Genomic DNA, 49,890 nt, shown 5'->3' with positions numbered 1-49,890 from the left:
TGCTCCGTCGCAGCGACCCCGCAAAAGACACACGTCGTCAGACGGGATTCGCCACGGCGCTCTTCTAAGCGACGTGGAACGTCGCGCTAGCCGATGCCACTTCGTACGATGGAAGGCATGGCTAGAGAACTGAGTGTGGAAGAAGCAGTCCAGCGCGCGCAGCAGCTCCAGGAAGACCGAATCGGCGCGATTCGCGGTCTCGCTGAGGCGCGGCAGAACCTCACGGACACCCGCGACGAAGCGGCGCGCAGGCTCGCAGAAGTGCAGCGCGAAAACGCGGAGCTGATCGCCACAGCCGAGCGCGAGGACGTCAAGCGATACGCGGCCGCGCAATCGGCCGGATGGTCCGCGGAAGAACTGCGAAAAGTGGGCTACCCTGAGCCCGAGAAAAAGACGCGCGTCCGCAAGCGCCAGGCGCGAAAGTCGCCCGCTGCAAGCGCGCCGTCGTACAGCGAGAGCGACGCCTCTAGCCTCGCTGAGCACAACTCGGCTGACTGACGTAACCCTCTGTCCACCTGTGGACGGCCTGAGCCCTGACGCTTCGCGGCTCCACCCGCCCACAGGTGGACAGCGGGACCCATTTGTCCGCCCGCGCACCGGCCACACCGTCACCTTGACGGGGCACGTCACGTCGCCTCTATGTGACCCGTGCACGGCCTCGTTGGATGGATGGTCCCCCTCCTCAGATTCTGTCACCCGAGAGACCCCGTCAAGGGCGCTCCGCGTCGCATGCGATGCGGCAAGCCACACCCCCTGACCGGGGCCTCGCTCAGTGAGGAGAGGCAGGTATTGGGAAGACGGGGAAGCTGGGGGCAGGCCGCTTATGCGGAGAGCTGCGTGCCGTCGAGCTTGGCGTCTTCGGCGGCGCGATCAAGCGCACGCGAGACCGACGAGCTACCGACGCCGAGCACGGTCGCGATGCGCTGGATGCTGTGCCCCTCCGCGCGCATGTTCAGCGCTTGCTCTGTGCGCTCGGGCGTCATCACTGACGGGCGGCCACCGACGCGGCCCTGGGCTCGCGCGTGCGCGAGACCGCGCTGCGTGTTCTCCCGAATCGTGTCCACGCGGAGCTGCGCGAACACGGCGACGATGCCGAACAATACGCGCCCCATCGGCGTGGTCGCGTCGATATCCGGCTCGGTCAGACTCTTGATGTTGATGCCGCGATCGTGCAGCTCACTGATGGCCTGAATGGCCATCGTCTCGCTACCCGCGATGCGGTCGAGACGGCGCACCATGAGGGTGTCACCCTCGCGCCAATAGTCGAGGCAAGCGAGCCACTGCGGACGCTCCGCGACACGGCTCGACTCTCCGTGATCGACGAACACACGCACAGCCCCCGCGGCCCGCAGCTCGGCCTCCTGCGCAGCCGGGTTCTGCTCACGCTTCGACACTCGCGCATAGCCAACGATGTTGCTCATGCGTAACCCCGTCTCTCAGTCTCGACCGACGCCGTAGGACTGCCCGGGCCGCTGCGGCGGCCGCTTGGCGGCGTCCTCGCTGGTGCCAGGTCGGGTGGCCCCGGTGGCCGGTTTCGGGAACGATGCCCGGTAGGGCGAGCGATCTCGCATCGGGTCGCGGCTCGGGTCCGGCGCGCTCACCTTCGGCGGCTGCGGCGGACGCTCCACGGCCATCGCCCGGGACACCGTCACCAGCGACGCAGGCTGCGGCGCATACTGCCCCCGGTCGGGACCAGAAAGCATCGACGCCTGGTTCCACAGCTCCGGGCTCACACCAGACACGGCGGGGCTGTAGTCGATGCGAAACGGGCTCAGCTCGGACACGTGCTGCATAAACAACTTCCCCGACCGGCCGTTGCCCTCGCGGAACGGATGCGCCTGGTTGACGTACGCGTAGACCTCGGCGGCAGCCGACGCGAACTGGTCGCGATCCATCGTCGACGAATCGGTCCCACGAATGATCCGGTTAGCGTCACTGAGGTACTGCGGGACGACGGCCGGGTGCGCGAACTCGCCGAGGTTCTTGCGGATGCCTACCGTGCGGTACTCCCCCGCCCACTCGTAGACGTTCCCAAAGAGCTCCTTGTGCATCGCACGCAGATGCTCAGCGTCGTAGGTCTTCGGAATCGAGACCGCACCACGCTCGATGTCGAACTGCTGCGCGCTGGTCTCGCCGCACTCCCACTGCGCCAAAACGGCCGCATCGCGCTCTCCGTAGAGGTTGCGCAGCACGGGGCCGCCCGGCTCCCAGAAATACGAATCCCAGGAGGAGAACCGCGACGCCATCAGCTCGCGATAGCGTGCGCACGATGGCGCTCGGCAGCGCCGGCCACGCGCCGGGCGTACTCGCTCTTATCGATCGCGCCGCGCGCGTAATCGTTCAGGTTCTCGACGTCTTCGCGATTCGGCACCCAACCCTCAGGCAAACTCGACGCGAACGTACTGACGATGTGCGTTCACGTGGCGTCGTCGAGCGGCGCGAACAGCTCCGGCCAGCGGGCCTCGATGTTGAAGTCAGCGGCCATGATGCCCCCTCTCGTCGGTCTCGTTCCAGTCGACCAGCTCACCCGAAAACGGTCTAGAGAGGGTTTCGGGCACAGCGCATCACGTAAGGCAGAGTCGTGAGATACAAAGCTCCCATGAGCCCAAATCAACGTGACCGCCGCAGAGACCTCAGCAAGAACTGGTGCCCCGAAGGAGAATCCTTCTCGTCGGCCGCGCGGCGTGTAAGCCAGTCGCGCATCGACGCGCTGCATCACGAGTTTGCAGACGCGAAGCCCGGCGAGCCCCGCGCCGCAATCCTCTTGCACGTATTTACCGACCTTGACCCGACCAATGCCGACCGCCAGATAGCCGGATCGCCCAGCGGGGACGGCGTGGTCGACGTCCTTCTCACGTCCCCGTCAGCTCCACTCGCCGCGCCTGAAATAGCCGAGATCACTTCTTCGTACGACACAACTTACGAGGCCTCGAGTGCCAACCTGAGCAAGTTCGAGAAGAAAATCCTCCAGACGTACCAGGGACACAGCTCTTGGAAGCTCGATCTCAACGGCGACTGGCATCGAGAGAAGCTGATGACCCTAGCGCCGAAGGTAGCGAAGGAATTGACCCACCTAGATCAAGCTGGGACGCCCAGTGAGACGACGCCCCTGAGCATAAGCCCACACGTGGACGCAACGAGGTGCGCAACGATCGGCGCGCCAACAGTGCAGACCTGGAGCAGGAGCGCGGGCGTTGCCGACTCCGAAGAGCCGTACCTGGAGGCCCTGAGCTGTTACCTATCAACCGACACAACCATCCAGAAAAAGCTCAAAAAGCTCAACAGCGAGAAGGTCAGACACGACGCTTCACGCGTCCACCTGTTCATCTCGATGGCTTCCACCGGGCCGCACGGGGCGCTACTACCCACAAGCCCGTCCTACTTCACAGAGGGCACGTTCACCGCACCCGCACCCCTGACTGACCTTTGGCTCGAAGGCAACACAGGCGCTCTCTACCACTGGTCGGACGCGGCCGGTTGGATTTTCCACTCCCTAACTCCGGACGACACCCCTACGGACTGAACACGCTGTCACCGAAAACGCCCGAGATGAAGTTTCGGGCCGAATCAGTTTCGGTGCACCTGCGGGCGGCGTGTCGACGTCGACGTCGACCGACTCGACGTCTCCCCCACAAACGATCGATTTCGGCGCAGGCGCTCTCGGTATCTGCCACCACTCAGGCACCAAAAACGCGACCCCGGCGCGTGTGAATCGTGGACCTGAACTCACAGGGCAGCAACCCGCCAAACGTGTACCTGCCAGTTCGGCGTACTCACGTGAGACGGCGCATACAGTGTCGTCTGGACAGCACGGGGAAGGGTTGGGAGGTACTCAACGAGCTCCTTCCGCTGGGCCATGGTCAGCGAGGATCCGTTGTTGCCGTCAACACGAAGCGGAAACATGCTCCGGCCTCCGTCGTATGGATAGTGAAGGAGCCCATGCTTCCGATTTGCTGGTGAAGCGAGTGGGGCCTTCTGGAACAGATCCCCCACCGCACTCTTTCCTCCAGCAAGGACAAACAAACAAAGCGACGCCGGGTGAGCCGCGCTGATCACAGCTAGACGCGCGATGTCACGGAGGATTGTCTTCGGGGTGCAGTGACCAGAGCCCGCCCATTTCGCCTCGATGCAGTGAGTCATGGCGCCGGTCGCACTCTCGATCAACGCGAAGTCGACTTCACGTTTGCGCCCCTTCCCACGCCCAAGCTTCTGCAGTGCGTCGACCGCGAAGCCTTTTCGCAGATCAGTGGTCCTGGTGTCGCGGTTCGAACCGACGATTTCAGCGATCAGCCCATGCAACCAGGCCTCATCGAAAGAATGGCCGCGGCCACACGCGAAGCCAAGCTCGAGACCGCCATAGCAGCCAGCGCAAAGCTTGCGGGGAAGGGTTCCAGCTTTATACGCCATAGACGAGTACTACCACCTGTCGTGACCTCCTTGCTCCACTCGTAGTGGCCGGCGCGCATAAGCTTCTGGGCCCGGGCCGCGCAGCATGCCCCCGCTCCCACGCCATACCCGCAACGGGATAGCCTCACGGGCATCAAACCGACAGGCCAATCGCCGCGAGTTTCCTAGATGCCCGTAGCTAACAGTCGAAACCAACTGACCTCAGAGTAGCTGTCGAGTCGGTGAACCCTTATGGACCGCTCTGATCCAACAGCGCCGCCTTCAGACCGGAAACGGTAGATTTCGACGCAGGTACTCTCAGCGTGTGCCTCCACTCACGCGTCCGCGCCTCAACATCTTTCCGAATGACAGATGTGTCCGGCTTCAGGTTGCGTCAACCTAGGGAACGTGCACGGACATGCCTGAGAGAGCTCCCGAACGACGCGCACTGCCTACGGCTCAACGCGACCGCCTCAGCAAGGCTCTCCTTGTGTACGTCACCGATGTAGGAGCGCCACTCCAGGACCTGATGATGGCTGACCCTGCCCCCGGGTCGCGATTTGCGACCTTCATGAACACGCCCGTTGAAGCACACTCACTTGGCGAGAGCCCAGTCGGCAATGCGATCGACAGTGTTGTCAGCGCCACGATTGCAGGCCTCGATCACACTCGCCTTCTGGCTACGGCCTTGGCTGATTCCGATGTTGCTTTTGCGACGGCTACGGTGACGCGTGGCGCGGTCGAAGCATTTGCGCGAGCATGGTGGCTCCTGTCGAGCGAAGACAGCTCGCAACTCGTTGTCCGGTGGCTCTCAGGGATGGCGAAGGAACTGTCGGTGGCCACTCATATCGATCCCAACGTGCCACTCTTCGACCTTGCAGGTGAAGAGACACCGGGCTCGCGACAGCATGAAGCAGTCCTCGACGACATCGAGCGACTGACAGGGAGCCGTAAACCCACGAGAGTTTCCTATACCGAGCTGGCCGTAGCACTGCAGGATGAGCTGAAGAATACGAACGGCCGCGCGTACTACTCTCATCTGTCTGCTGTGGCGCACGCCGAGCTGCTTGGCCTGCACGGCTTCATCAGCCCAACCAGCCAAGAAGTCACTTTCGTGACGCCCGAGATCTGGGGCGTGAACTACGCACTACAAGCCTTCGGAGCCGGGAGCCTGGTGGTTCGCCATCTCATTACGTCCTGCGGACCGAACCTTCCCCCTACGGACCCGATCGCCGTTGCGCATGACTGGGTGGCGGGCGAGCTGACTGAGGCACATCGACTTGCCTTCACGCGAACTTGATTCGGGACCGCGCAATCCTCCGCTTGACGCAGGAATGGGCAGGCGCTCGAACTGACGCCTGCCCACTCCCGATGACTACTTGATGATGAACTCAGTTCCGCAGTGGCCGCAACGCGCCTTGCCCGACGTCACCCTACTGAAGGGCCCAAGCTTGCGTCGGCAGTTCGGGCACGGGACATACAGAAGACCTGACACACGTCGCGTGCTCATCGCTTGGGACCCCCGTGCTTCGTGGGGTCCACGAGCGTGTACCCCTGGCCCGGCTTGGGTGTCGGGGGCAGCGGGTTGCCGCGAGTTGACGTGCGTTCATCCCCGGTGCGTCCACCGCGGGGTCCGACGATCTCATACTGCCCGGAACGAGGGGTACGGTCGCCGGGATTGAGAGTGGGCTTCGTCATGCTTATTCCTCCTAAAGGAACTAGCTGAAGTCGACGAGCCACCCGGTGAGCCCTTTGCTCACTTTGCGGGTCTGCCACTAGGGTGTTGATCACCGTCCCCGCCAGGAAAAGGTGCCCTCAACCCTGCAGCTCGGCTCCCCCGCCGTGTGGCAGGGTTGTCGTGCTTCAGTGCATCCAGGTTACTTACGACCCCCGACATTGCGGGCAACCGAATCCTGGAAAATTCGGCGTGTCGCACCACGTGCTCACGGGGTGTGCAATATGCACACTCAGTGATACATGCAGGTCTTCCAGGAACTTCTAGACCACCCGCCGCGGGAGGGTCACCAGAAGGAACTGGTGCGCAGCGGAGTTGGGGCACGACGCCTGGTCCAACCACTCTCGCCACCTTCGGAATTCCGGGAGCCCCCGAAGGATTGGCCGCTGCATGCCAAGAATACGCGTCCACCACGCCTCGCGCAAGAGAAAGTCCTGGTTAGCGTGACATTCACGCTTCAGATTTTGCCAAAATGTGGTTTGCATGCCAAGCAACACCTGGTTTAATCATTAGGTCGGCCATGGCTTGCGTGCGGTACTATGAAAGCACTTAATGTGATTTCCGGGACGGCATTCAGTGACGAAAATCGAAGTTTCGCGGCAGCGGGCGAAGCAGCTCGCCGCACGCGTCCCCAGGACGCAGGTCGCTCTGCGTTCATCGTTCGTGGTGTCGACCACCCCCGGGGTGGTGCCGCCGATGACGCAGTTGCTGCGTGGAGGACGAGGTGGCGAAGTCAAGCTGAAGCTACTTCTGTCCATGCTCTGGATCGGCGTCAAAGAACCCCACGACGTAACTCAGTCGGGGCGCGTTTGGGCCGAACTGATCGGCCTGGACGATGCGGAGACGAAGGGAGCTGCGCGAGTCAACGCAGCGGTTCGCCGACTAGTCCAGGCCGGGTTTCTGGCCGTCGAGAGCCGCCCAGGGCAGGCGTCTCGCGTCACGCTCCGCGAAGAGACAGGGACAGGTGCCACCTACAGCCACCCTGGAAGTCACTGGAATAAGAACAGTGTCGTCCCCACCAAGAACCCTCCTCGGTACACGCAGCTACCCGTAGGGATCTGGAGCTGCGGGTGGCTTGCGATTCTTACTGGTCCCGCTGTAGCTATGTTGCTGGTGCTGCTCGAGCAGACTCGCGGCAGGAAGTTTGATGGTCTCTGGTTCTCGCCTTCCGTGGCCGCCGCTCGCTACGGATTGAGCGAAGCGACCCGGCGCAAGGGCATCGCCCAGCTCGCCAAGCTCGGAGTGATCACCGTAGATCACGCCCCCGTGGGGAGAGGAACACTCTCGGAGACCAGGCGCAGAAACACCTACTCCATCCACATGCACCGACTCAGTGAACACCCCGAGGAACCGTCGACGATTACGAAGATGGTCACGGGTTCGCAGCACCTGACGAAGGAGGATCTGGTCAGTTTCCTCGAGTCGGTGGGCCAGCCGGACCTGGCTCAGATGGCCCGGGAACGCATGAAATCAGAAATCATCGACTCCGACCCGGAGCCTCCTGCACATTGAGGGCATACATCGCACGTGGCCGAAGCTCGTTGAGCAGGGGCTCAGTGAACCTCGAACTACGCGACTCAAGGATTTCGTGTTGCTTGCTCACTGAGACCGGCGCGGCACCTTCCGCGTAAACGATCGTTTGCCAGCCAGGGTCAGCGTTCCAAACAGACCGCCGCTCCCGGGCGCTGCAAGCGAGAGGACACCAGGGATCAGGAGCTCAACGGCGACCTCGGGGCGCCCTTACGCTAGCCCCAGTCACTCGGGGAAGCGGGACGCGCCCGATCGGTGTCGGCGGTCCGTGGAACGCTCCCCGCATGATCGAACCAGTTGAGAAGGTCACTGAGCAGGCGCGCTAGCTTCCCGAGCTCTTCGGTGCGAAACGGTCTCGGAGCGGGTCGCTTCACGCTGGACGAAGCGCATCGTCTGCTGGCGTCCCGTCGCGACCAGACCCGTCGACGGCTTGTCCTGGCTGCTCCGGGCGAACCTCCCCCGCTGCGTGAAGTCGATGGCACGGCTCGTGCAGGCGCCCGTCACCGTCGAAGGCAAGACGTACGAGCCGGCGATGCTCGACCCGCTCGACATGTTCGATGGGTGGCTCGCGATGCTGCAATGGGTGACCGATGGAGACGTGCGCGCTGAGGTTCGCCACGCGCTCGAAGCTAGGACGATACGCGAGAAGGAATGGGCCATCTCGCACGGACGCGCGCAAATCCGAGGCACCGTCACTCTCAAGGGCGATGCCCTCTCCGCCGAGCGCCTTGCATCCGAGGTGTCGATCGCGTTGCTCTACATGGCCCAGCGGGCGACAAGGAAGAAGGCGTGGTGAGAGATCCCGCCCTGCGCTTGTCGGGGTGCGCGAGGGGTGCCCCTCGCCCGAGCTGCCCGCAGCGAGGCCGACGACTCGAAGCGGGGCTAGTCAGCCTTTTCTTCCCACGCGCTGCTGGCCTCGGCGGCGAGGTCCGGTCCCTGGCGTGGCTTGCCCTTGGGGCGGTCGACGGTGACATTCTGCCCGCGCAGGCTCACGGTCACGTTGTCGGCGTAGACCTTCTGTCGGATGGTGCCCGCCTCGTCGACTTCCTCGATGAGGCGGCCGGTGAACTCCAGCGCGACGTTCCCGCACCTGGTCGCGAGGTCCACGACGGCCGCGGCGAGGTTCCCGGTGACGTGCACGTCGTAGACGATGCGCGGACCGGACTGCCACTCCCCCGATTCTTTGTCTCTGTAGCGGCGCGAGCACGCGATGCTCGCGTACGTGTACTTGCCGCCGTCTTGGTCGCGGAACAGGGTCGGGGTTTTGGTGAGGTTCCCGGTGCGGGTGATCTGCGTGAACATGCGCCCTCCTTGGCGTCGCCGTGGATGTCTTGGGGGTCAATGGAGTTCGTAGGTGATGCCGTCGATGCGCGCGAACCCGTCGCCCTCGTAGATGCCGCAGCGGTGGCCGTGTGTGCCGTACTCGTACCAGTGCGCGTCACCTTGTTCGACGCTACCGGCATCGACGGGGCGCAGCTGCTGCACGCCGAGCTCCTGAAGCGCGTCGGGGCTCGAGCCCGTGTACGTGACCAGTGCGGCGCCCTCCTGGTGGATCTCATAGACCCCTGAGCTGTCCTCGTTGCGGCCGATGAGGGTCATGCGGCACCTGCCTCGGTTTCGGTCAGCTGGTGGTCGTCGACGTGGCCGTCTCGCACGAGCTCCAGCGCCTCGACGTACTCCCAGACGGTCGTGTGCTCGACGAGTGGGATGACGTCGGCTTCCCAGTCGTCGCCGTGCTCCAGCGCGGCCCACCGGCTCGCGAGCTCGACATCGGTGTCTGCGATGAGGGTGGCGGTTAGGGTGATGAGTTCAAGCATGGTTCTAGTCCTTTCGTGTGTGGCAATCTGTGGGTGCTGCGAGGGCCGGTTTTCCAGAGCACCCGGCCCTCGCCGTCTCGTCGTTTAGGCGGGGCGGTGGTCACGGTCGTAGCGGCCGAACCAGCGGAAGAAGTTCATGTCGAGGCGATCTCCGAAGCGGCGGATGCCGTCCGCGAGGTCCATCGTTTCCTCGGTCGCGGCGGCATTGATGTCGGCCAGGCTGAGCGGCACCGTCTCCCACATGCCGTAGCGGGCGAACCAGACGTCAATACGGTCGAAGTCCTGCTCGACCTCCCCCACGCCTTCACCGTTGATCACGGCGGCCACGCCGCGATCCACCGCGATGAGCATTTGCGGGCCTGGCCCGTGGGTGAGCGTTGCCGGGTCGAAGACTTCGTCTTCGAGTCGTGCGGCTTCGGCCGCGCGAGCGCGGGTAAGAAGGATGTCTGCGTCGAGCTTGATCGCGACGGCTCCTGTGGGACGTTCCATGGTGTGGGTCTCCATCTCTCATCGTTTTTTGCCTGGGAGGCACGCAGTGTCGATCAGGACGAGGAGTGGAGCAGCAACCCGAAGGGCAGCGGATGGAGAGAGTTTCGGGCCGGAATTAGCGAGCCTGCGAGCGCGGGTCGAAAGTCTCGGAGGAGCTGGCCCGCGCAGCGGGCTTGTGCGCAATGGAGCGTCCGTACAATCGCCGCAGGCTTCCAGGCAAAAGAACGAGCGCCGCAGGCGCGAGAGAAACACTGGCCGCGCAGCGGCATCCCTCGCGACCGCAGGGAGCCTCTTGTCGGCTGGGGGTGCGCGAGGGGGATGCTTCCCCATCGCGGCGGCCGCCAGGTCGCCTGGGTGCGGCTGGGGCCTCCCCCGCGCCGCACCCAGGGCGCCTAGGCCACCTCGGCGGCTGCCTTCTTCGCTCGGGCTTCTTCGAGCTGCGCCGAGGTGCGGTGGTCCTGCACCTCGTGCCAGGGCGTCTTGTCCGTCCAGCTGTACTGCGTTTCGACGGCGACGGTCTTTGCGTTGCAGCGGGCGACGACGTACCAGGTGCCGCGGACCCGCACGGCGTCGCCCTTGGCTACGTTGTGGCGGCCGTAATCGGTCGCCTGCCCGCTTGCGATCTGCTCGGCCCTGACGCTTTCCCAGAACTCGATCTGGTCGCGCAGCTCCGCGAGGTGCGGGGCCAGCGCTTCCGCGCGTGCGGCTTGCTTCTCGGGCGTCGCGTCCTGGTAGCCGTGCTCGTAGGAGTATGTCTGCTCCGTGATGCGGCGTTGCATGCGCCGCTCGTCCGCTTGCAACTTCTCAATGCGGTTCGCAACCGTGACCGGATTGTGGCGGGCTCCGTTGGCGCTGGCCGCGATCTTCGCGCGACGCTCGGCCTCTTCGGCGGCCTCGTTGGCTTCGACGCTCTTCCCCATGCTCGACCATGCCCGGTCCAGGGCCTTCCGGTGGCGTCCCTCGGAGTGGTGGCCCACTTTGATGGGCTCGCCACCCTCGGGCAGTCGGTCGACGTCGTGCAGATGCTTGGACCAAGCGGCGTCGGCGTCGGCCGCCTTGCGGTCGGCTTTCGCGTCGAGCGCTGCGGCGCGGTCATTCGCTCGTTCCGTGCGGGCGGCGTCTACCTCTGCAGCGCTGCGGGTCCTCTCGTCGAGCTCAATGGTGACTGTGAAGCCTGCGGCCTCCAGGGCTGCGACCGTGGGGCGGATCACGTGGTGCTTGGGGCGGCGGTCGCGGCTCTGCGGCACGTACCAGGCCCCGAGATTGCGGCTCCAGCGCCAGCGCTGCTCTTTGAGGACAGCGGCGCTGCCATCACCGCGGGCTGTGCCCTCGATCAACGTTCCTGCCTCGTGAGTGTGAATGATCGTGAGGACGCTGCGCGTCCGCTCGCCCATCTCGCCGGCCCTGTCGGTGGCTGTGTGACTGTTCACCATGTACTCCCAATCTCTCCATCGTTTTTTTGCCTGGAAGGCACGCAGTGCCGATCAGGACGAAAAGTGGAGCAGCAACCCGGAGGGCAGCGGGTGGAGAGAATTTGGGACCGGAACAAGCGAGCCTGCGAGCGCGGGTCGAAAATCTCGGAGTAGCTGGCTCGCGCAGCGGGCTTGTGCGCCACGCAGCGTCCGTACAATCGCCGCAGGCTTCCAGGCAAAAAAACGAGCGCCGCAGGTGTGCAGCAAGCACTGGCCGCGCAGCGGCACCCCTCGCGACCTGAACGGGCGCCTCAGTTGGGCGGGGGTGCGCGAGGGGGATGCTTCCCCCTCGCGGCGGCTGCTACGTCGTTCTTCCCGAGTGTTGCCGGGGCGGCGAGCCCATACGCGGTCGTGGCGTCAGGCTTCGAGGGGGAATTCTTGGTGGCGGGTTCGAGGTTGGCGGCGATGTGCACGACAGTGCTAAGGGGCAAACCTAGATAGCGAGCGTGGTGCGGCCACGGTCGTAGTGCTCGCTCGGGGCACTAATTGTTGCGGCCGCGATCCTAAGAAGCTCCCAAGATTCTGCTACTCACTGAGTGCAAGAACCGCGTGCGCCTGGGCTCTCCTCTTCGCGACCATGTGGCATAAAAATCTCTTCTCGAGCTCGGGCCGCATACGCTGGACCGCGCCGGGGCGGCTCGTCCGATGCGGTCCGGTCACTCTGGAAGTTCAGCACTTCGAAGAACTGAGTGCAGAACCTAGTGTGATCGTAAAAGAAGAATTGCGTTGCGTTCACGTTCTAAGTGCTCGCGAAGCGCCCGGGCCAAGTTCTTTCCTTCCAGAGATACGAGAGATGCGTGAGATCCCGCATCTCCACACCCGACCGGCCCGCAGGCCAGGAGGGGAATCTTGGCGACTAGGAGTTCGTTGCTCAGCAACGCGTGGGCTCGTATTAGACGGGGGCTTCGAGAACTGCGCACCATTGCGCAATGGATTTGCCCGCAAACAGTTGCATGGGCAACTGCGTTGCCCCCCAGAGCCTCCAAGGCGCGCAGTTCCGCGATCGGCACCTCGCACGCACCGGTCAAAGCAGTCGACGTGAGACCCCAAGTCGCTTCAATTTCAAGGGCGATCCGGGCCCTCTGTAGATCAAAGATCGCAGCAGCGTTTCCCACAGGAACGCGCACACCTTTGTTCGCGTCTCTTACGAGAAACCCTTCTGCTACGAGTCTGTCGAGAGCAGTCCTGAGTGTGTGTCGACTGACCCCAAGTTGTTTGACGAGTGGCTCCTCCCGCAGAAAATCACCGTGAGCGTACTGACCGTCAATGATGCGTCGGCGTACCTCGCTCGTTGCCCGTTCGACCACGGGCTTTTTTCCGGTCATCTCCACACTCCAATCTTTGGCAAGGCTGCGCCGGCCACTCGCGCCTCTTGAAGAACCTGCAGGTCAGATATTTCAGTGCTTTGGAGAGCTGGCGAGCTGCGTGCACCGAAGAGCATCACCTGAAACCGGCGTGGCAGATGAGCCTGCCTACTGCCCTTGCGGGTCACGTGCGCTCGTCACGAGAACTGACTGATGTGAGGCGTCTGAAGAGTAAAATTATGCAAGCTTGTCGCATGAATGATTACGACCGTTTCCCCGCGTGGAGCGGCTGGCCCGCCCGGTCTAGATACGAGCAGACCAGCTGCACTCTATTTCACGCTGTGCACCACTCGACACCCCTCCCGCACCTCGGCGGTCAGTGGGATCGGGCGCGTACTTATTTCTACTTCTTCGCGGATGTGCCCAACTTCGACGCGCATACCTTCCGACTCATCTAGGAGTGTATGCAGGTGCCGTGTTACGACGACGCGTTCTGATGACTGTAGCCAGCTTTCGTAGGATGCTTCGCTGTCCCAAAGCGAAGTTATGAGAAGCCGCCGGGAATCTGTGTCCCAAATGATCAGCTCACCTCTTAGTAAACCATAGGAACCTGCTGCTTCAATAATCCGCGTGGTCCTGTACTCATCTACGACCGCGGAGAGCTTACCCGGTCGGGCCAGCAGCCAAAGGAACGACTGCAAATATTCAGTGTTCTGATTGCTAATCATCAGGTACTTATTGGGCGAGTTGCGGCTCGACCACCGGGTTTGACGAAGTGATGTCAAGCGATCGCCCCTTAGGCTCTGGCATGAAAATCACCACAATTCCACCGAAGAGGGCCAGCCCGATGACGATAAAGGCGACGTTGATGCCGTTACCGGCGGCGAGCAGCGCGGTGGCGACCAGTGGCATTGTTCCGCCGATGAGTGCAGCAGAGATGCTGTAGGGCAGGCCGATGACGGTATTGCGAATGTCGGCATGAGAGATCTCGGAGTAGACCGTCGCTTGCGTTGCGGAGGTCAGTGCCACGAACAGGCAGCCGACAATGTCAACGACAAGGAAGAGGCCGAAGCTTGGGGTCTCCAGGAGCCAGAGCAGCGGATAGGCGAGGATCGCGATGCCGAAGAAGTGCGTGAGCAGCAGTGGCTTTCGTCCGATCTTGTCGGAAAGTCCGCCAAAGATCGGAATAGCGATGGCCATGATCACGAGTGAGATGGTGCCGCCGAGGAGTGTCTGCTCGAGGGGGAGTCCTGCTGCGAGATGTGCGTACGTGGGCAGGAAGACGGTCCAGAGGTAGTAGGCACCCGTGTAGCTCGAGATCGCGAAGATGCGCAGCATTGTGAGCTTGTGACTCTTGAAGACTTCCTTGATTGGTGACCGCACGATCTCGTTGCGCTCGGAGACGGCTTGGAAGGTCGGGGTTTCTTCGGCGCTGGTGCGAAGGTAGAGCCCGACCAATCCGAAGACAGCTCCAAGCAGGAAGGGAACGCGCCAACCCCATGCTGCGAGCGTTTCCGGGTCGAACACTTGAGTGACGATGACGCCCGTGGCTGTAGCTCCGAGCGTCCCGAGCACGCAGGTGAAGAGCGTGATCGATCCGAAGAGTCCTCGGCGATTAGCCGGCGCATGCTCCACCACGAAGCTTGAGCCACTCTGAAACTCGGCGCCCGCGGAGATTCCCTGCGCGATGCGTGCAAGTACGAAAATGATGGGCGAGAACACGCCGATCGCCTCGTAGGTGGGCGTGATGGCGAGGACGAGGCTGCCTGCGGACATCATGAGGATAGCGATGGAGAGGAGGCGTTTTCGCCCAACTCTGTCCCCGAGTGGCGACAGCAAGACGGCGCCGATCGGGCGCGCAGCAAAGCCGACCGCGAACGTCGTGAATGTTTGCAGAAGCGATGCGAAGTCAGACTCTCCGTGGAAGATCTGGGTGGAGAAGACCGTTGCGAGCACCGCGAAGATGCCCCAGTCGTACCATTCGACGAAGTTGCCGAACGAACCGGCGATGAGCGGCTTAATGCTGCCTCGTCGAGTGCTGTGCGTGGTTGACATGGTTTCCCTTTTCGTTCTGAGCTGCACCCGTCTCGGTTGGCGGGAGTCTTGCTCGCTTAGTTGCGGAGATCGCGAACGGTGTCGCGGACTTGACGCAGAAGGTCGCGGCTGTCGATGACCTGGCCGTTGCGAATGGTCACGTCGATGCCTCCGGTGCGGCGTTGATTTCCAGCAGAGTCGGAGATCAGGTGTCCGTTGCCGTAGAGCACCTTGAAGTTGCGGAGGGGGTTCTCCTCGAGAACGATGAGGTCCGCGATCTTGTTCGCCTCTACGGTCCCAACCTCCCCTTCGATGCCCAGGAGTTCGGCTCCGCGCAGCGTCGCAGCTGAGATGACCTCGAGCGGCTGCATCCCTGCCTCACGCATCAGCTCCAGCTCATCGACGAAGGAGAAGCCGTAGTGCGAGTGAATGAACCCCGGATCGCTTCCGATGCAGACACGACCACCACGGAGGGAGAAGTCACGAACGAACTGCATCCAGACTTTGTAGTTGCCCTTCCACGCCACTTCTTCCTCAGTTCCCCAGTTACCGAAGAACGAGCCGTGCCGGTGATCGCAAGGGGTGAAGAAGCGTGCCAGCTGAGGAGACACATAGTCGGCGACCCAGTCGCGATTCCGTGCGCGTTCTGCGTCGCGAGCTGCACTGTAGACAGTGAATGTCGGCACGAGGGTCGTATCCAAGGCAATAAGTTCGTCCAGGAAGTCTGACCATGCGGGGTCGCTTGGACCCGCCCCCTGAGTCCAGAGCTTTCCGGCTTCGGCGAATCGGGTCCGCTCATCCGAGTAGTTGTAATCAGCTGGGGTCGCGGGGAGCAGACGGTCGCGATACATGACTTCCGCCTGACCGTAGGAGTGCTCGATGCTGCCGAGCCCCCAGCGCGCCGTCATGAGTGCGTTAGCGCGTGGTGTGGATTGCTGAGAATGGTGGCAGGCCGACCCCATTCCCAGGGCGCGCGTCTCTTCCAGGGCGCCCTTGAAGAGGGCGGGGGCGGCGCCGAAGAACTTGACTCCTTCGGCGCCGCGCTCACGTGCTCGAGCTACCCATTGCCTCGCAGTTTTCTCTGAGGTGACTGGCTCATCGCTCTCTGCGCCAAACGCGAGGTAGGGATGAATGCTCGGCGCGAGAAGTTCCCCGGAGCGGGAGCGGATTGCCGCCTCGCGCATCTGGTCGAAGGGGATCCCGAGCGACCCAACTTCGCGCACGCGGGTGATGCCGTGGGCGAGCCAGAGCTTGTAGACGTAGTCGACGGTCTCGACCTGGTCCGGTGCGCCAACGTGTGCGTGCGCATCGATGAATCCGGGGAGTACGTACGCCCCGTCAAGATCGAAACAGTGCTCCTCGCGGACCCCGCTGGGTTGTACGGCGCTGTAGTCGCCACTAGCGAGACCGCCAAACGAATCGTGCTTGTTTGTAACGCTGAGGATCCGGCTGTCACGGATGACGACATGTGTCGGCCCGAAGGCTGGCCCGCCAGTGCCATCGATGACCGTGACATTCAGCAGCGCCCATGGAGCCCCCGACTGCGGGGTGAACTTCCGCAGCCGTGAGAGCTCGGCCGAGCCGTTGGTGAGCGTCGCCATTCTGTACCCCATTCGCCTCATTGCGGTGGTGAGAGTGCTCGGAGCGGCAGGTGCCTTCAGTTATCCCGAGACCATCCCGCGTCGTTGGTTACAAGCTAGACCTGATGAAACAAAACTTGCAAGAGGCAGGCAGAAATTGATCTGTATTTTGTCGTAATACTGTCATACAGCAAGCTCGCAACGCACGTGCTGCACGATCGAAGGCAGAGCCGGGGCACAAACTCAAGACGCTTGCGGAACCAAGCGTCGTCGTCGGTGGCCGCGGAGGCGCTGCGCATGCCCCCTCAGGACGGGTGGTTTCAAGCAGCCTTGACAGACTTGGACACCCTCACGTCGCCCCGAAGGTGGCTACCCTGGCGCCTGAACGGAAGATGCAGCGCGTAGGAGCGCGAGTACACCGCCACCGTGCTTACAACGGCAGCGTCACGGCATCGAATGATCCCTAAGTGTCATTTCAACGGGAGTTGAATCGCATCAATCGAGCTAGGGAATTAGAAGCGCCTGAACAGGTCAAAGCGATCCCATTCGAGCTCGGCTTGTTCAATGGCCGTCGTCGCGCGCGATGGGTCGACTGCGACGAGTTCGGCAATGAGTCCGTGCACTACCGCTGTTGCGCTCGTGAGCGATGGCGAGAAACCGATGCCCTCCGTCGGAACCTTGATGCATTCGGAGCACTGTTCTTCGATCTCGCGGGTCACTGTCTCCGTGAGAAGGACGATCGGGATACCGCGTGCATCACACGCTTGAATGGCTCGATAAGCGCTTTCGTAGAGGCGCCAGAAGCTGATGACGACGACCAGATCTTCTGAGGTGAGAGTGGCCAACGTGTTCGGTACCTGGGCTTCGTCCATAATGAGCCGGGCATCGTATCCGTTCAAGGAGCAGCCATGCGCGAAGATCATTCCGACGCCGGCATAGCTTCCACGAGCTAAGACGATGATGCGACGGCTCGCTGCCAGTCGGCGGGCGGTCCGGGTGATCTGCTCCATGCCAATTGAGTGCAGCACTGAAGCGAGGTTCACCTGGTCACGTGTAATCGAAGCAAGCATGGGCTGCTCTTGCCCACTCTGACGTTGCGCCGCGAGGCCAGTCGCACTGAGTGATGAGAGGTAGCGCGCGCGAAGTTCCTGCTGGAGAGCTGGCCATCCGAGGTAGCCGAGCGACTGAGCGGTTCGGGAGACCGTGCCAATACTCACGCCGGCCTTCTCGGCCACTGCCCGAACCGAACCGTACGATGCAAGGCGAGGATTTACTTCAAGAGCGCGTAGTACTTCCTGAGCCTTGGGCGTGAGCGCGGTCGAGCTGACAAGACTCTGCACCCAGGCACCGATGTCTTCACGCTGATCTTCCGTCACGTCGTCTCCACCTGCTACAAGTTTGACGCTCCATGTGTCATTTCTACTCAGAGCAATTCTTGAAGCGCCATGCTCATCGTTCGACGGAACCGACCGAACCGTTCGCCCCGGAACGAGACTATCTCGTGACAGCGCCCGCTCTGGAATGCCCCGCGCCGCCGCAGAGACACGCTCACCCCTAGCGTACGAGCGAGCGGAGGCGGCGCAGCGCGACCGACAGCGTGGCGAGGCCCGTGTCGTCGCCCGCGTGCACCGCATCCGATGCCTCGCCGAGCGCGCGGGTCGCGGTGGGGCCGAGCTCGGCGATCCACGCGTCGACCCGGGTGTCCGGCTCGGCTGGCTCGGTCTGCGAGATGACGGATGCGGCGAGCTCGACCATGACGGCGTACAGGTCGTCGCGCATCGCGGCCCGCGCCATGGAGCCCCAGCGGTCGTCCTGCGGCAGCGCCGTGACGCGCGTGAGCATGTCGTCGAAGCTGACCCTGGCCGAGAGCGAGTAGTAGACGCCCGCGAACTCCTCGAGGTCCCAGCCTTCGCTGCCCGCCCGCTCGATGATGTCGAGCAGGGGCATGAGCTCGAGCAGCCCGGCCCCGCGCAGCGCGAGGGAACGGGGCACGCCCGCTTCCTCGAACTCGGCCACGCGAGCGTCGAAGCGCTCGCGCTCCACGCCCTGCTGCAGCTCGCCCATCCGCGACGCGAACTGCGCGACCGGAGCTCTGAAGCGCGTGATCTCCTCGCCCACGTCGATGCGGTCGGGGCGGTGCTGCACGAACCAGCGGGTGGCGCGGTCGAGCAGGCGGCGGAAGCCGAGGTACAGCTCGGTCTGCGTGGCCGTCGAGACGGCGTTGTCGGTCGCCTCGATCTCGACGACGAACCCGCGCAGGTCGAAGATCTCGCGTGCGGCGACGTAGGCCCGCGCGATCTCCTCGCTCGTGGCTCCCGTCTCGTCGGCGGCCCGGTAGGCGAACGTGATGCCGCCCCGGTTGACCATCGAGTTCACGACGTCGTTGACGACGATCTCCTGGCGCAGCGGATGCGCGTGCAGGTCGTCGGCGTACTGCTCGCGCACCTCGGCCGGGAAGTACTCGGCGAGGGTGTTCGCGAACCAGGGGTCGTCTGCCAGGTCGGTGGAGGCCAGGTCGCTCTTGAGGGCGAGCTTCGCGTAGGCGACGAGCACCGAGAACTCGGGCCGCGTGAGCCCGCGCCCCTCCTCGATGCGCCGCTTGATCTCGGCGTTCGACGGCAGGAACTCCAGGTCGCGGTCGAGCTCGTCCCGCTCCTCGAGCCACGCGATGAGGCGCTTGTGCGACGGCAGCATCTCGGCCGCGTTCGCACGCGAGTTGCCGAGCAGCACGTTCTGCTCGTAGTTGTCGCGCAGCACCTTCGCCGCGACCTCATCCGTCATGGCGCGCAGCACCTCGTTGCGCGCCTCACGGTCGAGGCGCCCGTCGCGCTCGACCGCACCGAGAAGGATCTTGATGTTCACCTCGCGGTCGGAAGTGCCGACCCCGGCGGAGTTGTCGATGGCGTCGGTGTTCAGGCTCACGCCCGATAGTGCGGCTTCGATGCGGCCGCGTTGGCTGACGCCGAGGTTGCCGCCCTCGCCGACGACCTTCAGCCGCAGCTCACGGCCGTCGACGCGGATCGCGTCGTTGCCGCGGTCGCCAATCTCGGCGTTCGTTTCGTCGCTCGCCTTGATGTACGTGCCGATCGCGCCGTTCCACAGCAGGTCGACGGGGGCGAGCAGCATCGCCTTCTTCAGCTCGAGCGGGGTGACGCGCTGCACGTCGCCCTCCAGGCCGAGCGCCTCCCGCATCTGGGGTGTCACCGGGATGGACTTCTGCGTGAGCGGGAACACCCCACCGCCCTCGGAGATGACGCTGCGGTCGAAGTCGTCCCACGACGAGCCGGGCAGGTCGAAGAGCCGCTGGCGCTCGACAAACGTCGCGGCCGCATGCGGGTTCGGGTCGATGAAGATGTGCCGGTGGTCGAAGGCCGCGACGAGGCGGATGTGCTCGGACCGCAGCATGCCGTTGCCGAACACGTCGCCCGACATGTCGCCGACCCCGACGACGGTGAAGTCCTGCGTCTGCGTGTCGTGCCCCAGCTCGCGGAAGTGGCGCTTCACCGACTCCCACGCGCCGCGCGCCGTGATGCCCATGCCCTTGTGGTCGTACCCGGCCGAGCCGCCTGACGCGAACGCATCCGCGAGCCAGAAGTCATAGCTCTCGGAGATGCCGTTGGCGATGTCCGAGAACGACGCCGTGCCCTTGTCGGCGGCCACCACGAGGTACGGGTCGTCGCCGTCATGGCGCACCACGTTCGCCGGGGGCACGATCTCGCCTCCCTCGCGGTTGTCGGTGATGTCGAGCAGCCCGCGGATGAAGGTGCGGTACGCCGACTTGCCCGCTTCGAGCCACGCACCCCGATCGCTCGGGGCGGGCAGCTGCTTGGCGAAGAACCCACCCTTGGAGCCCGTCGGCACGATGACGGCGTTCTTCACCATCTGCGCCTTCACGAGGCCGAGCACTTCCGTGCGGAAGTCCTCGCGGCGGTCGCTCCAGCGCAGCCCGCCGCGGGCGACCCTGCCGAAGCGCAGGTGCACGCCCTCGACCTCGGGCGAGTACACCCAGATCTCGGCCATTGGATGCGGCTTCGGCAGGCCGGGCACGCGTGTGCAGTCGAGCTTCATCGAGACCCAGTGCTTCGGCTTGCCCGCCTCATCCACCTGGTAGAAGTTCGTGCGCCACGTGGCGTCGACGATGCCGATCATCGAGCGAAGGATGCGGTCGTGGTCGAGGCTCGCGACGTCGTCGAGCGCGGCGAGCAGCCGCTCGGTGAGCGTCACGAGCTCAGCGTCGCGGTCGCCGACCAGCTCCGGGTCGAACTTCGCCTCGAAGAGCCGCACGATGTCGGCGGCGATCGCCGGGTTCTCGATGAGGGCCTGCTCGATGTACTCGACCGAGAAGGTCGCGCCGATCTGGCGCAGGTACATGCTGATCGCGCGCAGGATCACGATCTGGCGCCAGCGGAGCCCGCCCAGCAGCACCAGCGAGTTCAGTCGGTCGGTCTCGGACTCGCCCGACCAAACAGCGCTGAACGCTGCCTCGAATTCGGCGCCCCACGCCGCATCACCCCATGCGGCGTGACGAGATGCGGTGAGTCCGAAATCGGACACATGCAGCACGGAGCCGTCATGCAGGATGACAGCGTAGGGCCGTTCATCGACCACTCCCACGCCCAGATCTGTGAGCACGGGGAGCACTTGAGTCAGCGGGTATTCCGTGCGCGAAACCAGAGTGAAATAGCGTTTACCACCCTCATGCTTGTGCGGCTCATAGAGGTGGACGGCGAAGTCTGACGTGTCGTCGAGGTTCTCAAGGAGTTCGATGTCGCTCACTGCATCTTGCGGGGGTACAGCTTCCTTGTATCCGGCGGGGAACGCGGATGCGTAGCGGCTGAGCAATACTGCTGCTCGCTCTTCGTCGTAGGACTGGTGGAGTGCGTCAACCAACCCCTCATCCCAGCTCTTGATCGCACGTTCAAGCTGTGACTGCAGTCGTGGCTCAGTGATACTGGCCAGAGTGCTTCCGTCTTGTGCTCTCACGATGAAGTGCAGCTGCGCGAGCGGCGAATCGCCGACCTTGGTGGCGTGATCGACCTGGCTGGCGCCGAAGGTCGTGCGCAGCAGCTCCTCGATGCGCAGTCGAACCGAGGTGTTGTAGCGGTCGCGCGGCAGGTAGATGATTGCGGAGACGAAGCGGCCGAACTCGTCGGGCCGTACGAAGATCTTTGGGCGCCCCCTCTTGGGGAGCTTCGTTACCTGACGGGCAACTTCGAGAAGCAGCTCCGCGGGGCTTTGGAAGAGCTCGTCGCGCGGGTACTGCTCAAGGACTTGCAGCAGATCCTTTCCGGAGTGAGAGTCCGCGGGAAAGCCCGAGGCGTCGAGTATTGCGCGCACCTTGGCCGCGATGATCGGAAGCGTCGTGACGGAGGCTGCGTAGGTTATCGACGTGAACAAGCCGAGGAAACGACGCTCGCCGGTCACGTTCCCCTGGTCGTCAAAGGTGCGAATGCCGATGTAATCGAGGTACACGTCGCGGTGAACGGTCGCGCGCGAGTTGGCCTTCGTGATGGTGAGGAGCCGCGGCTCGCGCGCGGTGCGTTGCGCTTCCGGAGTGAGGAGTGTGACAGAAGCTGGCGAATCTCGAAGGATGCCGAGGCCTGTGGCGGGCAGAGCGCGCAGCACCTCCCCTTCTCCCGCACTTGAATCGAGGGCGTACTCGCGGTAGCCGAGGAACGTGAAGTTGCCCTGGGCAAGCCAGGTCAAGAACTCGAGCGTGGCCGCAACCTCTCCGCCGTCGACATTCGCGAGACGCCCAGCGCGCAGTTCGCCGACGAGATCCAGGCAGGTGCGATGCATGGGAGTCCAGTCAGTCACGGCTGCGTGGACGTCCGCCAACACCTTGCGCAGGTGTTCTTCGAGCGCGGCGCGCCCCTCAGGCGTCGGGATGCGATCGATCTCGAGATGCATCCATGACTCGGGGACGCCGTCGGGCGCATTCATCTCGAGGACCACGCCTTCCGCATCGCGGCGGACCGAAAGGACCGGATGCACGAGGCTCTGCACGGTGAATCCTTGCCTGCCAATGGCGGCAGTGATCGAGTCAACGAGGAATGGGGCGTCCGGTGTGCAGATGTTGATCACGGTGCGACGGGAGGTCCAGCCGTCATCCTGCAGTGTCGGCGTGAAGATCGACAACAGTGTTTCGCCTGTGGAGCGTTGATTGGCTTGGCGCCTCGCGGAGGCTGCCGCTCCGACGATGTCGCGCGGCTGACGCGCACCGAGCCCTTCAGCTGCGATCGGACCGATCAGGTGCTCAAGACCTTCGCGAAGGGCCGGGTCTACGTCTGCAAGCGTCTCGTGCAGTGGGTGGTGTGCGGCCTCTTTGGTCATGACCTTTTCTTCCGTTCACTGTGTTGGGATGGGAGGCGTGAAGGTGGTGCCCCCGGCCTTCCCCGCGATTTGGGAAAAGGCCGGGGCCCTTGGATCTGCTCCATGGAAGTGCCGGAGGCCTACTCCCCGGACTTCGTCGTGATCACGCGCAGCGGCATCGTCTGCGTGTCGAGGCGAGGGTTGCTCGCCTGGTTGCGGACGAGTTCTTCGGCCTGTGCCCGAGAAGTGACGACTGGCATAGATCCGATCAGAGGCTTCCCGGCGGATTCGGGGATGAGGATGATCGCGACGGTGGCGATCGCTGCGAAGAACATGATGTAGAACGCGGGCATGTACGTGTTGCCCGTGGCCTGAACAAGCGCCTGGCTGAAGAGAGGCGTCGTCCCCCCGAAGAGCGCGGCCGACATGTTGTACATCAAAGCCATGCCAGCAAAACGAGACGCCGTCGGGAAGAGGGCGGGCAGAGCGGATGCCGTGAGACCAACGAAGCAGGCCGTCGGGAACGCAACAAGAAGGAGCGCACCGAAGATGGCCCAGATGTTGCCCGTTTGCAGGATCATGAACGCCGGCACCATGAGCACGAGAGATGAGATCGAACCGACAAGGTAGACGGGGCGGCGTCCGAACTTGTCGGAGAGGTGCCCGAATAGGGGCAGGGACAACGACATGATGATCAGGATCGGAACGGTCGCGAGTGACGCGTTGAGGTTCGACACCCCAACCTCTGTCTCGAGGTAGGTCGGCATGTAGCTCGTGAGGGCGTACTGGATGGTCAGCTCAGCGGAGACGATCGCCATGCCGAGCAGCACGATCTTCCAGTGGTGCTTGATGACGCCGAGGACACCGAGCCTAGTGAAGATGCTGTCTTCGGCACCCTTGTGGTCGGCCTGGAACTCATCAGCGATTTCGAAGCTGGGCGTTTCCGGGAGGCGCAACCGGATCCACACGGCGATGACGCCCAGCGGGATGGCGATCAGGAAGGGGATGCGCCACCCGAAGTCGGTCATGGCGCTCTCGCCCCAGACATTCGTCGTCACGTACGTCGTGACCGCAACGGTCAGCGCTCCCGTCGCGAAACCGAGATAGGTCGCCACGTTGAGCAGCGAGGCCCAAAACCCGCGCGAGCGATCCGGAGCGAATTCTGCAACGTAGGTCGAGGCGCCGGAGAACTCGCCGCCAGCGGAAAAGCCTTGCAACAGTTTCAGGAAGTAGAGAGGAACGATTGCCCACAGACCGATCTGTTCGGCGGTCGGGAGCACGCCGATGAGGGCGGTGGACACCGCCATGAGCGCCATCGTGAAGTACAACACCTTCTGACGGCCAATTCTGTCGCCCAGCGGTCCGAGGATGATGCCCCCAAGTGGGCGAATCAGGAAGGAAACGGCGAAGCCGAGAAGCGTCACCAGGAGCCCCCAGGTGGAGTCCATGCCGGCAGTGAAGACCGCAGTCATGGTGACCGCGAGGTACCCGTACACCCCGAGGTCGAACCATTCCATGAAGTTCCCGACGGACGTCCCGATGATTGCGCGCCGCAGGTCCTTGGGCTGGATGACGACGACATCGTCGACCTCCAGCGTGCGCGGGGCATTCAGTGATCTATGACCGCTAGATCCGGGGAAGTGCTGTTGCTGTGTCATCTTTGACGCTGTTCCTCTCGGTGACCGACGTAACGGGCGATGCATTGCCCCTCGTGGCTAACTGTTATACAGTTAGCCACGACGTTACAGCATTGTCCGTGCGTCGGGCAATACACCAGAGAGGAACGGAAACATGGTGCAAATCAGCCCCATCGTGAGGCAGGCAACCCCCGTCATCGTTGAGCAGGCAGAGGGGAACTGGATTCTCGGGACCGACGGCGTGCGGTACCTGGACTTCACCTCCGGTATCGGCGTGACCTCAACCGGCCACTGCCACCCGCGCGTCGTGGAGGCCGCCCGCAAGCAGATCGGCAGCGTCATCCACGCGCAGGCGACAACCGTCATGCACAAGCCCCTGCTCGAGCTGACCGAGAAGCTCGGCGACTACCTGCCCGAGAACCTGGACTCAGTCTTCTACGCGAACTCCGGCGCCGAGGCCGTCGAGGGCGCCCTTCGCCTTGCTCGCCAGGCCACCAATCGGCCGAACATCATCGCGTTCCAAGGCGGCTTCCACGGCCGCACTTCAGGTGCGTCGAGCATCACGACCGCAGGAACCAAGTTCCGCAACAGCACTGTTCCGCTCATGGGTGGCGTGGTCATCGCCCCCTTCCCCTACGCGTACCGCCTCGGGATGACCGAAGACGAAGCCGTGCGCTTCGCCCTGCGTGAGCTCGACTACATCTTCGCCACTGTCACCAGCCCGCATGAAGCAGCTGCGTTCATCATCGAGCCGGTACTCGGCGACGGCGGCTACCTCCCGGTGCCGGTCGAGTTCCTCCGCGGCATCGAAGAGCGCGCGCGCAAGCACGACGTTCTCGTGATCGTCGACGAGATCCAATCGGGCGTTGGACGCACCGGGGAGTTCTGGGCACACACGCGTGCCGGGATCACTCCGGATATCTTGATCACCGCCAAGGGAATCGCATCGGGCTTCCCGATCTCGGCGATCGCCGCCAGCACGGAGCTCATGGCCAAGGGGCTGCCGGGCTCGCAGGGCGGCACGTACGGTGGCAACGCTGTTGCCGCAGCTGCAGCCATCGAAACGCTCAACGTGATCAAGGATGAAGGTCTCGTTCAGAACGCGGCTGAGCGCGGTGCGCAGCTGCAAGCGGGGCTCAAGCGACTGCAGGAACGCTTTCCAGTGATCGGTGACGTGCGCGGGCTGGGCCTGATGCAGGCCATCGAGTTCACTGGTGACGACGGGGAAGCGGATGCCGCAACGGCGGCCGCCGTTCAGCAGGGTGCCGTGTCCGAGGAACTCCTCCTTCTCCCTTGTGGACCTCTTGGCAACGTCATCCGCATCGTCCCGGCGCTGACGGTGAACGCTGAAGAAGTTGAACTCGCCATCGAACGCCTCGAGCGCACTCTCGAAAAGGTCACTTCCGCTGCAGCTGTGAAGTAAGGAGGAGGCACAGACATGCCCGTCATTGAGGAAAGAACAGCCCGCGTCTCCGAGCTTCGGGATCGTCTTGGAAAGGCCGGAATCTCGGTAGATGCCTCAGAGCATCGTCGTCAGGAGTATTCCTACGACGCATCGAACTACCGTGTCCGACCCGAGTTTGTGGTCTTCCCCAGCACTACTGAGGACCTGAAAACGATTCTGGTTGGCGCATCCGAAGCTGACGTCCCCGTCACCCTTCGGGGTGGGGGAACCTCAATGGCGGGCAACGCTGTGGGAGACGGCGTCGTCATCGACGTCTCACGCCAGATGACCACCGTGGACGAAATTGACCACGCGACGAACACCGTCTGGGTCGACGCTGGCGTCGTCCTGGGAGAACTTCGCGCGCACGTAGAACGCAACTCCGGGGGTCAACTGACCTTCGCGCCGGATCCCTCGTCACTGAGTCGCGCAACAGTGGGCGGCTCAATCGGAAACGATGCGTGCGGGAACCACTCCGTCGAATACGGGCGCATGTCGAATCATGTTGTCGAGATCGAACTTCTCACAATTGATGGAGCTCACCTCGTTGCGTCGAAGGGCGGCGTCCGCACCGCCGATGAGACGCACCGTCACTCTGTCGCCCGCGCTGCGGAGATCAACGATGCACTGAGAGCACTCGCGAACTCCAACCTCGCTGCACTCCGCCTGGAGCTGCAGACCATTCCTCGCCAGGTCTCGGGGTATCACCTCGCCAACCTCTTGCCAGAGAACGGCTTCAACCTCGCACGCGCCCTCGCTGGCACCGAGGGGACATGCGCAATTATTCTGCGCGCACGCGTCAACCTCGTGACGAAGCCAGGACCTACGGCACTCCTCTGCGTCGGCTACAACAACACTGTTGATTCTGCGCGCGACGTCATGACGATGCTCGAAATGCGACCGAGCGCTATCGAGGGCCTCAACAGTGCCATCGTGGACATCATGCGGCACCGCCGAGGTGAAGCAAGCGTGAGCTCACTGCCCAACGGCGACGCCTACGTGATGGTCGAGTTTTCAGCCGACACCATCGATCACGCCACAGAAAAATGCGACGAGCTTCTCACACGCTTGCGGGACCGAGGTCTCGTTCAAGACTCCGTCATCGCGACAGAACCCGCTGAGCGAGCCAAATTGTGGCGCGTTCGCGAAGATGGGGCCGGACTCTCGTCGAAACGTCTCGACGGCACGCAGACCTGGCCCGGGTGGGAGGACTCCGCAGTCGCGCCCGAGAACTTGGCTGACTACCTCGCCGAGCTACTCCCCGTCATCGAGGAACACGGCTATACCGCCTCCATGTACGGCCACTTCGGTGCCGGCTGCGTGCACATGCGCCTCGACTTCGAGTTGCGAACCGAAGCAGGTCGAGAGAACTTCAGCTCCTTCATGCGACGCGCAGCTGAGATCGTCGTGCGACACGGCGGATCACTCTCCGGGGAGCACGGCGACGGCCGCGCCCGCAGCGCCCTGCTCGACCTCATGTACTCCCAGGAGGTCCTAGAGCTGTTCCAGGGGTTTAAGGACATCTGGGACCCCAGCAACCTCCTGAACCCCGGGATCATTGTCGATCCAGTGCCGTTCACTGATTCGCTCTCCCTGCAGGGGTTCCCAAGCCAGAACGTCGCACTGCCCATGCCCACGATCCGCCCCGTCACTCCGATCGGACAGGGCGCGTTCGTTCTCGGCATCACCGAAGCAGACCACCACGAGATCGGAACGTTTGTTGGCAACGCCCACGCCTGCATCGGCGTCGGACGCTGTCGCGCGACGAGTGGTGGGTTCATGTGCCCGAGCTATCGCGCCACGAAGGATGAAAAGGACTCAACCCGAGGACGCGCTCGAGTCCTGCAAGAGCTCGCCCGAGGACAGGGAACCAGCGCCGGTGGCTGGGCACGACCAGAAGTCCGTGAAGCACTCGATCTGTGCCTTTCGTGCAAAGCCTGCTCTACCGACTGCCCCACGGGAGTCGACATGGCGGAAGCCAAGTCAGAACTCATCCAAGACCACTACCGCGGCAAACTGCGACCTTTCACGCACTACTCCATCGGGTGGCTACCACGGTGGCTACCGTTAGTCACGCGCATGAGCACCATCGCCAACATCGGCGCAAAGATCCCCCTGCTCAGATGGGTCGGCGAGAAGCTCGGCATCAGTGCTCGGCGTCGAATGCCAGAATTTTCCACCCATGCCGAGTTGAGGAAACGAGTCGCAGAAGCGGACTTCTCCTCAGACGGTGAGATTCTGGTCTTCGCTGACAGCTTTACGAAAGCTTTCCGACCGGAGGTCATCCCCGCCGCCGCACGCGTGCTTCGATCCTCGGGAGCAGAAGTCGGGTGCGCTGCGGACGCTTGCTGCGGACTCACATGGATCTCTACGGGCCAACGCGATGGTGCAACTAAGCGCCTCGCCAATCTTGTGGAGAAACTCGACGACGGCACGGACCGCGACATCGTTGTCCTCGAACCAAGCTGCGCCGCCGCAATCCGCGATGACGCACCGAAACTCGTCGGAAGCGAGGCCGCAGCGCGCGTCGCCCGTCGCGTTCGCTCATTCTCAGTCGCGGTCGACGAGGCAATGAACCGCGGCTGGGCCCCGGACGCCCTTCCCCCTGCACGAGCAGTCGTTCAGACACACTGCCACGAGCATGCGGCCTTCGGTTCACAATCCCAGCGCCGAGTCCTCAGCAAGTGGGGCGTTGCAGATGTGACCGAGTCCTCGTCCTGTTGTGGCGTGGCTGGGAACTTTGGCTTCGAAGCGGAGCACTTCGACCTCTCGATGCAGGTTGCCGAGCACTCGATTATTCCTGCCCTTAAGAAGGGAGGCGACGAAGCACTCGTCCTGACCGACGGCTTCAGCTGCACCATGCAGGTGTCTCAGATTAATCCGTTCCGAGAAACACAGCACCTCGCCATCGCACTTGATCCGAACAACGACCGAGACGCATCACCACGTGCAGACAAGACAGGATCCTGACCTCGTGAACTCCAAGGTCATTGTTGCCATCGAACCGGAGAGCCAAGCCCTCGACGAGTTCGCCCTGATCTCAGAAGTCGCGGAACCGATCATCGTTCGCACGCCCGCGCAGTTCCTCGCCGCTCGCCAGGAGGCGCGTGCCATGTTCGTCTGCGATCTCGCCACTTCACTCATCCGCGATCACGGCCCGGGGAAGTTGGAGTGGATTCAGACGAACAGCATCGGAGTCGACGCCGTGGCAACCCCGGAAGTCGCAGCGGCTGGCGTCCTCGTCACGAACGCACGCGGAATCTTCGAGCAGCCCATTGCCGAGTTTGTGCTCGCCAGCATCCTCTGCCAGGTCAAGGACCTGCGTCGAACGCTTGAAGATCAGAGGCGTGGAGTTTGGAACCAGCGCACGACCGCGAACCTCAAAGGCAGACGTGCAGTTGTCGTCGGAGCCGGTGGGGTTGGTGCGCGCATCGCAGTGCTGCTTCGCGCGGTGGGCATGGACGTAGAAATCGTGGCGCGAACACGTCGCGAGAGTGGTGGAAGTGTCGACGGCGTGCGCCTCGGGCCGGTCTTCGGCGCTGATGAGCTCCGCGAGCGTTTGGCGTTTGCGGACGACGTCGTAATCGCTGCGCCATTGACGCTCGAGACGGTTGGCATGATGGATGCAGAGGCTTTCGACTCCGTCAGACCCGGCGCGCACTTCGTCAACGTGGGAAGGGGCGCCATCGTGAACGATGACGCACTCCTTGCCGCGCTCCGCTCTGGACGAGTCGCAGCCGCCACTCTGGATGTCTTCAGCGTGGAGCCCCTCCCCCGAGTTCATCCCTTCTGGGAGATGGAGAACGTGCTGATCTCGCCGCATCAATCCGGCGACGTTCACGATTGGAAGAGGTCGACCGTGGAGCTCTTCGTTAGGAATCTGCGGAGGTGGCGAGCTGGCGAAGAGCTCGAGAATCGCGTGAACACTGCTGCGTTCCTTGCCGGCGAACCCGAGGCGGACGCAGATTGAAGATTTCTTGAGTACGGTCAGACGACGAGCCGTTTAGGAGACAGCCATGCCCTCGCCCCAAATTCTCGAGACAGTATCGGTCGCCGACGCTGCCACGACTCGACTTCGTGACAGCCTGTTCGCCGGCCACTACAAAGCTGGCGAGGAGATCAAGGACACGCACGTCGCGACCCAGTTCGGGATCGCACGTCCAACGGCGCGAGTTGCGGTACAGCAGCTCATCAACGAGGGCATGCTCGTGCGGATACCCGGATACAGTGCCCGAGTCAGGACGTTTGACCCGTCACAGGTCGAAGACATCTACCGAGTACGCAAGCTCATCGAACTCGATGCTGTCCGCGAGATCAAGAACCGCAAACCCCCGCTGCACCTCGTCGCGGAGGCACTCGAAGGCTTCGCTGATCTCCAGAAGAGCGAAGACGACTGGTCCCGAATCGCTGAGGCAGACGTTGCGTTCCACGCGTCAGTGGTCAACAGCGCCGGCTCCGCCAGACTCCAGTCGTACTTCTCCGGGATCACGAGCGAGATCCGACTGCTCGTTGCGCAACTTCGAGACCAGTACACGGGCGGCGCGGCGCTCTACGCCGAGCACGAACAGCTCTACCTCAGCCTCCGCGACGACTCATCGCTGCAAAGCGTGCAGAGCGAGTGGCTGTCGCATCTCGACTCAGCAGAGCGCTTCCTCACGCATCACGTCGCCGGCACCAACGAAGTAGGCGTCGACGAGACTATCTAACTCTGGCTAACTGTTATACAGTTAGCCGAGGGGTGGATGGACCGCCTCTGAATCGTTAGGAGTGATCATGGTTGATCTGACGTCCTTTTCCGCGCTGAGCTTCGACGTGTACGGCACGTTGATTGACTGGGAAGCCGGCATCGCGAACGTGCTCAAGGGCTGGGCCGAGCGCCACCAGTCCGATCTCGATGACGAACAGCTCCTCCTCGCCTACGCCGACAACGAAGCGGCCGTGGAACGGGAGTACCCAGGCCTTGCATATGCCGAGGTCTTGCAGGCAGCGTTCCGACGGACAGCGAAGGACTTGAACCTCCCAGTCACAGACGAGGAGGTACAGGAACTTGGTCGTTCGGTACCGAACTGGCCTGCCTTCGAGGACACACACGAAGCGCTGAGCCGCCTCAAGAAGCACTACAAGCTGATCATCCTGTCAAACGTGCACCAGCAGGGCGTGGATGGAAGCATCAAGCGCATGGCCGTGGACTTCGACCAGGTCAACACGGCTGAGCAGATTGGTTCGTACAAGCCCAACCCCCGCAACTTCGAGGTTCTCCTCGAGCGACTCGGCGACCTCGACCTCGAAAAGCAGCAGCTGCTGCACGTGGCCCAGTCCCTGTTCCACGACCACGTGCCCGGCAAGAATGCTGGCCTCGACACGATCTGGATCAACCGCCGCTACAACCGTCCCGGCTGGGGCGCCACACCCGACCCGCAGGTCGGAGTCACGCCCGACGCCGAGTACAAGTCCCTGGCCGACTTCGCGGACGCAGTTGACGACGCATTTGCAGACAAGGCCTAGCGACATGCCGACCCTGAACCTCGAAAACGTCCCCACGAAGCTCTTCATCGGTGGCGAGTGGATCGCCGGATCCAACCCGGATCTCATCAAAGTCACCAACCCGGCCACAGGGGAAGTGATTGCCGAGATCGCTAACGCGAGCCCTGAGGATGGACGCCTGGCCGCCGAAGCTGCGAACACCGCCCAGGATGCGTTCGCAGCTATGCCTGCACAAGAACGCTCGAAGATCCTCCTGAAGGCCCACGCACTGTTGCTTGAGAGCAAGGATGAGCTTGCCGCCATCATGACCGCTGAAATGGGGAAGCCATTTGCGGAAGCGCGCGGTGAGATCGACTACTCTGCGGGCTATCTGCAGTGGTACGCGCAGGAAGGGCTTCGCGTCCAAGGCTCCCACGGCCAATCGCCGTCCGGCCGCGGTCAGATCCTCCTCACCCGGGAACCGGTTGGCGTTTCCTTCCTGATCACACCCTGGAACTTCCCACTCGCGATGGGAGCACGCAAAATCGCCCCCGCAGTGGCGACAGGTTGTGCCGTCGTCGTGAAGCCTGCCGAGAAGACGCCGCTGACGATGCTGTTCCTCGCTCGGATTTTCCAGAAGGCGGGCATCCCCGCTGGCACACTCAATGTCGTGACGACGACCAACTCGAGCAAGCTGACAGGTCCGATCCTGGAAGACGGACTCGTGCGTCATCTCTCCTTCACAGGTTCGACCAAGGTCGGAAGCATCCTGCACGGGCAGTGCTCGAAGCACATGATTCGAACGTCGCTCGAGCTCGGCGGCAACGCACCATTCATCATCTTCGAAGATGCCGACCTCGATAAGGCAGTTACGGAAGTCACCGCGGCAAAAATGCGGAACATGGGAGAAGCGTGCACTGCGGCGAACCGCATCTTGGTCCACGAGAGCCTTGCTGACGAATTCGGCACGCGTCTGGCAGCCCGCTTCGAGCAGTTCACCGTCGGCAACGGACTCGACGAGGGGGTCGACATCGGTCCGATGATCGATCAGACCAGCTGCGAGCGTCTCCAGGGGCTCGTCGATAACGCAGTCGCTGGCGGCGCCCGAATCCTCATTGGCGGCGAACTGCCCGAGGGCGCCGGCTCGTTCTACCCTCCAACCGTCCTCGCGGATGTACCTCGCGACGCCGACCTGACCAGCCAAGAACTCTTCGGGCCAGTCGCACCGATCATCCCGTTCAAGGACGAGGCTGATGCCATCGAAATCGCCAACGACACCGAGTACGGCCTGGCCAGTTACCTCCTGACGAACGATCTCGCCAGAGCCATGCGTGTTTCGGGGCGACTTGAGGCCGGAATGGTCGGCATCAACACCGGCATCATCTCCGATGTCGCTGCCCCACTGGGCGGCGTGAAGGCGTCGGGACTCGGACGTGAGGGCGGGGTGCTCGGAATCGACGAGTTCCTCGAGTACAAGTACACCTTCATCCCCAACGACTAGCCAGCATCCAAGGTTCGCTCGAGAACGGCTCGGGCTCCGCCGAGAGGCGGAGCCCGAGCCGTTCTCGATTGACTGCAAGAACACATCTCAGGGAATCTCATGACCCGACGATCTGCCATCCCGGTCCTCGTGCTCAGCGCACTGATCATGGGCACTGCGAGCACTGCAGCAGCGCTCATGCCAGCAAGTATCCCCGGCACGACAATTGGCGCTGCCACACTCGGGGCGGGCGGTCTACTCATGTTCGTTGCCTTCAGGGGCAGTGCTCTCCAGGTGCTTCGAGATCGGCACACGAGGCACTGGGTGCTTTCCGGAGGCTTGCTCGTTGCCTGCTACGCACTCGCCTACTACAGCAGCGTGCAATATGCCGGCGCCGCGGTCAGCACGGTAGTCAACCTCGGGAGCGCACCGCTCTTCGCGGCGGCGATGGAATGGATCACCGGTACCAGGAGACTCTCCCTCCAGTGGGCGCTTGGCACTGCAGTCTCGGTCGTAGGCCTTGTGCTTCTTAGCTTCTTTGCCGACCCCGGTGCAGCTTCCGACACACCTACGGATGCTGCGGACATGACCGCGGGGATTGCTCTCGCTGTTTTGTCTGGACTTCTCTACGCGGGATACACGCTGACATCCAAGAAGGCGCTCGACCAGCGCCCCGATGCGCCAGGAGTTATGGGAGCAACGTTCGGAGTGGGTGGTTTCCTGCTGCTCCCGCTGCTCGCCTTGAACTTCGAAACATTGCTCCGGACCCCTGCGACGATTGGCTTAGGGCTCTACCTAGCGATCGGGCCGGTTCTCATCGGGTTCTGGCTGTTCGGGCTCGGCCTGCGTTACGTCGACGCTCGGACTGCGACCACCATCACGCTCATCGAACCTGTACTCGCGAGTTTGCTCGCTGTCATTGTCATCCACGAAGCGATTGCGGCACCTGGGTGGATCGGGATTGCGGCAACCGTGGTCGGACTGTACGTCGCCACCAAGAAGTCCTGACCCACCTCAAGGACGCGACCCGTCAATGAGAACTAGAACTCAATTCGATGCGCGAGTCTTTGCAAGACGCCGTCTCACAAGAGGCCAGCATGCGATGAGCACCCCCGTTGCAAGCAGACTCGTCCAGACCTGAGTACGCCCGCTTTCGGAGCTAAGCATGATCGCGATGATTCCAAGGACGGCAGCAATGAGCAGGATGTTGATCCAGGGGAAGAACCACATCTTCAGTTTCAGGTTCGCTTGCTCCTCCGGCGTCATCTTCATGCGAAGGCGCATCTGTGTCGCCGCGATGAACACATACACGAACAACGCGACGAGGCCCGCAGAGTTCATGATGAAGTCGAAGATGCCTGAACCAGGTGCCACGAAGTTGACGATCGTTGCTGCGAAGCCACCGGCAGTCGACGCGATGAGGGCAGCGACCGGCACACCGTTCCGGGCGCGTTTGGCGACGATTCTCGGAGCGAAACCTTGGTCAGCGAGCGCAGCGAACATCCGCGATGCCGAGTACAGGCCGGAGTTCAGGACCGAAACGACAGCTGTGAAGATCACGATGGTCATGATCGTGTCTGCGCCTGGAACTCCGAAGAGTGCGAAGACGTGTGTGAACGGTGGAATCACCGCGGGATCTGGGAGCTGATTCCAGGGCACGATGGTGACGATCAGCAAGACAGCACCGACATAGAAGAGCAGAATGCGCCAGATGATGGTCGTGGTTGCTTGCTTGATTCCACCGGCCGGATCTTCCGACTCAGCAGCCGCCATGACCGCAATCTCAGTTCCGAAGTACGAGAAGATCACGATTGCGACTCCTGTGAGCACAACACCCACGCCGTTCGGCGCGAAACCGTCATGCGCCCAGAGGTTGGACACCGAGAAAGACGCGTCGGGCCAGAGCCCGAGAACGAAGAGCACGCCCACGACAAGGAAGACGACGATCGCACTCACCTTGACACTCGCGAGCCAGAACTCAACCTCGCCGAAGGTGCGAACGGATATGAGGTTCGTGATGATGAAGAGCACGAGCAGTGCTATCGACCATCCCCAAGAAGGGATGACTGGGAACCATCCGTTGAGCAGGTTTCCCCCGAGAACCGCCTCGTAGGCAAGGACCCCGACCCAGAAGTACCAGTAGAGCCAGCCCACGAGGTACGCGGCCCAGTCCCCAAGTCCCACCCGGGCGTACTCCATGAAAGAGCCGATGGCTGGACGGGCGGAAGCCATCTCGCCGAGCATGCGCATCGCGAAGAAGACCAGCAGTCCCCCGATGAGATACGAGATCACCGCCGCCGGCCCGGCGGCATGGATGATATTGGCCGATCCGACGAACAGGCTTGCACCGATGATGCCGCCCAACGTGATCATCGTGACGTGACGGGAACGGAGCTTCTTCGGCGGTCGAACCGCCACACCTGCCGAGGTCTCGGGTGAGACCCGGGCGTCGTAGGGAGATGGGCGGTGTTCTGGCATGAGGCACTCGCTTCCTGTACACCCACGATCCCTGCGGGATCGGGCTGTCTTCGTTGACAACTGCTCCACGCCGTCCTCGACTGAACAGTTGCGTGTGGGGTGGAACTTATCTATATAACTGTTATACAGTACATCAGGTCGCGCAAATCAACGGGACACCACCTCATCGGCACATCCCCGCAAGGACGAACATGAACTCAACTCGCCTCGCCGCACCAGCTCCTGCATCCGACCGGGTCAAGCGCGGTCTCGCAGAAATGCTCAAGGGCGGCGTAATCATGGACGTCGTCACCGCCGAACAAGCTCGCATCGCGGAAGATGCCGGCGCTGTCGCCGTCATGGCCCTCGAGCGCGTCCCCGCCGACATCCGCGCGCAGGGCGGAGTCGCTCGCATGAGCGACCCTGACCTCATCGAGAGCATCATCGCCGAGGTGTCCATCCCCGTCATGGCGAAGGCTCGCATCGGGCACTTCGTCGAGGCACAGGTGCTGCAGGCGCTCGACGTCGACTACATCGACGAGTCCGAGGTGCTGAGCCCGGCCGACTACGTGAACCACATCGACAAGTGGCAGTTCACGACGCCGTTCGTCTGCGGCGCCACGAACCTCGGTGAGGCGCTGCGCCGCATCAACGAGGGCGCGGCCATGATCCGCTCGAAGGGCGAAGCGGGCACGGGCGACGTCTCGGAGGCGACCAAGCACATCCGCAAGATTCGGGCAGAGGTCGCGGCGCTCACCGCGATGACCCGCGACGAGCTGTACGTCGCCGCCAAGGAGCTGCAGGCCCCTTACGAGCTCGTGCGCGAGATCGCCGAGACGGGCAAGCTCCCGGTCGTGCTGTTCACGGCAGGCGGCGTAGCAACCCCGGCCGACGCCGCGATGATGATGCAGCTCGGCGCAGACGGTGTCTTCGTCGGCTCCGGCATCTTCAAGTCGGGCAACCCTGCCCAGCGTGCAGCGGCGATCGTGAAGGCGACCACGGCGTTCGACGACCCTGCCGTGATCGCTGACGCCTCGCGCGGACTCGGCGAAGCCATGGTCGGCATCAATGTCTCCGACCTCGCCGCTCCGCACCGCCTCGCCGAGCGCGGCTGGTGAGAAAGCCGTCTAGAAAAGACAACGGATTACCCCCGCGGTGAGCGCTCGACGGGGCTGGTGATCCGATTGTTTCGACCCGAGAAGGGAGCTGATCGATCGGGTCGGTACGCGCATTCGGCGGCGATTATCACTCTGACGCTCGCGCTGATAACCCTCACTACTCGAGCACCGACCGCCTCGATAGCCCCGGTCATCAACCAGATCAGCAGCGAGACCTCGCTGACGCCCACGATCCTTAGCCTCCTCACATCAGTCCCGCTTGCGTGTTTCCTCATCGCAGCACCGATTGCCCCCTGGCTCCAGGCGAGATTCGGGCTGTCAGTAGTGCTCATGGTCTCGCTCGCCGGCGCATCAGCCGGGACCGTCATACGCTCATTGCCCGGAACGTGGAGCCTGGGACTGGGAACATTGCTCTTGGGTTTCGCCGTCGCGGTAGTAAGTGTGCTGACCCCGTCCCTCATCACGGGTTTCGTAGGGCGTCACAACCGCTGGTACACATCTGTGTACACTGCGAGCTTGAGCCTCGGCCCGGCCCTCGCCACAGGCCTGGCTGTACCACTTGCGAACGCATTTGGCGATAGCTGGCGACTAGCCTGCGGTAGCCTGGCGGTCCTCCCCCTACTGGGACTCAGCGGTTGGATCTTGGTTCACCCAGAAGAATCTGGTGCACGCCGGTCACACAAGATGCGGACATCGAGGGACGACGCGCTGACGTCTCAACGCCGACGCGAAGGTCTCAGCGAAGTCCTGCTTGACCCGTCGGCGTGGATCGTCACAGGTTACTTGGCCTTCACTTCGATGCTGTTCTATGCGATGTTGGCTTGGTTGCCAACGATCCTGATCGATTCCGGGGAGCCACCTGCGACTGCCGGTGCCTACGCCTCGCTCGTGAATCTGACGGCAATCCCCGCCGCGTTCGCGGCACCAGGTCTTCTTCGAAAAGTTTCCCCTCGTTGGCTGGCCCCACTTAGCGCCCCTCTCCCGTTCGCGCTTGGTGCTGCGGTGCTCGCATCTGTGCCTTCGCAGCCGATTCCAGCTTTGCTCCTCCTCGGCCTGGGCCAGGGTGCTTCAGTCGGCATTTCCTACGGTCTCGTGTTGGCAATGAGTCGCTCACCCCAGCACTCGACATCGCTCTCGTCGATGAGTCAGACCTTTGGAGTCGCTCTCGCGGCTGTCGGTCCACTCGCTGCCGCGAGCATCCACGAAGCGAGTGGCGGTTGGTCTCTCGTGCTGTGGTCATTATGCGCTGTCGCGGTGCTGCAATCAGTCGTCGGAGTGTGCTCAACCTCGACAAAATCCTGAACCGACGCAGCAGGCACTGCGACTGACCACGACACCGTTCCCGCCCCCTCGGTCCCACGGACGAATCGCAAACTCAGTGAAATGTCCCGCACCGAGCGAGTTTTCGCTTATCTAACCTCAGCGATATGCGCTATCAAGTCCGGAAACTCAACCGTGGTGAACCTGCATAGGTCCCACCTGCCCTCAGCGTCGCGAGCCACCCAGGCGCCATCTGCTCGGACACCCAAACCTGGTCGCCCTGGGGCCAAGATCCGCCTGGCGGCAAGCACTCCGCTCATAACATCGCCGGCCGATCAGGCCTCATCTGCAACTCGCCGACGCTCGTGCCACCACCTCCGGCAACAGGAGTCACGACGGCGCGCGCTTCGATTCAACTGCAGACGGGCCGTTTTTGGCGCCGCCAAACCCGCACAGCAAAGCGAACAAGGTAGATTGCCTGCAGAACGAGGAAAAGGACATGACGATCAGGCAACCTCTCGAGACCGTCTCCCTCGTTGACGCCGCCGTGAACAGGCTGCGCAACGACCTTCTGACTGGCGGATACGCGGCCGGTCAGGAGCTGAGTGACACACAGGTGGCTGAAGAGTTCGGGATCGCAAGACCAACCGCTCGCATGGTAGTTCAGCAACTTATCAACGAAGGCATGCTCGTCAGACCACCCGGGTACAGTGCGCGGGTTCGGTGTTTCGAGCCCGCCGAAGTATCAGACCTCTACCGAGTTCGCCGTCTGGTCGAACTCGACGCTGTTAGAGCCATTAAAGCGAGTACCTTGCCACTCGTTGGCGTGGAGGCCACACTCGCAAACTTCGAATCTCTCAGCCCCAACGCGAATTGGCATGAGGTCGCCGAAGCTGACGTAGCCTTCCACTGTTCCGTAGTCGAGGCCGCAGGTTCTCCTCGACTGAGCGAATTTTTCGCGAGTCTCACAGGGGAACTGCGCCTCATGATCGCGATCCTTAGAAAGCATTACAGCAGCGCGAACGCGCTTTACGTCGAGCATCTGGAGCTGTATACGCTGCTCCGCGATGCCCCACTGCGCGATGTAGAGGCCAAGTGGACCAGACATCTCGAGGATGCTCGAAAGTTCCTCGAAGCAAGTCTCGCTACATAACAACGGTCACACGCCGCGGCACCCCACATCGCTCGTGCGATCCACTAACCGACCTTCATCCCCCTTCGTTTATGCCCCGAGTAGTCATGACGGAGTTGTGTGTCGTGAGCCCCTCAAACGAATCCAGAATCTCGAAGGCTTTGGGATACGCGTCCAGGAAGCCAATATCGAGCTCGCTCTTCCCAGACATGATGAGCTGCGCACCGATCTCGCCGACCGCCGGCGCAACCCTGAAACCATGTCCTGAGAAGCCGGCCATGACCAGAACATCCTCGTTCTCGGGGTGAGGCTTGATGTGCTCGAACATCGTTGTCGTATAGCTCTCAACGTAGGTCGCAACCCGATACGGTCGCTTGGCCAGACCAGGAAGCATCTGCTCCCGAATCCAGTCAAACTTCTTGATCTCATTTTCGAGCGCTTCACCTTCGAGCCGCCGAGGCAGCTTAGAGGCATCCCCTGTGACGAAGTGGTCATTGAAACCGAGGCCCAACTTAACCGCTCGCCCGTCTTTCGTCGGGATTCCGTACGTGTAGTGCGGCGCTGCACGCAGGAACGGAGGCATACCAGCGAGATGGTCATCTTCGACTGAAGTGAACCAGAGGGAAGTTAAACGCCGCGCGACCACTTCTTCCTTGATCGCGGGAACCACCGTCGGCGTCCACCCGCCGCACGCGACGATAGCGCGATCGAAGTGCTCTGTCCCGTGCCGCGTCGTGATACTCACCCCTGGACCTTCAAGGCCAATGTCACTCACGGGCGTGAACTCGTGAATATTGGCACCGTTGGCGGCTGCGAGCCTAGCCGTGGTGACGTTCGTCTGTTCCGGCCTTATTACAGCCCCTTCTACGTCCCAGACACCCACCGCATCGTCCTGAAGGTCGAATTGCGGGAACCGACGCCGCAGTGCGTGGCGATCAAGCAGCTCTATTGGCGCCCCGGAACGGCGCGCAGATTCGAGACCGTTGGCCAACTGCGCGTTGCCCGATTCTCCAAGAACTAACACGCCGGATCTGTCTCGAAGTTGTGCTCCACTCTCTCGCTCGAGTGCATCCCAGACGATCGCCGCACGTTCGATGAGTGGCACATACGAGGGCTCAGCAAGCTCAAGATTCCAGAAGAGGCGACTCTCCCCTCCGGAGCCTGCCTCGGGGTGCCCCGGGTAGGCAGCGTCGAAACCGTGGACTTCAACCCCCTCGTGCTTGCTGAGCTGCCAAAGCGCTTGGACCCCAATGGCGCCGAGGCCTACGACTGCAATTCTCATTCCCTACATCTGCTTTCTGAAGTTGGTGCAAGACCGAATGGACTAGTTGCACTGCGTCTGTGATTCATTTGCCGGCGAGAGCGGCAACGATCGCGTCGCCAACTTGAACAGTCGTCGCCTGTCCACCGAGATCCGGTGTGGACAGTCCAGAACTAAGTACCGAGCGAAGAGCTAGTTCAACATCAACTGCCAGATCGGGATGCCCGAGATGATCCAACATCATCGCCCCCGCCCAGATCTGTCCCACTGGGTTTGCGATCCCACGCCCGACAATGTCAGGGGCCGATCCGTGGACGGGCTCGAACATCGACGGGTGTCGTTTCTCGGGGTTCAGGTTGGCGCTTGGTGCAATCCCAATAGAGCCGACAGTCGCGGCGGCAATATCCGAGAGGATATCTCCGAATAGGTTCGATGCGACGATGACATCGAACGACTGCGGACTCTGCACGAGCCGCGCCGACAATGCGTCGATGAGCATCGGAGTGAGCCGAACTTCCGGGAATCCGCCGGCAACCTCTGCGACAACCTCATCCCAGAAGGTCATGGTGTGGACGATCCCGTTGGATTTTGTCGCTGACACGAGATCGCCATTTCGTTCGGAGGCGAGCTCCGCAGCGAACGAGACCGCCCGGCTAACGCCGTGCTTAGTAAAGATGGCTTGCTGATACGCGGCCGCATACTCGGTGCCGACTCCGGAACGCCCACCTACGGCTGAATATTCACCCTCAACGTTCTCTCGTACGATGACCAGGTCGATGCCCTCGTGGTTCGCGAGGGGGGAGCGAACCCCTGGCAGCGACTTGATTGGGCGAAGATTGATGTATTGATCAAACTCGCGACGAATCGGGATGAGCATGCCCCACAGGGTCTCAGCGTCCGGGACCTCTGGGTGCCCCACCGCGCCGAGGAAGATGGCGTCTGTGTCGGCCATCTTGTCGATGGCATTCAGCGGCATCATTCGACCGTGTGAACGGAAATAATCGGTGCCCCAGGGTCGCTCTTCCCAGCGAAGCTCTACGTCACTGCCTTCGCACGCCGAGTCCAGCACAGCCTGGGCAACAGGCATCACTTCGGGGCCAATGCCGTCGCCGGCAAGCACGGAGATCACATGTGTTTTCAAACCATTCCCTTTCGTTGTACGACCAGGGCCGCGTTTCGGTCCCCATCTCACAATTACAGGTGGGGATGAAGGTGTACTTGGTCGCGAGGAAAACTTCGATGCCGAGGATGCCGCGTTCCGGGCCGATGCCGGAAGCTTCGTACCCACCTAGGGGAGCTACGACGTCTGAGATAATGCCGGAGTTGATATGAACCATCCCCGGCTCGACTCGCTGCGAAGCACCACGGGGTCGTGCCAAGTCTTTCGTGACGGGTAGGACGCGAGGCTGTGATCGGTGTCGTTGTCGAGTGCAATGGTGTCGAATTCGCCAACAGAAGACAGGATCGGAGCGACGGGCCATCCTCTCGAAGAGCCTCGGTGAGTGATCCGATCAGCGCATTTATACCGGTTACCGTCGATTGCCCCGATGGAGCGAGTGCACTGGCGAGGGAATCGCTTGATCTCTCCCCCGCTCGCTACCCTGCTCCGCCTGGGCGATTTCTGAGAGAATAATCCGCTCTGATAGGGCCAGATGCTCCCGCGTCGCTTCGATCGCACTCCGCTCATCACCGGAGCGGATGTGATCGAGCAAACTCCGGTGTTCGCTCGCAATGACGATCGGTGAATCATAGGAAGGGCGGAGCTGGCTGAGCGCCAAACGAGTTTCCGTTGCGATGCTCTGGTAGATCCTGCTCAGTCGTGGACTATCCACTGCGTCAACGATCGACTTATGAAAATCGAAGTCCACTCGCACGACATCGGACCACTGAGCACGCTCGTCCATGGCTTCCAGCTCGAGAAGCAACCGTTCGGGCACTTCAGAAGAGCGACCCAGGCGGACAAACCTGCGCGCCGCCTCTTCCTCCACCACACGGCGCACTCCAAAAATGTCCCGGACATCTTCAGCGCCGAGCCGTGGCACGAAGACGCTCTTATTCGGCTCTCTGCGAAGTAACCCTTCGAACGTAAGCACCTGAAGAGCTGACCGCACCGAGGGGCGAGGAACCCCAAACTGCTCCGTAACAGAACCCTCGGTCAGGGCGTTACCCGGCACGATAGCGCCGGACAGAATCTGGTTTCTAAGCTGTTCGGCTACTGCATCAACGACCGAAACCGTGGTGAGTTGAACTGGCATGGTTGACCTTCCTCGTCGAGGTTGTCTAACTGTATACCAGTCTGCCCGTGGTGGTCAACCGTCGCTGCACCAGTATCCAGCAGTCGGGTTTGACATACTGTATAACCATCTATCAGTCATACACGTGACGAGCGATGCCCCCAGCCCACCCCGCCTGAACAACCAGAAGGACACTCATGACCGACAGTCTCGCGACCAGCCTCAGTGCATCAGACATCAAATGGCCTCCCTCTGTCAGGGTACCGATCGAGCGGATCCTAGAGGGCCAACCGAGTGCCAGCACACTGGTCGTGGGCGAATCGCCCACTGCACAGTTCGGACTCTGGCGGGTGACCCCCGGGGCCTTCAGCACCGATCACTCCGACTACGTCGAGTACATCCACATCACAGAAGGAAGTGGTCGCCTCATCAGTCAGTCAGGCGCGATTACGGAGTTGAGCCCGGGGGTCACCGTGATGCTGGCGGAGGGCTGGAAGGGCCAATGGGTCATCGAGAAAACACTGACCAAAGTCTTCACGATCCTGCGCAACTGACCCAGGGAGCGGGTTTGGCGCCACCCCGCAATCCGCACTTGGCATGACTGCATACATGTATTACAGTTATGCCATCCCCACCGACCTGATCAGATCAAGGACGATCCTGAACTCGAGATCAGCGCTCGCTGAGGATCCGGACAATCGACGAATCTCACGTCCAACTCGATCAGCTCGCGTACAGCGAAGTACGGCTGTACCCCGCGTGCGTCACCCACCTCAGTACAGCTCGTTCCGCGACGACGGACGCACCTTCACGTGGCATGCAAAGCGCGCTGAACCATCCCCACAACACAAGGAGAAAATTATGGGCAAGAAGTACAAGATCCTTAGCTTCGACATTGTCGGAACGCTCGTAGATTTCGAGACCGGACTCCTCGATGCGCTCCGCGCCTCTATCGACTTCGAGAAGCACGGCCTGACCGATGACCAGGTACTTCAAGCATTCGGCCAGAGCGAAGAGCTCGTACAGCATGACCAGAACCCGGGCATCCCTTGGGGTGAAATCCTCGGCACTGCCTACCTTGACTTCGCACCAAAACTGGGATTGCCGGCCGACGAGAGGATCGCAGCCTCCCTCAAGGCATCGATCCCCAATTGGCCCGCGTTCCCCGACTCCATCGAAGCACTCAAGAGACTCGGCAGCGGGCGACGCCTTGTCGGACTCACGAATGGCGGACGCTTCGCAGCACAGCACATGGCCGCGACACTTGACTACCCCTTCGACGACATCGTCACGGTGGAAGACATCCGCGCCAACAAGCCCGACCCTCAGGTCTTCGCATTCATGCTCGGCAAGCAAAGCACCCTTGGCTACGACCTACCCGACTACCTGCACGTGGCCCAGAGCCAGTTCCACGACATCGGAGTTGCCAAAAAGCTCGGGTTCACCACGGCATGGATCGACCGCCGCAACGTTGGCGAGATCGGGTTCGGTGGTACCCCGAACCCCGGCGTCATCACCGAGCCAACATTCCACTTCCACACGCTCTCAGAACTCGCCGACTACCTCGACGAGCACGACAGCTGACTCCCCGCCGGCCACTCGGGGTCTCCTACAGACCATGACCAACACGGAGACCCCGGTTAGCCGCCAGCAGAGACGCGGATCAATGAGGATTCGCTCAAACTCGACCATTGGATCGCTATGACCACCACACTCGAACCCGACATCAAACTCGATGACACAGCTGAGGACCATCGCCGTATTCGACGCTTCGAGCGAAGGGTAGGAATTACCGCGTCTGGCGGGAAGTTCTGCGACGGCTGGATCTTGGCTGTAATAGGCGTCGTTTTACCGGCCGCGACAACGAGCCTCGATATCTCGCTCGTTGGTCAAGGACTTCTTGGAGCCGCTTCTTTGCTCGGCATTTTCTTCGGTGGACTACTGTTCGGCTGGGTCACCGACCGAATCGGTCGAAAGAAGATGTTCCAGTTTACACTGACCGCGTTCCTCGTATGCTCGATCCTCCAGCTCTGGGCAGCAGATACCTGGCAACTTTTTGCTCTGCGGCTCATCATGGGCATGGCAGTCGGAGCTGATTACACGATCGCGGGTTCAATGATCGCGGAGTTCGTATCCTCGAAGAAGCGTGGCCCATACCTCGCCGGCATGATCGCCTGGTGGTACGCAGGTTTCTCCCTGGCTGCAACGTTCGGGTACCTCATCTTGGCTGCCTTTCCGGAAGAGCCCGACCTCTGGCGCTGGGTCCTCGCGAGTAGCGCCGTCCCGGCTCTTGCTGTCATCCTCGGCAGAATCGGCATGCCAGAAACGCCAAGGTGGCTCGCCCGCCAGGGACGCCGAGCGGAAGCGATAACGATCGCCAACCGCTATCTCAACCTTGCCAACCGGCAGGACCTCTTCCAGGAAGAGTCCGCCCAGGTTGGATACTCGACCCTCTTCTCGAAGCCGTTCATCCGTCGAACACTGTTCACCAGTATCTTCTGGGCCACCCAGGTCGCCCCATTCTTCGCGATCTTCACCTTCTTGACCCCGGTGCTCGACGGCCTCGGTCTGGGAATCGAGGGTCAGTGGGCGGAGATCGCCTTCTACATGGTCTTGCTCGTTGGGAGCTTCATCGGCGCCGGCATCATCAACAAGGTCGGCCGTCGACAGCTCCTCATCGTTCCCTACTTCTTCCAAGCAGGTGCCATGCTGCTCCTCGGCCTGTGGACGGGAGCGCCCGCCGGCATCCTCGTGGCCTGTTTCATCACATTCGCACTCTTCAGCTCAGCATCGAACGTGCTCCAGATGCTGTACCCGAGCGAAATTTTCCCTACCGCTATCCGTGCGACTGGTATCGGATTCTCCGCCGCGATGAGTCGCATCGGCGCGGCGGGTGGAACATTCTTGCTCCCGCTTGGGCTCGACGCATGGGGCACGGGACCGGTCATGCTCATCAGCGCAGGCATCCTCGTAGTTGGGTTGATCGTATCCATTGCATGGGCCCCCGAGACGACAGACATGGAGCTCTCGGCCTCAACGGCGACAGGAAGCATCCCCGTCGCCGACCTGGCTTCAGCGAACCTCCCAGGAGCTACCCCGCCGCGTCAGTGAGGTTCGTCGGTCAGTAACTGATTTACCGTGAGTGCCACCCGAGTAGGATGCGGGTGGCACTCACACGTCGTATTGCAGAGGAAAATGGTGGCGAACAACGACCCGCGGTATTTGCGATCACGGCTAGAAATGCGTTCGGCTGCGCTCGAAATCGCACGTCGTGACCCAACAGATCTGTCCGTCACTTCAGTCTGCAAGACAAGCGGTGTAGACCGCATGACGTTCTACCGACATTTCGCTTCTCTAGATGCACTGGTCGCAGATGCCATGGGTGATCACGCTGAACGAGCTGCCGCCGCCTGGGAGGCCATCGCCGACGGGTCAGGCGAGCAAGAGAACGAATCTACGCAACTGCTCACGACCTACCTGGATTACATCGAGGAGAACCAGGAGTTGTACCGGTGGGCTCTAAGCGAGGCAGGGAGCATCCGCACACTCCACGAGATTCGGTCTCGATTCGCGCGCGCCATCGAACACGAACTCGAGTTGTTAGCCCCCTCGCTTCCCACGGAGGAGAGGGCCTTACGCGCTTCTTACGCAGCCGGCGGGATGCTCGGTGCCTGCATGCATTGGCTGTCAAGTTCTCCTCGCACCCCAACCTCAGAGCTGGCGACCCGCCTCATTGCGCTTTCACGTCTTTCCTGATCGGCGTCAACGCAACTCGCCTTGGAATCACCGGTGGGGCGGAAGGCCGACCACGCCTCCCGCCCCACCGAGTGCCTACCTTCCCCGACTCACTCCGCTGATCGGCGACCTCGACGGCTCCAAAGGAATGCGCCAGCTCCGGCCGCGATCGCGGCCATGATTACTGAGATTATCCAGCCAATGTCGGCTCCGGTGACGGCGAGACCCGAACCGTTTCCTGCACCGCCCGACTCGTTGCCGGCTGTTCCCGTGGTGGGATTCGGGGTCGGTTGCGGACTGCTCGTCGCCGACGCCACCGGCTGCGTGGCTTCCGACACTGCCGTCGCCGACTGGAATCCGTCCTTAACTCCCGTCACCTGCACCCGAACTCGCGTACCAAGTTCCGAATCGGTGAGCCTATAAGTCGCTTCTGTGGCCCCGGCGATCGGGTGATCGTCGCTCAACCACTGGTAGTTGAAATCGAGATCCGCTGGCGACCAGTCTCCGGGTGTGGCTGCAAGCTCACTGCCCACGAGAAGTTCGCCATCGATCATCGGCACGCCGGCATCGATGCTGGGAAGCACCGGCTCGACGACCACAGATTCAACGTACGGGCGCACCTGGATCACACCACCAGTACCGAGAAGACCGTTCGGGTCGCTCTCGCCCGTGACTGCGTTCCAGAGCGGCGTCCCCACGATGACTTCGATCGTGTTCACCCCGTCGACTGCAAGCTCGCCAACATCCACCACAGGGTTGTGCTGGTCCAGAGGAGGCAGTTCCACCCCGTTGACCTTGACTCGCACTGAGTCAGATACCTCGCCAAGGATGACCTCCGCGCTGTGACCCGAGGCGCCATCGCCGCTGAGCGAGAACGTTCCTGTGTATGTTCCTACTCCAGCGACTCCGGCGAGAGCGGGATCAAGTTCGTGCCATGGCTTCATGGTCTCCCCGACCTCGAATGGTCCGAGATCGCTCCACTCCGAATCAGCGAACAGCGTCGTTGCGCCCTCGGTTACAGAGTTGACCGTCAGCGTCCAATCCGTAATCGATGCGGCAGGCTGGATCCCCGAAACCTCGGTCGTGGCTTCCGAACCGTCACTGAGCTGGGTGAGCTGCGTTCCGTTCTCGAAGGCACGAACCACCAATCCGCCATCGTCGGCGCGGTAATTGCCAGCACCCTGCGAGCCAACGACGTGCACCGACGGGACAACTGCGCCCTGCTGGCTCGCCTGCTCCGGAGTGAGAAGAGCAACAATGCGTGCCTCGTCACCGGCAAAGTCGAGCGAGACATTCACATCCGACCCATCACGCGTGTACTCCAAGATGGGAGTTGCTTCCCCTGTCCAGGGGTCTAGCGCGTACGGAGCACCCTCGCCTCGAAGCGTGAAGGCTGCAGACTTCGCGACGAAGTTTGACTTGTCGATGTTCGGATAGAGCGTCCCCGGGCCAGCGATCTGGTTGTAGTTGTAGAGGTAGTAGTAGTCGCCCGAATCATCCTGGCGGTGCTGCGTCAGGATGCCGTTCGCATCGTGGTTCTGCGCGTCTGGTGCGACGCCCAGAGCCGCGAGTGCCGTGGGCACTTCACCGAGTGTCGAGACACGCGTCACATTTCCCAGGCCGAGCAACTTGCTCGCCGCCGCCGCGACCTGATCATCCGTCGCGCCGGAGATCCGCTCGCCTTCGCCGACGAGGCGAGAAGGAACGTCGCCGACGAAGACAAGACGCACGCCTTGTTCGGCGTAGGTCGCGAGTTGCTCGATAGCGTCCAGGGACATCGCGGCTTCGTTGTTGACGACGACCGCCTTATACGCGGGTCCCTCGGGAGCGATCCGTTCTGAGCCGACGCTTGGCGCTGTAGCTTCGAGCAGCGCTGGCGAGACGAACTCGTACGAGAAGCCGGCGCTGCTCAGCGCACCGCCATCAGGATAGATATGGTGCCCGTCGCCCGCGTCTGCTGGCCCCTTGTCAACGTCGTGTCGGTAAACCGCCAGATCGACCTTGGCAGGCTTCTGCAGCACCCAGTTGTTGCGAGCCACGTAATCCATGTTGAGGCGAAGAGCTGCCGGGTCGGTGACACGATCCCAGTCGTTGGAGATCGAAGTCTGGCCAGTCGGACCAAACGCCGTGTACCCCGGCCATGCGACCTTTGGCCCCGGGAACGTCATCCCCGCCCAGTGCAGATCCCCGTACTGCTCCAAGACACCGTCCATGCTTCCAGGGCCGCTGAAGCCACCCGTGTAGGACGCGCCGTGGTAGCTCGTCAGGTTCACGCCGACCGACCAGGCACGCTTGGTCCACCACATGAGGTCTTCCATCGACTGCCGGTAGTTGTTCGCAGTCGACTCAAGTTCAGCCGAGTAGTACTGCTTCCCGTCGAGGTGCACAGCCGCAGACATCGTCCGGTAACCGTCCAGTGCGTTGTTGGCCCGGGATTCGTTCTCCGGAATTGAGACGGCGCTCGCAGAGACCTCCATCTCGTAGGGCTTGTTGTAGGCAACCTGGTAGACCTGCTCGAAACCATTGCGCTGAGCCATACTCTCCAACGCACCGAGGTGGTTCGTCATATAGAGGTGAGTGAGCGTCGAGTAGTAGTCATCGAGGACTCTCGCCTGCAACTCCGAATCGTCGGCGTCGAATCCCGGAGCGTCCGTGTGCAAGAACGACTCGCGCGTCTCGAGGAACGGCAGGTACGGGTCGATCTTGTAGCCGTGCAATTGCTCGAAGACTGCCGGGAGGTCTGCGGTCCACTCAAGCACGGCGTGATGCTCCATCGAATCTGAGAAGAGCGCACGGATGTGCTGCGCCGAGTCCCCGAGTTTCGGCAGCACAATCTGTTCCCAGTAGTCGGCATTGGCTTGGCCACCTTCGGCACCCAGGTGGTCGACGACATAGAACTCGTCGGTCTTCTGTGCCGTGGGCTGTGCCCAGAACGCGGTGATCTGCCAGGCGTGTGTCTGATCCGGTGGGGTGAACTCCAAGGTCCCGTCGGTGTTGACCACGCTGGTGAGCTCCACTGCCTGACCGACGACGAGCTTTTCATCGACGACGGGGTACGCGAAGACTGACTCGAGCTTTGGGGTGCCTTCCGTCTGCACCTCGCGGCGCTCCGGCAAGGCCCCCGCGAAGGTGGCGCCTGGTTCGAGGAGGGTGGTTCCGTACGTCAGCTCCCGAGCGGCCGCTGGGTCGTCCGCGGATGCGATCGTCGGCACGGAAATCGGCCAGCGCTTGCCGTTGGCGAGGTCGACCTGAAGGCCTCGCGCACCGGCCTCGTCCAGGATGACTTTCATCGCCTCCCACCACTTGTCAGAGCCCCAGGCGTACTCAGCGGTCACGCCCTTTGCATCCCACATTCCGACGACCTGCACGACACCGAAACCCGACTCGGCGAAACCAGCGACCTGCGCGCGAAGCTCATCATGGTCGACGGCTGCGCTCGGCAGCCAGTAGCGGATGACCGGCCGCTGCTCAACTCCTGGATCGGCGAAGGAAGCGAACTCGGCAGCGTGCACGCTCTGGGAGGGGACGACGGGGCTCAGGAGCGTCAAGCCTCCCACCCCCGCGGCTGAGAGTGCTAGACACAAGACGACACCGAGACCCGCGCGGCTTCTCGGGCCGCGCGCGTGGTCACTACCGATAGGGGACATCTCACTCCTTTGTGAATGAACGATCGTGCGCGGCGAGGGCACTTCGTGAGAGTTGGAGAATTCATTGAATCGATTCACCAAACTATTCGGCAAAAGTAACATAGAGACAGCATCCCCGCTACAGCGCCTGACGCAGCCGTCCTGGAGGATCAGAAGGCGATCAACACCTACCTCGGACGTTCGCAGCTGGTGCTTCGTCAGGGTCAGTTGCAGCGCGACTTCGCGGTCCACGCACCCGAGGTCAACCCGATGGGCCAAGGACCACTTGGCACCGGCCCCTCCAGCGCCGGATACAGCTGGGGCTTCCTCGGTGATGTCGACCTTGCAACGCAAACGGTGACCGATGGCATCCTGGCCGCCGAC

42 protein-coding genes (1 of these 42 cut by a window edge) are annotated in these 49,890 nt (G+C 62.3%); 20 read left to right on the top strand and 22 right to left on the bottom strand.

Annotated elements, in window-relative coordinates:
- Window positions 1–117 precede the first annotated feature (117 nt).
- A complete protein-coding gene (locus tag F8O03_RS17920; RefSeq protein ID WP_151425098.1) occupies window positions 118–498 on the top strand; it encodes a hypothetical protein in 381 nt (126 codons plus the stop codon).
- A gap of 323 nt (window positions 499–821) precedes the next feature.
- Here the strand turns inward: F8O03_RS17920 and F8O03_RS17915 are convergent, their stop codons facing one another.
- The 3 genes from F8O03_RS17915 to F8O03_RS18485 are packed head-to-tail and all read right to left on the bottom strand — an operon-like array spanning window position 822 to window position 2,386.
- Entirely contained in the window at window positions 822–1,421 is a 600-nt protein-coding gene (locus F8O03_RS17915) for a recombinase family protein (protein WP_151425097.1), read from the bottom strand.
- Between the two features lie 15 nt (window positions 1,422–1,436).
- Entirely contained in the window at window positions 1,437–2,246 is an 810-nt protein-coding gene (locus F8O03_RS17910; protein WP_151425096.1) for a Fic/DOC family protein, read from the bottom strand.
- A complete protein-coding gene (locus F8O03_RS18485) occupies window positions 2,246–2,386 on the bottom strand; it encodes an antitoxin VbhA family protein (protein WP_280115591.1) in 141 nt (46 codons plus the stop codon). Before F8O03_RS18485 ends, F8O03_RS17910 begins: the two co-directional genes overlap by 1 nt.
- Window positions 2,387–2,599: 213 nt before the next feature.
- On the opposite strand from F8O03_RS18485, the gene F8O03_RS17900 reads away from it, so the two are divergent.
- A complete protein-coding gene (locus F8O03_RS17900) occupies window positions 2,600–3,523 on the top strand; it encodes a hypothetical protein (protein ID WP_151425095.1) in 924 nt (307 codons plus the stop codon).
- A gap of 203 nt (window positions 3,524–3,726) precedes the next feature.
- Here the strand turns inward: F8O03_RS17900 and F8O03_RS17895 are convergent, their stop codons facing one another.
- Window positions 3,727–4,407 (bottom strand): hypothetical protein, encoded by a 681-nt coding sequence (locus F8O03_RS17895; RefSeq protein WP_151425094.1) that lies wholly within the window; start codon window positions 4,405–4,407, stop codon window positions 3,727–3,729.
- 469 nt (window positions 4,408–4,876) lie between these two features.
- On the opposite strand from F8O03_RS17895, the gene F8O03_RS17890 reads away from it, so the two are divergent.
- A complete protein-coding gene (locus F8O03_RS17890) occupies window positions 4,877–5,686 on the top strand; it encodes a hypothetical protein (protein ID WP_151425093.1) in 810 nt (269 codons plus the stop codon).
- Window positions 5,687–5,892: 206 nt separating this feature from the next.
- On the opposite strand, the gene F8O03_RS17885 is transcribed toward F8O03_RS17890, so the two are convergent.
- Window positions 5,893–6,084, bottom strand: a complete 192-nt coding sequence (locus F8O03_RS17885) for a hypothetical protein (protein WP_151425092.1) — start codon at window positions 6,082–6,084, stop codon at window positions 5,893–5,895.
- A gap of 613 nt (window positions 6,085–6,697) precedes the next feature.
- Between F8O03_RS17885 and F8O03_RS17880 the strand changes: the two genes are divergently transcribed.
- Window positions 6,698–7,633, top strand: a complete 936-nt coding sequence (locus tag F8O03_RS17880) for a hypothetical protein (protein ID WP_151425091.1) — start codon at window positions 6,698–6,700, stop codon at window positions 7,631–7,633.
- Between the two features lie 493 nt (window positions 7,634–8,126).
- Window positions 8,127–8,447: a hypothetical protein gene (locus F8O03_RS17875; protein ID WP_151425090.1), complete on the top strand. Its 321-nt coding sequence runs from the start codon at window positions 8,127–8,129 to the stop codon at window positions 8,445–8,447.
- A gap of 86 nt (window positions 8,448–8,533) precedes the next feature.
- On the opposite strand, the gene F8O03_RS17870 is transcribed toward F8O03_RS17875, so the two are convergent.
- The 11 genes from F8O03_RS17870 to F8O03_RS17820 all read right to left on the bottom strand — a co-directional run bounded on the left by F8O03_RS17870 (window position 8,534) and on the right by F8O03_RS17820 (window position 24,317).
- Window positions 8,534–8,953: a single-stranded DNA-binding protein gene (locus F8O03_RS17870; RefSeq protein WP_151425089.1), complete on the bottom strand. Its 420-nt coding sequence runs from the start codon at window positions 8,951–8,953 to the stop codon at window positions 8,534–8,536.
- A gap of 36 nt (window positions 8,954–8,989) precedes the next feature.
- On the bottom strand, window positions 8,990–9,250 hold the full coding sequence (locus F8O03_RS17865; RefSeq protein WP_151425088.1) for a hypothetical protein: 261 nt from the start codon (window positions 9,248–9,250) through the stop codon (window positions 8,990–8,992).
- Window positions 9,247–9,468: a hypothetical protein gene (locus F8O03_RS17860; RefSeq protein ID WP_151425087.1), complete on the bottom strand. Its 222-nt coding sequence runs from the start codon at window positions 9,466–9,468 to the stop codon at window positions 9,247–9,249. Before F8O03_RS17860 ends, F8O03_RS17865 begins: the two co-directional genes overlap by 4 nt.
- An 84-nt stretch (window positions 9,469–9,552) precedes the next feature.
- Entirely contained in the window at window positions 9,553–9,957 is a 405-nt protein-coding gene (locus F8O03_RS17855) for a hypothetical protein (RefSeq protein ID WP_151425086.1), read from the bottom strand.
- 392 nt (window positions 9,958–10,349) lie between these two features.
- On the bottom strand, window positions 10,350–11,387 hold the full coding sequence (locus F8O03_RS17850; protein ID WP_244296368.1) for a DUF3560 domain-containing protein: 1,038 nt from the start codon (window positions 11,385–11,387) through the stop codon (window positions 10,350–10,352).
- A 740-nt stretch (window positions 11,388–12,127) separates the two neighbouring features.
- Entirely contained in the window at window positions 12,128–12,754 is a 627-nt protein-coding gene (locus F8O03_RS18635; protein WP_167516641.1) for a GntR family transcriptional regulator, read from the bottom strand.
- A gap of 714 nt (window positions 12,755–13,468) precedes the next feature.
- Window positions 13,469–14,788, bottom strand: coding sequence for an MFS transporter (locus tag F8O03_RS17840; protein WP_151425084.1), 1,320 nt, complete (start codon window positions 14,786–14,788; stop codon window positions 13,469–13,471).
- A 56-nt stretch (window positions 14,789–14,844) separates the two neighbouring features.
- Window positions 14,845–16,368, bottom strand: coding sequence for an amidohydrolase family protein (locus F8O03_RS17835; protein ID WP_167516640.1), 1,524 nt, complete (start codon window positions 16,366–16,368; stop codon window positions 14,845–14,847).
- A 491-nt stretch (window positions 16,369–16,859) separates the two neighbouring features.
- Window positions 16,860–17,723, bottom strand: coding sequence for a MurR/RpiR family transcriptional regulator (locus F8O03_RS17830; RefSeq protein ID WP_167516639.1), 864 nt, complete (start codon window positions 17,721–17,723; stop codon window positions 16,860–16,862).
- 178 nt (window positions 17,724–17,901) lie between these two features.
- Window positions 17,902–22,680 (bottom strand): NAD-glutamate dehydrogenase, encoded by a 4,779-nt coding sequence (locus F8O03_RS17825; RefSeq protein ID WP_151425081.1) that lies wholly within the window; start codon window positions 22,678–22,680, stop codon window positions 17,902–17,904.
- Between the two features lie 119 nt (window positions 22,681–22,799).
- Window positions 22,800–24,317 carry an MFS transporter gene (locus tag F8O03_RS17820; RefSeq protein ID WP_151425080.1) on the bottom strand — a complete coding sequence of 506 codons (1,518 nt, stop codon included), beginning with the start codon at window positions 24,315–24,317 and terminating at the stop codon, window positions 22,800–22,802.
- A gap of 133 nt (window positions 24,318–24,450) precedes the next feature.
- Here F8O03_RS17820 and F8O03_RS17815 point away from each other — a divergent pair, with 133 nt between their 5' ends.
- The 7 genes from F8O03_RS17815 (at window position 24,451) to F8O03_RS17785 (ending at window position 33,691) form a co-directional block, all read left to right on the top strand.
- Complete coding sequence (locus F8O03_RS17815; protein WP_151425079.1) at window positions 24,451–25,719, top strand: aspartate aminotransferase family protein; 1,269 nt, start codon at window positions 24,451–24,453, stop codon at window positions 25,717–25,719.
- Window positions 25,720–25,734: 15 nt separating this feature from the next.
- Window positions 25,735–28,710, top strand: a complete 2,976-nt coding sequence (locus tag F8O03_RS17810) for an FAD-binding and (Fe-S)-binding domain-containing protein (RefSeq protein WP_151425078.1) — start codon at window positions 25,735–25,737, stop codon at window positions 28,708–28,710.
- Window positions 28,711–28,852: 142 nt separating this feature from the next.
- The gene (locus F8O03_RS18630; RefSeq protein WP_425280964.1) at window positions 28,853–29,710 is read left to right on the top strand and encodes a D-2-hydroxyacid dehydrogenase; all 858 of its coding nucleotides are present in this window, start codon (window positions 28,853–28,855) and stop codon (window positions 29,708–29,710) included.
- Between the two features lie 46 nt (window positions 29,711–29,756).
- Complete coding sequence (locus tag F8O03_RS17800) at window positions 29,757–30,446, top strand: GntR family transcriptional regulator (protein WP_151425076.1); 690 nt, start codon at window positions 29,757–29,759, stop codon at window positions 30,444–30,446.
- Between the two features lie 67 nt (window positions 30,447–30,513).
- Complete coding sequence (locus F8O03_RS17795) at window positions 30,514–31,245, top strand: haloacid dehalogenase type II (protein ID WP_151425075.1); 732 nt, start codon at window positions 30,514–30,516, stop codon at window positions 31,243–31,245.
- A gap of 4 nt (window positions 31,246–31,249) precedes the next feature.
- Window positions 31,250–32,704: an NAD-dependent succinate-semialdehyde dehydrogenase gene (locus tag F8O03_RS17790; protein ID WP_151425074.1), complete on the top strand. Its 1,455-nt coding sequence runs from the start codon at window positions 31,250–31,252 to the stop codon at window positions 32,702–32,704.
- A 99-nt stretch (window positions 32,705–32,803) separates the two neighbouring features.
- Entirely contained in the window at window positions 32,804–33,691 is an 888-nt protein-coding gene (locus tag F8O03_RS17785; RefSeq protein WP_151425073.1) for a DMT family transporter, read from the top strand.
- 39 nt (window positions 33,692–33,730) lie between these two features.
- On the opposite strand, the gene F8O03_RS17780 is transcribed toward F8O03_RS17785, so the two are convergent.
- Window positions 33,731–35,161 (bottom strand): amino acid permease, encoded by a 1,431-nt coding sequence (locus F8O03_RS17780; protein WP_244296366.1) that lies wholly within the window; start codon window positions 35,159–35,161, stop codon window positions 33,731–33,733.
- Window positions 35,162–35,352: 191 nt separating this feature from the next.
- Here F8O03_RS17780 and pdxS point away from each other — a divergent pair, with 191 nt between their 5' ends.
- The 3 genes from pdxS (at window position 35,353) to F8O03_RS17765 (ending at window position 38,671) form a co-directional block, all read left to right on the top strand.
- The gene (gene pdxS / locus F8O03_RS17775; RefSeq protein WP_151425072.1) at window positions 35,353–36,258 is read left to right on the top strand and encodes a pyridoxal 5'-phosphate synthase lyase subunit PdxS; all 906 of its coding nucleotides are present in this window, start codon (window positions 35,353–35,355) and stop codon (window positions 36,256–36,258) included.
- 57 nt (window positions 36,259–36,315) lie between these two features.
- Complete coding sequence (locus F8O03_RS18625; protein WP_425280961.1) at window positions 36,316–37,560, top strand: MFS transporter; 1,245 nt, start codon at window positions 36,316–36,318, stop codon at window positions 37,558–37,560.
- A 457-nt stretch (window positions 37,561–38,017) separates the two neighbouring features.
- Complete coding sequence (locus F8O03_RS17765) at window positions 38,018–38,671, top strand: GntR family transcriptional regulator (protein ID WP_151425071.1); 654 nt, start codon at window positions 38,018–38,020, stop codon at window positions 38,669–38,671.
- Window positions 38,672–38,726: 55 nt separating this feature from the next.
- Here the strand turns inward: F8O03_RS17765 and F8O03_RS17760 are convergent, their stop codons facing one another.
- The 4 genes from F8O03_RS17760 to F8O03_RS17745 form a co-directional block, all read right to left on the bottom strand.
- Window positions 38,727–39,932 (bottom strand): FAD-dependent oxidoreductase, encoded by a 1,206-nt coding sequence (locus F8O03_RS17760; RefSeq protein ID WP_151425070.1) that lies wholly within the window; start codon window positions 39,930–39,932, stop codon window positions 38,727–38,729.
- 64 nt (window positions 39,933–39,996) lie between these two features.
- Window positions 39,997–41,040, bottom strand: a complete 1,044-nt coding sequence (locus tag F8O03_RS17755; RefSeq protein ID WP_280115590.1) for an isocitrate/isopropylmalate dehydrogenase family protein — start codon at window positions 41,038–41,040, stop codon at window positions 39,997–39,999.
- Window positions 40,952–41,392: an aldehyde dehydrogenase family protein gene (locus F8O03_RS18620; protein ID WP_151425068.1), complete on the bottom strand. Its 441-nt coding sequence runs from the start codon at window positions 41,390–41,392 to the stop codon at window positions 40,952–40,954. The genes F8O03_RS17755 and F8O03_RS18620 overlap by 89 nt, the downstream gene beginning before the upstream one ends.
- A 48-nt stretch (window positions 41,393–41,440) precedes the next feature.
- Window positions 41,441–42,166: a GntR family transcriptional regulator gene (locus F8O03_RS17745; protein ID WP_151425067.1), complete on the bottom strand. Its 726-nt coding sequence runs from the start codon at window positions 42,164–42,166 to the stop codon at window positions 41,441–41,443.
- Between the two features lie 176 nt (window positions 42,167–42,342).
- Between F8O03_RS17745 and F8O03_RS17740 the strand changes: the two genes are divergently transcribed.
- From F8O03_RS17740 to F8O03_RS18615, 4 genes are all read left to right on the top strand, one after another.
- Window positions 42,343–42,699, top strand: a complete 357-nt coding sequence (locus tag F8O03_RS17740) for a cupin domain-containing protein (protein WP_151425066.1) — start codon at window positions 42,343–42,345, stop codon at window positions 42,697–42,699.
- A 307-nt stretch (window positions 42,700–43,006) separates the two neighbouring features.
- Window positions 43,007–43,729, top strand: coding sequence for an HAD-IA family hydrolase (locus F8O03_RS17735; protein WP_208851909.1), 723 nt, complete (start codon window positions 43,007–43,009; stop codon window positions 43,727–43,729).
- A gap of 117 nt (window positions 43,730–43,846) precedes the next feature.
- Window positions 43,847–45,256, top strand: a complete 1,410-nt coding sequence (locus F8O03_RS17730) for an MFS transporter (protein WP_151425065.1) — start codon at window positions 43,847–43,849, stop codon at window positions 45,254–45,256.
- 84 nt (window positions 45,257–45,340) lie between these two features.
- Window positions 45,341–45,901: a TetR/AcrR family transcriptional regulator gene (locus tag F8O03_RS18615; RefSeq protein WP_151425064.1), complete on the top strand. Its 561-nt coding sequence runs from the start codon at window positions 45,341–45,343 to the stop codon at window positions 45,899–45,901.
- Window positions 45,902–45,990: 89 nt separating this feature from the next.
- Here the strand turns inward: F8O03_RS18615 and F8O03_RS17720 are convergent, their stop codons facing one another.
- A complete protein-coding gene (locus F8O03_RS17720) occupies window positions 45,991–49,428 on the bottom strand; it encodes a glycosyl hydrolase (protein ID WP_167516635.1) in 3,438 nt (1,145 codons plus the stop codon).
- A 435-nt stretch (window positions 49,429–49,863) separates the two neighbouring features.
- On the opposite strand from F8O03_RS17720, the gene F8O03_RS17715 reads away from it, so the two are divergent.
- Window positions 49,864–49,890, top strand: partial view of a hypothetical protein gene (locus F8O03_RS17715; RefSeq protein WP_151425062.1) — the 5' end (the start) only. 306 nt of this gene lie beyond the right edge of the window; the window shows 27 of its 333 coding nt (coding positions 1–27); it begins with the start codon at window positions 49,864–49,866; its stop codon lies off the right edge, out of view.

Origin of the sequence: Pseudoclavibacter terrae (genome assembly GCF_008831075.1) — a bacterium.
GTDB classification, from domain to species: Bacteria; Actinomycetota; Actinomycetes; order Actinomycetales; family Microbacteriaceae; genus Pseudoclavibacter; species Pseudoclavibacter terrae.
Note: the sequence above shows the minus strand (reverse complement) of the source record. Positions and strands in the feature narration are given on the sequence as shown.

Bases quoted from the DNA above. Each gene is read 5' to 3' on its own strand.
- F8O03_RS17865 (WP_151425088.1), bottom strand. From the start codon at position 9,250: ATGACCCTCATCGGCCGCAACGAGGACAGCTCAGGGGTCTATGAGATC.
- F8O03_RS17730 (WP_151425065.1), top strand. From the start codon at position 43,847: ATGACCACCACACTCGAACCCGACATCAAACTCGATGACACAGCTGAG.
- F8O03_RS18635 (WP_167516641.1), bottom strand. From the start codon at position 12,754: ATGACCGGAAAAAAGCCCGTGGTCGAACGGGCAACGAGCGAGGTACGC.
- F8O03_RS17835 (WP_167516640.1), bottom strand. From the start codon at position 16,368: ATGGCGACGCTCACCAACGGCTCGGCCGAGCTCTCACGGCTGCGGAAG.
- F8O03_RS17735 (WP_208851909.1), top strand. From the start codon at position 43,007: ATGGGCAAGAAGTACAAGATCCTTAGCTTCGACATTGTCGGAACGCTC.
- F8O03_RS17785 (WP_151425073.1), top strand. From the start codon at position 32,804: ATGACCCGACGATCTGCCATCCCGGTCCTCGTGCTCAGCGCACTGATC.
- F8O03_RS17915 (WP_151425097.1), bottom strand. From the start codon at position 1,421: ATGAGCAACATCGTTGGCTATGCGCGAGTGTCGAAGCGTGAGCAGAAC.
- F8O03_RS17840 (WP_151425084.1), bottom strand. From the start codon at position 14,788: ATGTCAACCACGCACAGCACTCGACGAGGCAGCATTAAGCCGCTCATC.
- F8O03_RS18615 (WP_151425064.1), top strand. From the start codon at position 45,341: ATGGTGGCGAACAACGACCCGCGGTATTTGCGATCACGGCTAGAAATG.
- F8O03_RS17745 (WP_151425067.1), bottom strand. From the start codon at position 42,166: ATGCCAGTTCAACTCACCACGGTTTCGGTCGTTGATGCAGTAGCCGAA.
- F8O03_RS18630 (WP_425280964.1), top strand. From the start codon at position 28,853: ATGTTCGTCTGCGATCTCGCCACTTCACTCATCCGCGATCACGGCCCG.
- F8O03_RS17790 (WP_151425074.1), top strand. From the start codon at position 31,250: ATGCCGACCCTGAACCTCGAAAACGTCCCCACGAAGCTCTTCATCGGT.
- F8O03_RS17800 (WP_151425076.1), top strand. From the start codon at position 29,757: ATGCCCTCGCCCCAAATTCTCGAGACAGTATCGGTCGCCGACGCTGCC.
- F8O03_RS17895 (WP_151425094.1), bottom strand. From the start codon at position 4,407: ATGGCGTATAAAGCTGGAACCCTTCCCCGCAAGCTTTGCGCTGGCTGC.
- F8O03_RS17820 (WP_151425080.1), bottom strand. From the start codon at position 24,317: ATGACACAGCAACAGCACTTCCCCGGATCTAGCGGTCATAGATCACTG.
- F8O03_RS17765 (WP_151425071.1), top strand. From the start codon at position 38,018: ATGACGATCAGGCAACCTCTCGAGACCGTCTCCCTCGTTGACGCCGCC.
- F8O03_RS17795 (WP_151425075.1), top strand. From the start codon at position 30,514: ATGGTTGATCTGACGTCCTTTTCCGCGCTGAGCTTCGACGTGTACGGC.
- F8O03_RS17885 (WP_151425092.1), bottom strand. From the start codon at position 6,084: ATGACGAAGCCCACTCTCAATCCCGGCGACCGTACCCCTCGTTCCGGG.
- F8O03_RS18620 (WP_151425068.1), bottom strand. From the start codon at position 41,392: ATGGCCCGTCGCTCCGATCCTGTCTTCTGTTGGCGAATTCGACACCAT.
- F8O03_RS17900 (WP_151425095.1), top strand. From the start codon at position 2,600: ATGAGCCCAAATCAACGTGACCGCCGCAGAGACCTCAGCAAGAACTGG.
- F8O03_RS17860 (WP_151425087.1), bottom strand. From the start codon at position 9,468: ATGCTTGAACTCATCACCCTAACCGCCACCCTCATCGCAGACACCGAT.
- F8O03_RS17870 (WP_151425089.1), bottom strand. From the start codon at position 8,953: ATGTTCACGCAGATCACCCGCACCGGGAACCTCACCAAAACCCCGACC.
- F8O03_RS17825 (WP_151425081.1), bottom strand. From the start codon at position 22,680: ATGACCAAAGAGGCCGCACACCACCCACTGCACGAGACGCTTGCAGAC.
- pdxS (WP_151425072.1), top strand. From the start codon at position 35,353: ATGAACTCAACTCGCCTCGCCGCACCAGCTCCTGCATCCGACCGGGTC.
- F8O03_RS17815 (WP_151425079.1), top strand. From the start codon at position 24,451: ATGGTGCAAATCAGCCCCATCGTGAGGCAGGCAACCCCCGTCATCGTT.
- F8O03_RS17810 (WP_151425078.1), top strand. From the start codon at position 25,735: ATGCCCGTCATTGAGGAAAGAACAGCCCGCGTCTCCGAGCTTCGGGAT.
- F8O03_RS17920 (WP_151425098.1), top strand. From the start codon at position 118: ATGGCTAGAGAACTGAGTGTGGAAGAAGCAGTCCAGCGCGCGCAGCAG.
- F8O03_RS17910 (WP_151425096.1), bottom strand. From the start codon at position 2,246: ATGGCGTCGCGGTTCTCCTCCTGGGATTCGTATTTCTGGGAGCCGGGC.
- F8O03_RS17760 (WP_151425070.1), bottom strand. From the start codon at position 39,932: ATGAGAATTGCAGTCGTAGGCCTCGGCGCCATTGGGGTCCAAGCGCTT.
- F8O03_RS17855 (WP_151425086.1), bottom strand. From the start codon at position 9,957: ATGGAACGTCCCACAGGAGCCGTCGCGATCAAGCTCGACGCAGACATC.
- F8O03_RS17875 (WP_151425090.1), top strand. From the start codon at position 8,127: ATGGCACGGCTCGTGCAGGCGCCCGTCACCGTCGAAGGCAAGACGTAC.
- F8O03_RS17740 (WP_151425066.1), top strand. From the start codon at position 42,343: ATGACCGACAGTCTCGCGACCAGCCTCAGTGCATCAGACATCAAATGG.
- F8O03_RS17780 (WP_244296366.1), bottom strand. From the start codon at position 35,161: ATGCCAGAACACCGCCCATCTCCCTACGACGCCCGGGTCTCACCCGAG.